Below are 57,355 nucleotides of genomic sequence, written 5' to 3' on the forward strand. Positions count from 1 at the left end.
ACTCTCTGGGGCTTTCCTCCGGGCTTTTCCCTTCGGTCTTGCGTTTCCGACTCTATCAGACTCTTTCGTGTCCGATTCCCGGTCGAAGCGGGGGTCGCTTTCCAGTTCTTCGCTTTCGCGTTTCCCTTTCCGGCGGCTCCAACCTTACCAGACTCTTTTTCGTTCCGTTTCCGGTTCGAATTTGAATTCTGATGGCCTTTGGAATGGCCTTGCCTTTCGGCGGCTCCGACTTTATCAGAGGTTCTGAGTCGGAATTCCCGCCCCCATCGGGGTGACCACGGCACACGAGTACGCGCGGTGGTTCCCGGTCAGGCGGAGCCGTAAACGTACTGGAGCGGGGCGCCCTGATGCAAATCGGGGGCCCCGCTCCGGAGTTCGCGCCTGTCGGGGTCAGACCTCGACGACGACCGGAAGGATCATCGGGCGTCGGCGGTAGGTGTCGGAGACCCACTTGCCCACCGTGCGGCGGACCAGCTGCTGGAGCTGGTGGGGCTCCAGCACACCGTCCTGGGCGGACCTGTTGATCGCTTCCTCGATCTTCGGCGCGACGGCGCTGAATGCCGAGTCGTCGATGCCGGAGCCGCGGGCATGGATGTCCGGCCCGCCCGTGATCTTGCCGGAGGAGCTGTCGACCACGATGAAGACGGAGATGATGCCCTCCTCACCGAGGATCCGGCGGTCCTTGAGGGAGGTCTCGGTGACGTCCCCGACCGAAAGGCCGTCGACGTACACGTAACCGGCCTGGACCTTGCCGACGATCTTGGCCTTGCCGTCGATGAGGTCGACGACGACGCCGTCCTCGGCGATGACGATGTGGTCCTTGGGGACACCGGTGAGGGCGCCCAGTTCTGCGTTGGCCCTGAGGTGGCGCCATTCGCCATGGACCGGCATCAGGTTCTTCGGCTTGCAGATGTTGTAGAAGTACAGCAGCTCACCTGCCGAGGCATGGCCCGAGACGTGGACCTTGGCGTTGCCCTTGTGGACCACGTTGGCGCCCCAGCGGGTCAGGCCGTTGATCACGCGGTAGACCGCGTTCTCGTTGCCCGGGATCAGGGACGACGCCAGGATCACCGTGTCGCCCTGGACGATCCGGATCTGGTGGTCGCGGTTGGCCATACGGGACAGTGCGGCCATCGGCTCGCCCTGGGATCCCGTACAGACCAGCACCACCTCGTCGTCCGGCAGGTCGTCCAGGGTCTTGACGTCGACCACCAGGCCGGCGGGGACCTTCAGATAACCCAGATCACGGGCGATGCCCATGTTGCGGACCATCGAGCGGCCGACGAAGGCGACCCGGCGGCCGTACTCGTGCGCCGCGTCGAGGATCTGCTGGATGCGGTGCACGTGGCTGGCGAAGCTCGCCACGATGATCCGCTTCTGGGCGTTGGCGAAGACCGTGCGCAGGACGTTGGAGATGTCCCGCTCGGGCGGTACGAAGCCGGGGACCTCCGCGTTGGTGGAGTCGGAGAGAAGAAGGTCGATGCCTTCCTCGCTCAGCCGGGCGAACGCGTGCAGGTCGGTGAGCCGGCCGTCCAGCGGGAGCTGGTCCATCTTGAAGTCACCGGTCGCGACGGCCATGCCCGCGGGCGTGCGGATGGCGACCGCGAGTGCGTCCGGGATGGAGTGGTTGACCGCGACGAACTCGCAGTCGAAGACTCCGATGCGCTCGCGCTGGCCCTCCGCGACTTCGAGGGTGTACGGGCGGATGCGGTGCTCCTGGAGCTTCGCCTCGATCAGCGCGAGGGTCAGCTTGGAGCCGATGAGGGGGATGTCGGGCTTCAGGCGCAGCAGGTACGGGACACCACCGATGTGGTCCTCGTGACCGTGTGTGAGGACGATGCCCTCGATGTCGTCGAGACGGTCCCGGATCGTGGTGAAGTCCGGCAGGATCAGGTCGATTCCGGGCTGCTCCTCCTCCGGGAACAGGACTCCGCAGTCGACGACGAGCAGGCGGCCGCCGTACTCGAAGACCGTCATGTTGCGGCCGATTTCGCCGAGGCCGCCGAGCGGGGTGACCCGGAGGCCGCCCTTCGGGAGCTTCGGCGGGGTGCCGAGTTCGGGATGCGGATGACTCAAAAGACTCTCCTTACCACACGCGCCACGTACCGCTTGGGCACGTGGCGCGCATGTCATTCGTGCACTTGCTGTTGTCTGTTGTTGTCGCTCTTGCGACTGTTCTTCGTCTATTCAGTTGTGAAGTCTGTGGTTACAGCTGTACCCCACCGGCGGCGAGATCGATCTTGAGCTGCGCCGTTTCCTGTGCGGTGAGTTCCACCAGTGGGAGACGCAGCGGGCCCGCGGGGAGGCCCTGGAGGGCCAGTGCGGCCTTGGTGGTGATCACGCCCTGGGTGCGGAACATGCCGGTGAAGACCGGCAGGAGCTTCTGGTGGATCTCCGTGGCCTTCTGGACGTCGCCGCCGAGGTACGCCTCGATGAGGGCGCGCAGGTCGGGGGTGACGACGTGGCCGACGACGGAGACGAAGCCGATGGCGCCGACCGAGAGGAGCGGCAGGTTCAGCATGTCGTCGCCGGAGTACCAGGCCAGGCCGGACCGGGTGATGGCCCAGCTTGCGCGGCCGAGGTCACCCTTGGCGTCCTTGTTGGCGACGATACGCGGGTGCTCGGCAAGCCGTACCAGCGTCTCCGTGTCGATCGGCACACCGCTGCGGCCGGGGATGTCGTAGAGCATCACCGGCAGCCCGGTGGCGTCGGCGATGGCCGTGAAGTGGCGGAAGATGCCTTCCTGCGGCGGCTTGTTGTAGTAGGGCGTCACCGCGAGGAGGCCGTGAGCGCCGGAGCGCTCGGCCGTGCGGGCGAGCTCGATGCTGTGCCGGGTGTCATTGGTGCCGATGCCGGCGACGACGTGGGCCCTGTCCCCCACTGCTTCCAGTACAGCCCTGACGAGCTGGTCTTTCTCCGCGTCGCTGGTGGTCGGGGACTCGCCGGTGGTGCCGTTGATGATCAGGCCGTCATTGCCTGCGTCCACCAGATGGGTGGCGAGCCGCTGGGCGCCGTCGAGGTCGAGTGCACCGTCCGCCGTGAAGGGCGTGACCATAGCGGTGAGGACCCGCCCGAAGGGGGTCTGCGGAGTGGAGATCGGAGCCATGGGTAACACGCTACTCGTTGCTCAGCGCCCAATGCCCCCTCGGGGGGACACGCAGTAGGAGCCCGGCACTGCCTGCTCGGGGGTTCAAGCAGTGCCGGGTCCGTTTGATCAGCCTAGATGAACTTCACGAAACGCCGCAATACGGACACCGCTTACGGGGCTACGCGTCCGTTTTTGTTGAAGGCTGCATGGGTGAGCGGCATGAGACGGGCCCAGTGCTCCTCCATCTGCTGGCCGACCATCTCGATCTCCCGCTGCGGGAAGGAGGGCACCTTGGCCAGCTCGTGCTGGGTGCGCAGGCCGAGGAAGTGCATCAGCGAGCGGGCGTTGCACGTGGCGTACATCGAGGAGAACAGGCCGACGGGGAGCACTGCGCGGGCGACTTCGCGGGCCACTCCTGCGGCGAGCATCTCCTGGTAGGCCTCGTACGCCTGGCGGTACGAGTCCTCCATGATGCGGCCGGTGAGCTCCTGCTGGGCCTGGGTGCCCTCGACGAACTCGTACTTCCCGGGGCGCCCCTGCTGGACGAGCTTGCGGGACTCCCCCGGGACGTAGAAGACCGGTTCCAGCTCCCTGTAGCGGCCCGATTCCTCGTTGTACGACCAGCCGACGCGGTGGCGCATGAACTCGCGGAACACGAAGATCGGGGCGCTGATGAAGAAGGTCATCGAGTTGTGCTCGAACGGGCTGCCGTGCCGGTCGCGCATCAGGAAGTTGATGAGCCCCTTGGAGCGCTCAGGGTCCTTGGTGACCTCCTCCAGGGACTGTTCGCCGGCCGTGGAGACACGGGCCGCGAACAGGACGTCGGAGTCGCCTGCGGCATGTTTCACCAGCTCAACGGTGACATCGCTGCGGAAGCTGGGCTTTGCGGGCTCTGGGGTCTCGGTCACCGGCGGGGTCCTTCCAATTGCGTCGCTCGGGCGGCGCCCACTCTACGGGCCGCCACTGACAACGAGGGCGGGAAGGGCCGTGCCGGGATTTCTTCGACGAATTCGGCGATTCGGGGCACCGAACGGGTCTGTCGTGCGTCTGACTCAATAGCAGCATCCGTACCAGGGTTCAAGGAGAGTTTCCTCATGTTCCGCCGGCGTGAATCCGTCCCGTTCTCGTTCGTAGCCGAGGCCGACCGATTCCGCAGTAACGTCACCCCGCCCCCGCGTGAGCGCACCAGCGTCTCGCAGCTGGCCGGCCGTTCCCTCATCGGGCTGACGGTCGTCGCAGGTCTCGTAGGGTCGCTGGTCCTCGGCCTGCCCGCTCTGAGCCCCGCCCAGGACCCGTCGCACTCCCAGCAGACGGAGGCCGCCCACGGGCACTGACTCGTACGGGCCCCCTGGGGTGGTCGGGCGGTGACCTCCTCGGTAGCCTCACCGGGCACAGCAATCGAGCGTGCTTGTGAGTGAGGATCAGTCGTGCCCCTGCCCTTTCTGACGGCCGACCGCGCGTTTGACGCGAGCGCTGAGGACATCGCGCTGCCGTTCGACGACCACGACAAGTGGCGGCGTCCGTACCGCCCCGGGCCCTGGCGGGTCGCGGCTGCGGCCTCCATGTTGCTGCTCGCGTCGTTCATCCTGCTCGCGGGGATGGTCATCGCGTTCGCCGGGGAGGTGCCGGGTGCCGGCGTGTGTCTGGGACTCGCGCTGGTGGTCATCGCCTGTGCCCTACGACTGCTGCGGCTCGGTGCCTGGGTGGGCAGGCACGGCGTGCGGCGGGTGGGCTTCTTCACGACGACGACCGTGCCGTGGAATCAGGTCACGGCCGTCCGTACCGTGCAGCAGCCGGTGAAGTGGCTCGGGTTTCCGCGCACGGTGCAGGGTCAGGCGCTGATCGTCGTGCAGCAGGGTGGCCAGGCGATTCCGCCCCTGCTCACCGACAGCAACGCCGATTTTCTGGCGCGGGGCGAGGCGTTCGACCGTGCCGCGGACACGGTCGAGGCGTGGGGGGACGAGTATCGGCGGCGCTGAGGGCGGCACGGTTACCGGGTCCGCCCGGTAACCGTGCCGTCCTCAGTCGCCGGACGGACTTGATCCGGCCGGTGCGACCTGTCCGGGGACGGGCCTCGTGTGCAGAGCGATGGCGCGTTGCATGGCCTTCCGGGCCCGAGGGGTGTCCCTGGCGTCCTGGTAGGCGACGGCCAGCCGGAACCAGCAGCGCCAGTCCTCGGGGGCGTCTTCGGTCTCCTCGCGGCGCCGTGCGAACACGGCGTCGGCCGAGGCGCGGTCGATGCGGCCGGACGGGGTACGGACCAGCTCGTCGACCGGAAGGCCGCCCTCCGCGTCGAGTTCCGCGGCCAGCGCGTTGGCCCGTGCCACGAACTGGGTGTTCTTCCAGAGGAACCAGACCCCGATCACCGGCAGGATCAGCACCGCGACCCCGAAGGTGACCGTCAGCAGGGTGCCGTGCTTGATGAGCAGGACGCCACGGCTGCCGACCAGGACGAAGTAGAAGACCAGGACGGCAGCGGTGACGAAGTAAGTGATCTTTGCGCGCATGGCGGGGACTCAGTCAGTTCAGGTCGAGGAAGTGTTCCAGGCCGAACGTCAGGCCGGGAGTGGTCACCACACGGCGTGCGCCGAGCAGGATGCCCGGCATGAAGCTGCTGTGGTGCAGGGAGTCGTGGCGGATGGTGAGGGTCTCCCCCTCGCCGCCGAGCAGCACTTCCTGGTGGGCGAGAAGACCGCGGAGCCGGACCGCGTGGACGGGGACCCCGTCGACGTCCGCGCCGCGGGCCCCGTCCAGGGCCGTCGTGGTGGCGTCCGGCTGCGGGGCGCAGCCGGCCTTCCGCCGGGCGTCGGCGATCAGCTGGGCGGTGCGGGTGGCGGTGCCCGAGGGGGCGTCGGCCTTGTTGGGGTGATGGAGTTCGATGACCTCGACGGACTCGAAGTAGCGGGCGGCCTGCTCCGCGAACTTCATCGTGAGGACGGCGCCGATGGAGAAGTTCGGCGCGATGAGCACACCGGTCTCCGGGGAGCCGGAGAGCCAGGTGTTCAGCTGCGCGAGCCGTTCGTCGGTCCAGCCCGTCGTACCGACGACGGCGTGGATGCCGTGCCGGACACAGAAGTCGAGGTTGCCCATCACCGACGCGGGGGTGGTGAGCTCGACGACGACCTGGGCGCCGGTTTCCGCCAGGGTCTCCAGCTTGTCGCCGCGGCCCAGGGTGGCCACCAGCTCCATGTCGTCGGCGGCCTCGACGGCTCGTGCCGCCTCGGATCCGATACGGCCCTTGGCGCCGAGAACGGCCACACGCAGCTTGCTCATTGCTCTGCTTCCTTACGGGTGGGTTAGGAGACCGCTTCGTCGAGGCGGTCGGCCTGCTTGTCCTTGAGCGGGCCGATGACGGAGAGCGAGGGGCGGTGTCCGAGGACCTCGCCCGCGACCGCGCGGACGTCGTCAGGGGTGACCTGCGCTATCCGGGCCAGCATGTCGTCGACCGACATCTGGTCGCCCCAGCACAGTTCGCTCTTGCCGATGCGGTTCATCAGCGCGCCGGTGTCCTCCAGGCCCAGGACCGTGGAGCCGGAGAGCTGCCCGATGGCGCGGCCGATCTCCTCGTCGCTCAGTCCTTCGGACGCTACCCGGTCGAGCTCGTCCCGGCAGATCTTGAGGACGTCGTGGACCTGGCTGGGCCGGCAGCCCGCGTACACGCCGAAGAGTCCGCAGTCGGCGAAGCCCGAGGTGTACGAGTAGACGCTGTAGGCGAGACCGCGCTTCTCCCGTACCTCCTGGAAGAGGCGTGAGCTCATGCCGCCGCCGAGGGCGGTGTTGAGGACGCCGAGCGCCCAGCGCCGGTCGTCGGTGCGGGCCAGGCCCGGCACGCCGAGGACGACATGGGCCTGCTCGGTCCGGCGGTTCAGCAGCTCGACGCGGCCCGCGGTGCGCACGGAGCGGGAGCCCGCGCGCGGGCCGACCGGGACGGCGTCGGTGCGGGACAGGGCGCCCGCACGCTCGAAGGCCCTGCGGACCTGGCGTACGACCGTGGCGTGGTCGATGTTGCCCGCGGCGGCGACGACCAGGTGTGTGGGGTCGTAGTGCTTCTTGTAGAAGCGGGTGATCCGGCCGCGGTCGAGCGCGTTGATGGTGTCGACGGTGCCGAGGACGGGGCGGCCGAGGGGGGTGTCGCCGAGCAGTGTGTGCGCGAACAGGTCATGCACGCAGTCGCCCGGGTCGTCCTCGGTCATGGCGATCTCTTCGAGGATGACGCCCCGCTCGGCGTCGACGTCCTCGGCGTTGATCAGCGAGCCGGTCAGCATGTCGCAGACGACGTCGATGGCCAGCGGCAGGTCGGTGTCGAGGACCCGCGCGTAGTAGCAGGTGTACTCCTTCGCCGTGAAGGCGTTCATCTCGCCGCCGACCGCGTCGATGGCGGCGGAGATGTCGAGGGCGCTGCGCTTGGCGGTGCCCTTGAAGAGGAGGTGTTCGAGGTAGTGCGTCGCGCCGTTCAGGGTGGGGGTCTCGTCGCGTGATCCGACGTTGGCCCAGATCCCGAAGGTGGCGGAGCGGACGGAGGGCAGGGTCTCGGTGACGACGCGGAGGCCGCCCGGAAGGACGGTGCGGCGGACCGTACCGATGCCGTTGGTGCCCTTGAGAAGCGTTTGGGTACGGGCGACGGCCCGCGCCTCGGAGGAGGCGCGGGCCGTCGTCACGGAACTACGGGACGTCACTTGGCGGCGTCGTCCTTCTTCTCGTCCTCTTCGCCCTCGATCACGGGGATGAGGGAGAGCTTGCCGCGGGAGTCGATCTCGGCGATCTCCACCTGGACCTTGGATCCGACCGCGAGCACGTCCTCGACGTTCTCCACGCGCTTGCCACCGGCGAGCTTGCGGATCTGCGAGATGTGCAGCAGGCCGTCCTTGCCCGGCATCAGGGAGACGAACGCACCGAAGGTGGTGGTCTTGACGACCGTACCCAGGTAGCGCTCGCCGACCTCCGGCATGGTCGGGTTGGCGATCGAGTTGATCGTGGCGCGGGCGGCCTCGGCCTGCGAACCCTGCTGGGCACCGATGTAGATGGTGCCGTCGTCCTCGATCGTGATGTCGGCGCCGGTGTCCTCCTGGATCTGGTTGATCATCTTGCCCTTGGGGCCGATGACCTCACCGATCTTGTCCACCGGAATCTTGACGGTGATGATCCGCGGGGCGTTCGGGGACATCTCGTCCGGGACGTCGATGGCCTCGTTCATCACATCGAGGATGTGGAGGCGGGCGTCGCGGGCCTGCTTCAGCGCGGCGGCCAGGACCGAGGCGGGGATGCCGTCGAGCTTGGTGTCGAGCTGGAGCGCGGTGACGAACTGCTTCGTACCGGCGACCTTGAAGTCCATGTCGCCGAAGGCGTCCTCCGCACCGAGGATGTCGGTGAGGGCGACGTAGTGGGTCTTGCCGTCGATCTCCTGGGAGATCAGGCCCATGGCGATACCGGCGACGGCGGCCTTGAGCGGCACACCGGCGTTCAGCAGCGACATGGTGGAGGCGCAGACCGAGCCCATGGACGTGGAGCCGTTGGAGCCCAGCGCCTCGGAGACCTGGCGGATCGCGTAGGGGAACTCCTCGCGCGTCGGCAGCACCGGCACGATGGCGCGCTCGGCGAGCGCACCATGGCCGATCTCGCGGCGCTTGGGCGAGCCCACGCGGCCGGTCTCACCGACGGAGTACGGCGGGAAGTTGTAGTTGTGCATGTAGCGCTTGCGGGTCACCGGGGAGAGGGTGTCCAGCTGCTGCTCCATGCGGAGCATGTTGAGGGTGGTGACGCCCAGGATCTGGGTCTCGCCGCGCTCGAACAGCGCCGAGCCGTGCACGCGCGGGATGGCCTCGACCTCGGCGGCGAGCGTACGGATGTCCGTGACGCCACGGCCGTCAATGCGGACCTTGTCCTTGATGACGCGCTCGCGGACCAGCTTCTTGGTCAGCGAACGGTACGCGGCGGAGATCTCCTTCTCGCGGCCTTCGAAGGCCGGGAGCAGCTTCTCGGCAGCGATCTCCTTGACGCGGTCCAGCTCGGCCTCGCGGTCCTGCTTGCCGGCGATCGTGAGCGCCTGGGCCAGCTCGGACGTCACGGCGGCGGCGAGCGCCTCGAAGACGTCGTCCTGGTAGTCCAGGAAGACCGGGAAGTCGCCGGTGGGCTTGGCGGCCTTGGCGGCGAGGTCCGACTGGGCCTTGCAGAGCGCCTTGATGAAGGGCTTCGCGGCTTCGAGACCGGCGGCGACGACCTCTTCGGTCGGGGCCTCGGCGCCGTCCTTGACGAGCTGGATGGTCTTCTCGGTGGCCTCGGCCTCGACCATCATGATCGCGACGTCGCCGTCCTCCAGGACGCGACCGGCGACGACCATGTCGAAGACGGCGTCCTCGAGCTCGGTGTGCGTCGGGAAGGCGACCCACTGGCCCTTGATCAGGGCGACACGGGTGCCGCCGACCGGGCCGGAGAAGGGCAGGCCGGCCAGCTGCGTGGAGCAGGAGGCGGCATTGATCGCGACCACGTCGTACAGGTGGTCGGGGTTGAGCGCCATGATCGTCTCGACGATCTGGATCTCGTTGCGCAGGCCCTTCTTGAAGGAGGGGCGCAGCGGGCGGTCGATCAGGCGGCAGGTGAGGATCGCGTCCTCGGAGGGCCGGCCCTCACGACGGAAGAAGGAGCCGGGGATCTTGCCGGCGGCGTACTGCCGCTCCTCGACGTCCACCGTGAGGGGGAAGAAGTCGAGCTGGTCCTTGGGCTTCTTGGACGCGGTGGTGGCCGACAGCACCATGGTGTCGTCGTCCAGGTACGCGACGGCGGAGCCGGCGGCCTGCTTGGCCAGGCGGCCCGTCTCGAAGCGGATGGTGCGGGTGCCGAAGGTTCCGTTGTCGATAACGGCCTCGGCGTAGTGGGTCTCGTTCTCCACTAGCGTTTTCTCCGATACATATCGTCTTCTCGCCCCCACGCCCGTGTGGCGGGGGACGGTAGCGGAGAAGCCCTCCATCGGCGGGCCGGTCTTCGATCGAAGCACCCGGGTCGATGAGTCCGGGGGCCACTACCGAGGACCGGCGGCGGGGAGGTCTGCTTCTCGCTCGTCCGTGGTTCGTTCTGCAGGTCGTTCTGCGACCAGGTTACTGAGATTCGGCTCAGCTTGGCATTCCGGTCATGCGGGCGGGCCCGTCACGTCCGTACATGCGTACATACGCACAATCGTACGTACAACAAAGGGAGCGGCCCCCTCAGTAGTGGGAACCGCTCCCTTCACGGCGTATTACTTGGCGCCGCCGGCCGCACCGCGGCGGATGCCGAGGCGGTCGACCAGGGCACGGAAGCGCTGGATGTCCTTCTTGGCCAGGTACTGCAGAAGGCGGCGACGCTGGCCGACCAGGATCAGCAGACCACGGCGGGAGTGGTGGTCGTGCTTGTGGGTCTTGAGGTGTTCCGTCAGGTCCGAGATGCGGCGGGAGAGCATCGCGACCTGGACCTCGGGGGAGCCGGTGTCGCCCTCCTTCTGGGCGAACTCGGACATGATCTGCTTCTTCGTAGCGGCGTCGAGCGGCACGCGTACTCCTCTTTGATGTTCGATGCGTCCACGAGTGCCCCTGGTCTTGATCGCAGGGGTTCTTCCGTTACTCGGGGGCGAAGGTCCGATGAGCGCAGCTCCCAGGATGATCCGGGAGCGCGTACACAAACGGCCGTCACCCAGCGTACCAGTCCGGCGGAGCCGGTTTGGTCGAGGGTGATGTGACCCCGGCGAGTCCGATTGCCGCTTTGTCCTCAAGCGCCGGACGGGCTTGATATGGCCTGGCTGAGCTCGGGTTCTGCCGGCAGTGCTTGGGTTTGGTCCGGCTGGGCGCGGCTTGGACGGGTGGGCCCGCGGGGTCAGCTGGTGAGAGCGCGGATCGAGTGATAGAGGTCGAAAACGGCCAGGCACAGGGGGATCAGCGTCAGGAGCACACACGCTTCGGCGATCTCCAGGAAGCGCCCCCAGAACGGGGTGACTCCCTTGCGCGGCACGATCAGCCCTATGGCGGTGATCAGGGCGGCGGCGCCCGCAACGGCTGCGGCGAGCCAGATCGTACGGATGTCGAGCGCGGTGCTGTCCCCCGCGACGGCCTCGCGCAGTATGTCGACCGGCGGATTGAGCGACAGGCCGAGGCCCAGGAGCACGAGAGCGCCGAGACCCGCCGCCAGCGCGCAGCCGACCTGCGCCGTGTAACGGAACAGGTGGGAACGCATCAGCATGGCGACTCCGGTGGTGAGCGCCAGCAGCTGGCCCCAGATGCTGTCCGAGAATCCCAGGACGGCTGCGGCGCCCACGGCCACCAGTGCGCATCCGCCGACCAGGCCGACGAGCAGTTCGTGGCCGCGCCGCGCCTGGGCGGCGATGCGGTCGGCGTCGACGGGGCCCTGCGGCGCCGGCTCGGACGTCCCGTAGTCACCGGCGGTGGTACGGGGCGGCTCGAAGCCGATGGGAAGGCGGGCGAAGCGGGTGGAGAGACCGGGCAGGAAGGCCAGGACACCCACGGAGAGCGGGGCGCACACCGCAGCGGTCTCCGCAGGCGCCATGCCGGTCATGATCGCGACGAAGGTCACCAGCAGGCCGATGGCGGCTGCGAACACGAACGCGACGAAGACACCGTCCCCGCCCGGAGCGGCGATCATGAGGATCACCGCCGCGACCAGCACGGCGGCGCAGGCGAGCAGGAACTGGAGCTTGCCGATGCCCTCTCCCTCGCCGAGCGGCAACAGCCCGGCACCGGAGACCGCGGCGTTCGCGAGCGCACCGATCCCCAGAGCCGTGGACGATCCCCGGTCGTCGTACACGCGCGCACGTACGCAGGCGAGCGCGAGAGCGAGTACGGCGATGATCGCGGCAAGGACGCCCGGCAGGCCGTGCATGTCGTGCCGGGGGCCGGAGGTCCACAGCACGAAACCGAGCAGGACCAGCAGGAGCGACCCTCCGAAGAGCCCGGCTCCGCGCATGAGGCTGTCGCCCCAGAGGGTGCGGTCCCGGGCGACGGCGGAGGCGACTGCGTCGGAGACGTCGTCGAAGACCGCGGGGGGCAGCGACTCGGAGAAGGGGCGCAGGGACAGCAGTTCGCCGTCGAGGATGCGCTGACCGGCCAGGGTGCGCCCGCTGTCGAGGACGGTGCCGTCGCGGCGTACCAGGTGATAGCCGACCGGAGCGCCCTGGGCGGGACTCTGCCCCGACAGCCGGAGGATCTCCGGGTACAGGTCGGCGACCGGGATGTCCTCGGGCAGCGCCACGTCGACGCGGCTGTCGGGCGCGACGACCGTGACCCGGCAGAAACCGGTTCCGTTGCCGGCCGGAACTCCGGGACCCGGCCGACCTTGTCCGGTGGCCGCCGCTTGGGCCGTCATAGTCACCTGCTGCTCCCCCACATCGTTCTCCTGAAACAACCCCGGGATCGCGGGCCTCGCTCGCGCCCCGAATGACCGTTTCCTTGCGGTAGTTAGCGAATGCTTACACGCGTCGCGACACCCTATCGCTCCGGGGTCATCTCGTACGCCAGTAGGATCCTCCCGCGGATGGAGCCCGTCGCCACGGGGGCGCCGATACGAACAGTTCTGTCCGGCAAGGGAATTGGTGAGCTGTGAGCCAGATTGTCGTCAAGCGCCCACCGCGGGCCCTGCCCTCCGAAGTGCCGGATGAGCAGGTGCAGTTGCAACCTCCGCCGGAACTGCCTCGTGGTCAGCAGGAGGGGGTGATGATGCAGCTTCTGCCGATGCTCGGCATGGGTGGTTCCGTCGTCTTCTTCTTCATGACCCCGAACCCGATCATGCGGATCATGGGCGTGATCATGATCGCGTCAACAGTCGCCATGGCCGTGGCGATGATGGTCCGTTTCCGGCGGGGCACCCAGGGGCAGCTCGCCGACATGCGGCGTGACTATCTGAAGTATCTGACGCAAACCAGACGCGCCGTGCTGAAGACAGCCCGCAAACAACGCGACGCACAGTTCTATCTCCACCCGTCCCCGGACCAGTTGTGGGCGCTTGTCGCCGAGGGCAGCCGAGTGTGGGAGCGCCGCGTCGGTGACGCCGACTTCGCACAGGTACGCATCGGTCTGGGCAGTCAGGAACTCGCCACGCCGCTCATCGCGCCCGAGACCGCGCCGGTCGATGAGCTGGAGCCGCTGACCGCGGGAGCGATGCAGCAGTTCCTGACGACCCACAGCACGCTGGACGGCCTGCCGATGGCGGTCTCGCTGCGCGCCTTCTACCACCTGACGATCAGCGGCGAAGCGGAGTCCGTCCGTTCCACGGCCCGTGCGATGGTCGGTGCGCTCGCCTCGCTGCACTCCCCCGAGGACCTGATCATCGCCGTCGCGACGGACCGGGACGCCGCCCCGCGCTGGGAATGGGCGAAGTGGCTTCCGCACGTCCAGGCCCCGGACCTCATCGACGGTGCCGGTGGCCGCCGTCTGATCACCACGAGCATCGCGGAGTTGGAGGAAATGCTCGCGGGCCGGCTCGACGGCCGACCGCGTTTCCAGCCCGATGGCCAGCCGCTCATGGACCAGTCTCATGTCGTCGTCGTGCTCGACGGCCAGTCCGTATCGCCGGTGTCGGCGCTCGCTGCCGCCGAGGGCCTCCAGGGCGTGACGGTCGTCGAGGTCGTACCGGGTGAGGTCAACGGGGCGCGCGGCGGCCTGTCCGTCGTGGTGCACCCCCATTCGCTGCGGCTGGAGTCCGGGCACGGGCTGGTCTACGACGGCCTTCCCGACCTGCTCAGTTATGAGGCCGCCGAAGCACTGGCCCGGCAACTTGCGCCGCTCCATGTGGCCTCGGGCGGGGACGACGACGAGCCCCTGCTCGCCAATCTCGAATTCACCGATCTGCTGAACCTCGGTGACGCGGCCTCGATCGACGTCAGCAGGACCTGGCGGGCCCGCTCCCAGGCGGAACGGCTGCGCGTCCCGATCGGCGTCGGCGAGGACGGCGCCCCGGTGATGCTGGACCTCAAGGAAGCGGCGCAGGAGGGCATGGGGCCGCATGGCCTGTGCGTCGGCGCCACCGGCTCCGGCAAGTCCGAACTGCTGCGTACGCTCGTACTCGGCCTGGCCGTCACCCACACCTCGGAGACGCTCAACTTCGTCCTCGCGGACTTCAAGGGCGGTGCCACCTTCGCCGGTATGGCACAGATGCCCCACGTCGCAGCGGTGATCACCAACCTCGCGGACGATCTGACGCTGGTGGACCGCATGGGTGACTCCATCAGCGGTGAGCTCAACCGGCGCCAGGAGATGCTGCGCGACGCGGGCAACTACGCCAACATCCATGACTACGAGAAGGCGCGTGCCGCGGGCGCCCCGCTGCAGCCCATTCCCTCACTCGTTCTGGTCATCGACGAGTTCAGTGAACTGCTGACCGCCAAACCCGACTTCATCGAGATGTTCGTGCAGATCGGGCGTATCGGCCGTTCGCTGGGCGTCCATCTGCTGCTGGCCTCGCAGCGCTTGGAGGAGGGCCGGCTGCGCGGTCTGGAGACCTATCTGTCCTACCGGGTCGGCCTGCGCACGTTCTCGGCGGGCGAGTCCCGGGCGGCACTGGGTGTGCCCGATGCCTACCACCTGCCCAACGTCCCCGGTTCCGGCTACCTGAAGTACGGCACGGACGAGATGGTGCGCTTCAAGGCCGCGTACGTCTCCGGGGTGTACCGCTCGGGCGCCCAGCCGGCCGTATCCTCCGGCCCCCTGCCGGTGGACCGCAGGCCGGTGGTGTTCACGGCGGCTCCGGTGCCGGTGCAGTACGTCCAGCCGAGCCCGCGGACCGGGGCCTTGGTGCCCGACGCGCGTACACCGGAGGACGACGCCCTGGCGGACACGGTGCTCGATGTGATCGTGCGCAGGCTGGAGGGCCGGGGGGCCTCCGCGCACCAGGTGTGGCTCCCTCCGCTGGACAACCCGCCGTCGCTGGACGAGCTGCTTCCGGGGCTCTCCGCGGTCGAGGGCCGTGGGCTGACCCAGCCCGGATTCGAGGGTTCGGGCCGGCTCGTCGTACCGCTCGGCGTGGTCGACAAGCCGTACGAGCAGCGGCGCGACACCCTCTACCGGGACTTCTCCGGCGCCGCGGGCCACATGCAGATCACCGGTGGTCCGCAGTCCGGCAAGTCCACGCTGCTGCGCACACTCATCGCGGGCTTCGCGCTCACCCACACGCCCCAGGAGGTCCAGTTCTACGGACTCGACTTCGGTGGCGGCGGCATGGCCTCCGTCTCCGGTCTGCCGCACGTCGGCGGGATCGCCTCCCGGCTCGACCCGGAGCGGGTACGGCGCACGGTCTCCGAGGTGTACGGAATCATGGCGCGGCGCGAGGAGTACTTCCGCAGCGCGGGCATCGACTCCATCGCCACCTTCCGCAGGCTGCGGGCGCGCGGCGACATCTCGGTCACGGACCAGCCGTGGGGCGACGTCTTCCTGATCATCGACGGCTGGGGCAACTTCCGTACGGACTACGAGGGTCTGGAACCGGCGGCCGTGGACATCGCGGCGCGCGGCCTCGGATACGGCATCCACCTGATCGTCACGGCGTCGCGCTCCATGGAGGTCCGGGCCAACCTCAAGGACCACCTGATGAACCGGCTCGAACTGCGGCTCGGCGACGTCATGGATTCCGAACTGGACCGCAAGGCCGCGGTCAACGTGCCGCCCGGCGTGCCCGGTCGTGGTCTCACGCCGGAGAAGCTGCACTTCATGGCCGCGGTACCGCGGATCGACGGCATCAACTCCGACAGCGACCTCTCCGAGGCAACGGCGGCCATGAACCAGGAGGTCGCCCGGCACTGGACCGCGGCTCCCGCCCCGGCGGTCCGGCTGCTGCCCCGGGAACTCCCGGTGCACGAACTGCCCGCCGGCTACGCGCATCCGGAGCGGGGCATCGCGTTCGGCATCGACGAGAGCAACCTGGAGCCGGTCTTCCTCGACTTCGAGCGCGACCCGTTCTTCCTGGTGTTCGGCGAGAGCGAGTCCGGCAAGTCCAATCTGCTGCGGCTGCTCATCAAGCAGTTGACCGAGAGGTACGACGGGAACGTCTGCAAGTTCTTCGTCATCGACAACCGGCGAGCGCTCCTGGACGTCACCCCTGCGACGCACCTGGCGGAGTACGTGCCCATGTCCAACAACATGGAGCACCACATGGACGCGCTGTACGACCTGATGAAGCGCCGTACGCCGTCGCCCGACGTCACGGCGCAGGAACTGCGCGAACGCAGCTGGTGGAGCGGCCCGACGGTGTACGTGGTCGTCGACGACTACGACCTGGTCTCCACATCCAGCGGGAACCCGCTGGCCAAGCTCACGGAGATGCTGCCGTTCTCACGTGACGTCGGCGTCCGGTTCATCATCGCCCGTAGCACGGCGGGGGCCGGACGGGCCCTGTACGAGCCGTTCATGCAGCGCATCATGGAGCTGGGCGCGCAGGGTCTGATGCTCTCGGGCGACCCCGTCGAGGGGGACGTCCTCGGCAACGTACGACCGCGCCCGATGCCCCCGGGGCGCGGGGTCTTCGTCACCCGGCGGCGCGGGAATCCGCTGGTGCAGTCGGGGCTCATGGACGGGGAGCGGTAGGGCTGCCTGCGGGGCGGTGGGTGGGTCGGTACGACCGGTCGCGCCCGCCCCGCGCTCCCCTCCTCTGGCGCCGGCAGGCGGCCGCTGATGCGGCTGCCGCTCACAGGACAGAAGAGATTCCGAAAGTCCGGTACTCCGGGCGCACACCGAAGGGTTCCGCGCATGGCATGGGCCGAGTGGGAGCAGCTGAAGGCCGATGCGGCCGACGGGAACAGCACGCAGATGCAGCTCAACACAGCCGGACCTGCGGGGAGCGACAGCAAGCAGGGCGACCTGAAGGTCGATCAGCAGGACCTGGCCGCTGTCGGCGACAGCGCCTTCAGACTGTTCGAGGACCTTGCGCAGCACGGCCGGGACGCGTGGTCCAGCAGTCAGACTGCCGCAAGGGATCTCACCTCCCAGGAGTTCGAGCTCGGTGGTGGCCTCGACCAGGTGCAGAAGAAGTGGGAGAAGCAACTGCAGTCGCTAGTGGATGCCTGCGCCCACATCTCGAATCACATGGACTACACCAAGAAGGCGCACCGGGGCGACGAATATTTCATCGCGTCCACCGTCAGTAGCATCTCGACGCTGGACAAGGGCTTCGACGAGGGGACCAAGGCCTGATGGACATCGAGGCACTGCGCCACGGCAACTTCGCATCGCTCGGGACCGCGGTCGAGGACTGGACCGGAATGATCACGCACCTCACGGCGATGGAGAAGACCGCGCGGGACGATCTGATGGCCAGAGCGAACAGGGCGAACTGGGCGGGCGTCAATGCCACCGTCTCGCGGGAGTTCATCAACAGGACGGCAGGAGAGTTCGCCGATGCCGTCACCCAGGCCACCAGCATCCGGAACATTCTCCGCGATACCCGTAGCGAGCTCATCAGTTACCGCGACGAGCTCAATCGGGTGATTGACCGGGGTTGGGACAAGCATCTCTCGGTCGTCGGCACGAAGGGCGGCGGCTTCACCGTCTTCGTGAACGTCCACCCCGAGCCCGCCGGCAGCAAGGAGGCGATGAAGCTACTGCGGGACGATCTTCAGGAGATCCTCAACAAGGCCACCGAGAGTGACAGCACCGCCGCCCAGGTGTTGAAGGCCATCGCCAACCATGCCGAGTACGGCTTCTCCGACACTTCCTACAAGGACCGCGATACCGCTGCCGACGCCCTGCAGGCCGCGAAGGACATGGCGAAGATCGTGAAGAAGGATCCCGAGAACCGCACCGCCGAGGACCTCGCCAGGCTCAACACGTACCTGAAGAAATACCACGACGACCCGCTCTTCTCTGAGCAGTTCGCTCTTTCGGCCGAGCCGAAGGACACGCTGCAGTTCTGGGCGGAGGTCACCGACCGGTATGCAGGGGTCAAGGGAGCCGAACTGGAGGGGCTCAAGGATCTCCAGAAGAACCTGAGTCTGACGCTGGCCTCGGCCACGTACTCCGATTCCGCTCAGATGAAGGAGTGGAAGCATGGCCTGATCAATGAAGGCAACACCGACTTCAGGGCCGACCCGACAAATCCGCTGAAGGGTCCGATCGGGGCCATCGGGTTCCAGGTCATCAGCAGTTTGATGGGCCACGGCAAGTACGACAGCGAATTCCTCGACGACTACGGCAAGAAGCTACTCAAGTCGGACATGGCTCCGGCGGGCAGTGTCGGAATGAACACCAAGGACGTCTGGACGGTTCCGGACCAGTCGGCGGACCTAATATTCGGGGACGGCAACGGGCACGACCCGGTGACCGGCTTCATGGACGCTCTTTCTCACAACGCCGAAGCGGCCACGAACACCTTCGACGACAAGGCAGTCCTTGACCATGTACTCCAGAGCACCAGGTACACGGACAGGGGGGAGTCGGTAGGGCACGCGCTCGAAGCGGCCGTTACGAGTGTGTCATTCGGCGAGGTGCCGACCGAACCGGCGCCGCACACCAAGACGCAGGTCGAGATCATGAAAAACGTTATGAACGCTGTTGCGCAGCCCGGTAATGGGACCGATCTCGTGGACTCTGCCATTGGCGCGAGTTTTGGGCATATGGCTTCTGCCTATATGCCTGAGATCAGCCAAGCTCTGACAGGGAAAGGGTCCGACTCGGTCTTCCTTTCCGGTAGTGCCGATCCGTCCGGGTTGAAAAAGGTGGATAGTGAGAGATTTTTGTACGAGGTTGCCCGTGATAAAGATGGGAGGGCTGCGATCCGATTGGGCGAGACGATTTACACCAGTAGCCTCCTAGAGGCTCATGTCTCGGATCCTTCTCTTTTTGATGGAGATCCGAACGTTGCGATCAAGGCGGTCGCCACCAATGCCGGACTCATTGAGGGAATCGTGGGTCACTCGGTTGCCGACGCCGCGATTGCGGGAACGCTGGAATCCGAAAAAAGTGAGAAAGAGGCTCTCAAGGGTCAGGGTGACTTCTACAAAGCCATCGCTTCTGCCGGCGTTGGAGTGGGGGCTGTGGCGCTGGCACCTCAGAACCTGTCGGGCGCAATGGTGGGAGCGGCAGGCGGCGGTTTCTTCGGTGGAATCATCGGCATGGCGGTCGATCGGCTGATGGACGGACGTGAAGAGGAGACCGCACTCGACGCTTCCCTGTACGCATCAGGGAAGGGGCTTGCTCACGCGCAGGATTCAGCCGTAGTGCAAACACAGAATTCAGCACGTGATGCAATTTCTGCGCATGAATCAAAGCTGCCTGGTGATTCTACAGATATGTTGATTCTGGAAGGAATCAATGCCGGCTGGACGCGGAGTGACCAAGTTTTGGAGGACAGTCATGTCCGCCCCAGTTCGTGAGAGTGAAGATGGGGTTGCCGCAATGGGGATCGAGAAAAGGATGGCCATTCAGGCCGTTCTGGGTCTGACTGTTCTGGCCGTGGCCATTTTCGGCTATGTGGAGGTTTTCACCAAGGGGGTTGACCGCTTGCCCGCCAAGGTGTGTTCGGGCGCGGTTGATCGAGAGATAGTGGCCAAAATTCTTCCGAGCACGATGACAGCTCATGAACGCGCAAGGACGGTTGATCCATTCGGGGAGAGCTTCGTCTTCTCCTGCAATGTCAAGACTCGCAGTCAGGACTCAATTGTTTCCGGCGATGGATTGGTGCATGACGCCTCCTTCGATGATTGGCGAGAAGGTTACGGCCATGGTCGGGATAAAGGGACGTTCGAGGTGCGAGCGGGAGGCGTCAGTGTGATTGCATCCCCGGATGATGTTTCCATGTACGTCCCTTGTACGCCGCCCGGAAAGAAGCCCGAAGAAGCGCGAAATGCCTATGCGTTGATCGTGGAGTCCAGGGCAATCGGCGAAACCCGGGCAACCGGAATGGAGTTGCGGCAGGCGGTCACCGACTTTTCCTATCAGCTACTGAAGTACAACTATAAAATTCAGCAGTGCCAGGAAGCCCAAGAGCTTCCCGACAAGCTGCCCCGCTTCAAGTGATCCACGGCCGGGCAGGGCGCAGGGCGTGTTCCGTTCGAGGACGGGCCGGTGGGGTTCGCCTTAGGTTGGTGACGTTCGGCAAAACGGGCGGCGTGAAGATCCGAGTAGCCGGGGGAATCTCACCCCCCGGCTACTCGGATCCGTACAGGGGCTGGGTGCGGTGGGCGACTTCAACGCCATGGTCAGTGCAGGCTGCGTGGCCCCGACGGCGGACCACCTCGTCGTGCAGATCACCATCAGCCGTCAGTCGGGCCACGTCGCCGAACGCCGCAAGCACATCAAGGCCTTCACTCTTCACTTCGTACCAACAGTGAAGAAGGCTCTCCGCTGCACGGCCTGACACCCACGCCCATAACCGTCTCTCCCGGCAGACAGCTATGGGCAGGGGCCATTACGGAGAAGCCCTGTCCCCTGTGCTATGCGCTGGTGACCCGGTCAGCTTTGATCGACGCGAGCAGTGCGGACAAGCCGACGCTGCTGGCGATGAGTATGACGTTTGGCTCGTCGCTCTCGCGCAGTCAGAACGTGCCATCAGACGCGCCGGCGATATTGACACAATTCGCACCCTCGGTGCTGTACGAGGACTTCTGCCAGTTGTACTCGGACATGAAATGGCCTCTCAGGGACTTCTAGCGATCTTATGGACGAAGTCCCGGCTTTTGCGCGGGGTTGAGCGCGCAGCTCTCCATGCGGTCCAGGACGGATCTATAGCGTGCAAGGTGTGCCTCAGCATCGAGGAAATCACAACCGTGATCGGAATCCAGCACAACGGTGTCCAACTGCGGCACCGGCCCTGCGACGTACGTGATCGGCTGCCCAGCAGCGGGGAAGTCCTGGCGCTGGAAGGGAATCACTCGGATCGTGACGTTGTCCTGCTCCATCATTGCGGCCATGTGAAGCAACTGCGCTCGAGTGACCTCAGGTCCACCGAACCGCATACGCAGCGCTGCTTCATGAACGATGGCAGTGTAGGAAGTGTGACCTCCCGGAAGAGCACCTCTGAGGAAGTCCGTCCCCAACTGCCACGTGGCGCAGAACGTCACAAATGCCGCGGCCTCAGGACACCCGGTAGCCTCCTGTGCGTCCCGCGTCAGTGCGCTGGAGCAGAAGCCGAACGAAACCATGAACAACGAAGACCCGTCCCGCCCGCCCAAGCGGCGCCGCGTGGTCATCGTCAACGATGAAGACGACGTACTACTCCGTCTTTTCGGTCACCACCCCGGCCACCGTCGCCCGTACCGTGATCCGCGAAGCGGACGACCTCGACGGGGACTTCGCCGACGACAAGCTCGAGAGGTAACTGCGCACCGACCTCGGGCCCGCCAGCACCCCGATCCGCTACGGCAAGGGCGAGCTCATCACCCGGTTCGAGGCCGCCTCCGCCCGAAGGACGCACTACCGAGGCTCAACTACCTCGGCGACGTCCTGGAGCACACGCCGACGTCCGTGTGGGAGTAGCGGGCGAACTCCGCGCTCGCCGGCCACCGCGCACTCGTCGAGTGCGCGCAAGGCATCAGTTGTCAGTTCGCAGCCGGAGAAGCCGTGTCGTCGGCCTTGATGTCGAAGTTGATCTTGCTTCCGTCAACAGATGAAACCTTGACCGTCACGCCCAAAGTGCTGCCGTCGTTCGCTGTGAGCGTGCAACGGGTGGTGTTGCCGACCTTCCCGACGAGGCCGTCGGGACAGGTGACGTCCGGCTTCGGCTGGCCCGTTGTGGCGGCGAGCTTCTCGGAGACCGTGGTGGCCAACTTGTCCGCGGACAGTTTCGGATCGGAATTTCCCACACTGACCGAGCCCGAACAGCCGGTGAGCAGCGCGCTGACAGCTGCGGCCGAGAGGCTCCAAGTTATCGCGGACAACCGGGCTTTGGTCATGGTGGGACCCCCTCCGGGTGATCAAGACAGGAAGACGCCGAAAGCATACTTGGCGGGACCGCTCCGGCATGCCGCGGGAGCGGCGCCCTGACCCGGACCGGAGCAGTAAACATTTCAGTCCGAACGAGCAACCGCCGGTGCTCCATGAACTCTTCGCTCTACGTGCAAACGCCCCCCACCCGCGAGGGGTCAGATCGGGAAAACTGACTCTTGAAGTTGTCGAACTGCCCCTTGATCTCGATTTCATCGACTTTTGACGCGAGGGTGAAGGCTCAGCACTCTCCCGCCCGGGTCGCCGTTCCTACGCGACCCCCTGCATCCACGAGCGCTCCTGTATGCGCTGCCCACTCCTTCGTCAGGAACCCGGTCGGCGTCCCCGCCTCCTCGAAGTTCGCGACAACCTGATCGCGCGGATCGACGAAGCCCGACGCAGGGGCTGGCTCGGCGAAGTGGAGGGACTGCAGATCAACCTCGCCGGAGCCCGACAGAAACTTGCCCAACTCGACCAGATCGCCACCCGCAGCACCACCATCGAGCTCGGCATGCCCAGCAGGCCACAACCGTGATCCACATAGTTCAGAGAACAGAGGGTGGTGGACGGCGAACTGGTAGTCCGACTTCGGGGCGCGACAAGGTGGACAAGATCTACGATTCGATGGCCCCGTCGGAAGGGTTCCGTGTCACCAACCGGGAGAAATGGAGAACCTGCCGTTCGGCGGATTGGGGGCACTGGGCGACGCCATATCCATGGTCAGTACCGGATGCGCCAGCCCCAAGGCCGACCGCCTCACTGCATACGTCACCGTCGACGGACAGGCCGGCGGTAACGTCGCCGAACGCCGCAAGGACATCCAGGACTTCACCTTCGGCTTTGTGCCAAAGTTGAAAAGCTCTCCGCTGCACCGCCTGACACCCCCGCTCACGACCCGCTCTCCCGCGAGACGGCCGTGGGCAGGGGTCTCCCTCCCGCCTACATCCACGCACTCAGGTCGCCCAGTGCCCACAACCGCGACCTCGCCCAGTCCCACGGGTAGCAGCCCACCTGGCTCGTCCCACCGTCCGCACTCTCGGCCGCCTGTCATCCCTGGGGGCGATGCTTCGGAAGCCATCCGCAGCGCGGCGACGACGAGCTCGGCCGTGATGTCCCTGACCAACTTCTGACCGGGTCGCTCGGCGGTGAAGTCACGGTCGGCAGGTCCGGGATCCGTACTTCCCAGTATCAACCGTCCGGATCAGAGGGGAACTTCGCCCTGCCCTCTGCACTACGCGCCGACTACCTGGTCACCTTTGATCGATGCGAGCAGTGCGGACAGGCCGACCCTGCCGGCGATGAGTATCACGTTTGACTCGTCGCTCTCTCGCAGCCGGAACGTGCCATCAGGCGCGCCTGCGACATTGATGCAGTTCGCGCCCTCGGTGCTGTACGAGGACTTCTGCCAGTTGTACGCGGACATGAAATGGCCTCTCAGAGACTTCTGGCAATCTTATGGACAAAGTCCCGGCTTTGCGCGGGGCTGAGCGCGCAGCTCTCCATGCGGTCCAGGACAGATCTATAGCGCGCAAGCTGTGCCTCAGCATCAAGGAAGTCACAACCGTGATCGGAATCCAGCACAACGGTGTCCAACTGCGGCACCTGCCCGGCGACGTAGGTGATCGGCTGCCCAGCAGCGGGGAAATCCTGGCGCTCGAAGGGAATCACTCGGATCGTGACGTTGTCCTGCTCCATCATCGCGGCCATGTGAAGCAACTGCGCTCGAGTGACCTCAGGTCCACCGAACCGCATACGTAGTGCCGCTTCATGAACAATGGCGGTGTAGGGAAGTGTGACCTCCCGGAAGAGCACCGCTTGGCGCTTGACTCGGAAAGAAGCGCGATGTTCGATTTCATGGGGCCGCAACTGCGGAACGCTCTGCCTGAACATTGCTCGAGCGTGCTCCAGCGTCTGCACCAGTCCCGGCACGGAGACGACTACCCCCACACGCACCGAGGTCGCCCAGTGCTCACACTCCGCGACCTCGATCAGCCCCGCAGGCAGCAGCTCACGGTACTCGTCCCACCAGCCGCGCTCTCGGCCGCCCGTCATCTCTGTCATGGCATCCACTAGAGCGGCGTCATCGCATGAATAACTGTTCGCCATGGCACGCACTCGGTCAGCGCTCACTGCATAACGCCCAGCTTCGATCATGCTCATTCTCGCCTGCTGAACACCGACGCACGTCGCAGCCATCGTCGACGTGAGTCCGGCCCGCTCCCGCAGCTTGCGTAGTTCGGCTGCCAGGCGCCGCTGCCGCAGTGTCGGAGGCATCGCTCGCGCCACCCGAACCCACCTCCATTCGCGCAGGTATTCCATCCGTCACTCACACGACGGAATACCTAAACTCTCCCCATGAAAGGGATACATCTATCCCTACACAAGCTACGTTATCAATGCGGTTCAACTCCTCCCACTGACAGGAGACTTCGCATGGCTAACGTATCTCCACCTTCCTCCCCCACTGGTCTTCCTGACCGCTTCGCCGACGAGATCCGTGCCCTCGTCGAAGCCACCGCACCCCGCCTCTTCGCCGTGGTCGAGCAGTTCGAAACCGACAGCGGCGAGCCTGACGCCCGTGTCGCCGCGTGGGGCCTCGCACACGACGACGGGAGCGCGCAGGTCACCGCTGTGGACGGCGGGTTCCGGATGTCGCTGCGCACTCCCGATCGTGCGACCCAGCTGATTTCCCTGCGCCCGGGAAGTATCGGATACCTGGTATGGTCGGAACCAACTACCCTAAATACGCCCGCGAGTTGACAGAGATCAACTCTCTCGCCCCGTACCTGCTGGGCCTCCGAGACGGGGATGGTGCTGCTCCGGGGTCTGGTGACAGCGCCCCTGCCTCGTGGCAGGGGCGCTGCTCTGTGCTCGGCTTGGTGTTCGGGACACAGCTCAGGGTGGGCACCTCCCGTGCGTGCCCACCCTGACCTGTGTTCCGCCGAGTTCTACTCGAAGTTGGCCCTCGCCCGCTTGTCGCCGGCATGGTAAGCAGCAGCAGCTTCGCGCACCTTGCTGGAGATCTGGCTCAGAGCGGTGTGAATCCCCCTGGCGTCATCGTCCCAGCCGGCCTGAGCGGCGTCATAGGCACTCTTGGCTTCGCCCACCCAGAGCTCGGACACATTGGCGATCATCCGCTTGATGGACGCGAGGTCCTCTTCGAGCTGCTTGCTCTGCCGGTCAATGGCGCCGGCTGCGAGATCCAGGCTCGAGTAAGTGACAACCATCGTGCCGTCGTTGTTGTTCGGCATGCGGTCCTCCCGTGTTATCTAGGTTTGGTATGAAGGCCTCGTACGTGGTACAGGCGCGGCAGGTCAGAAGTAGTTGAGGTTCGAGGTCCTGGCCTCCGCGGTCGCGTCACCCGAGTAACCGTCGACGACGTCGATGCCCTGGAGGGCCTGCTTGATTTCGTCTTCGGTGTTGCCCGAAATGGTTCGGGCCGCCTTGATGGCCTCCTGGTACCTGACGAGCCGATGGGCGATGCTGATCATCCTCTGGTTGATGGCGTCCTGCTTCTTGTTGAAGGCGCCGGCACCGATGCCCTGCCAGGCGCCTTCCAGGCTGTCGATCGTCGCCTGTAGCGTCTTCAACTGGCCCTTCACGGAGTCGAACCGCGTGGAGAGCTCACCCTCCAGCTTGAGGAGAGCGGCATCTGAGAGCTTCTGATCGGCCATGGTTTCGGCTTCCTTCCTAGTGCTCTTATTCGGTCCGGCTTTACTCGCCGGTGGGTACGGGTGAAGAACGTACGGCCAGTCAGGCGGTGCGGCGCTTACGGACAAGCGCGAAGGCTCCGCCGCCGAGCACGATTACCGCTGCCGCTCCGCCGATGATCAGTCCGAGCGAACTGCCGTCGTCCTTCTCCTTGCTGGAGCCTGCCACGACGGCGTCGCCAGCCTTTTCTTTCTTCTCGGGCTGTGACGAAGCTGGTGCAGATGGGGCGGGGGAGGCCGAGGAGCCGGACGTCTTTTCCTTGGTGAGAGGGCTGATGTCCGGGGCGCCGGGGTTGCCCTTGCCCTTGAGGATGTTCATGGAGGGGCGGATCAGGCCGTGGCCGAGGTACTTACTGAGCGTGCCCTTTTCCCAGTCACGGCCAGCGGTGTCGAAGAGAACGTTGAGGACCTGGTTCGCAGTCCAGTCCGGGTGGGCGGACCACACCAAGGCTGCGGAGGCGGATGCGATGGCTGTGGCTGCGCTGGTGCCGCCATCGCCGTCGCAGTAGCTTCGAAATGTGGTGTCGCACCAGCGCGGAACGTCATTCCCAGGAGCAGCGATATCTACGATGTTCCCGTTCTGAGAGTACTCGGCCACCTTGCCCTCACGGTCAGCCGAGGAGACACCTACGACCTGCGGGTATGCGGCAGGATACTGCTCCCTGTTGCCCTCTTTTGCATCATTTCCGACAGCTGCGAAGAACAACTTCCCCTTACTCTGGGCGTACTTCACCGCTTCTCGCTCCTCCCGCCCCGGGAAGTCGCCACCAAATGACATGCTGATAATCCGTGCATCACTGTCCGCTGCGGCCCGGATGGCGTCTTCAGAGGCATGAGCGTTCACCGAATGCTCATTCTGGAACTCCGCATCAGTGATCCGCATCGGGATGATCTTTGCACCTGGGGCGAGGCCTTTCAGGCCCCCGCCCTCGCCCGTTCCGGCAATCAGCTCAGCCATGGTTGTGCCATGTCCGCGGTAGTCATCGTACTCATCGCCGTCGGCTCCTGTAGCGTCAAATCCCTTCAGAACCTGTCCCTTCAGGGACGGCGTCGATGGGTTGACGCCGGAGTCGATGACAGCAACCTTGATGCCTTCGCCCGTGGTGACCCTCCACATCTCCTCCGCCTGCATCGCGCTGAGGTACCACTGCTTCGATTGCACATCTGCAGCGAGCGCGGAAGGAGCAGCCCCTGCGAATCCCACACTCAAGGCAGCGGCCGCAGCCACCGTGCCGAGCAGGCGTCCTCGAAATCCGAGAGGCATGCGGCTCTTCCGGGTCTGGCGCATTCCTGCTGTCATCCTGACTTCCGAACCTTCCCTGTTACCTATTCGATCACCGGCGGTGCGACTCCACGCCGTCCGGCCTCCCACGTCTCTCTGTCTTCCGTCAGGTAGTCCGGACGCGGTGTGCCACCGTCCTGCTCCTCGTCGTCAGAGTCCCGTCGACCTGCGGGCCCACGTACGAGACCTGCGCCCCCAGCAGTGAAGCCCCTTATGCTGCCGGATCCGGCAGCACCTCCACGAGGCGCACCCACGACTCCATTCGAACTGGGAGTGCCTCGCCCACCAGGGCGGGGCGCGCTGCTCGTTCCTCCGGCCCCGATGACTCCCCGCTGCCCGGCACGTCCAGCAGAGCCGCCCGATTGTGCCGCTCCTCCGGCTCCGATGGCTGTGCCGCGCGGCATACCACGAGCCCCTCCGGACGTACCCGCGCCCGGAACGGCGCGCTGCGGGGTCCCACCTACGATGCCGCTTCCTCGACCGGCAAGCGGGCCGGAGGTTCCAGACCTACCCGCATGGCCTCCTGCCACGGGCCTGCCGCCAGTCACACCGGATCGACCGGCAACAGGGGACTGACCGCCCCCACGTCCGGATGTGCCTGAGGCCGAACCCCCGCCCATCGGAGCCGGACGCCCCACCGGGGCTCCGGTGCGACCATTCGCCGCAGGACCACTCCCAGTGGAACCGCCAGCTCTGGGCCCGCTGCCCCCGGGCTGCCCGACTGCCCTGGGTGCGCCTGTTGGTCCCTGAGGCCACCGCGAGCGAGTTGTCACGGGGTTCACAAAGCCATTCGCCATGGGCGGAGTCCCCCCTCCCCCCGGAGCGGTGGGACCCGTGGCCGAAGGGCTGGGAGATGTACCAGGTGCGGTCACGGGAGCCGGCGGCGTGGCCACACTGTTGATCTCCGTCGAGGTGCTCTTGTCCAGCGCAGGTGCAGTTCCGAGCGCCTCGATTGCAGCTTGACCACCAGTGCCCGTGGCGCCCGTGGTGGCTGCACTGCCCGTGGCAGCGCGCTGCGAGCTCTCTCGTGGCGCGCTGTTCCCCACCGCCTCAGAGCCTGCTGATGAGCTCCCGTAGTCGTGAGGCGATTCAAAGTGACCCTGCGGCCGCGGCATCGCAACATCAAGCTGCTTGTCAAACCGCGGCGGCTCCTGCGCCGCCAGTGTCTCCTCCGAAACCGCGTAGTACGACGCCAGTCGGTTCGCCTGGTTGATGGCCTCCTGGCGGTTCTTCTCGACCTTCACCGCCGCGACGTACTCCGGGTTGCCCTCGATCCGCTTCGGGGCCTCGATGTCCTCGACGGACTTGCGGTCCAGGCGGTTGTCGCGCGGCGGCAGGGAGTTGCGCACCGACGCGAGGCCCGTGCCCGCGACCGTGATCTGCGTCCCGGCCGCCTCTGCGAAATCGCCCAGCTTCAGGGCGTGGGCGACCAGGCCATTGCCCCAGTCACGGAAGGCAATTCCGGACTCGCCCTCCCAGTCGACAGCCTTGATGAAGTCGCCCAGCTCATCCGCGGCGACCTTGATGGCCGTCCTTGCCTTCCAGAGCGCATCACCCGCGTCTTCGAGGTGCTCCGGATTGGAGTTGTGGATCAGGTCGATCATCGTGTTGAGCTCGTGGCCCTCGAACGAAGTCCGTCCCGACGAGCCCGAACGTCCGAAGCCGAATGACTCTATGACGTTCTGGACCTGCCGGTTGACGTCAGTGACGATCAGCTGGGCCTGGACGCGTTGCTGGTCCTGCGCCTGCTGTTCCTTGGGGGTCAGTTCCGGCTTCTTCGGATCACTCATTCGGCTGCCCACCCCGAGTCGCTCTGGTTGTCGGCGTTCCGGTGCTCAGGCTTACCGGCCTTCTCCGCCTGCGCCTTCTCGTGCTCCTTGTCCAGGCGGACCTGGATCTCGTAGAACCGCCGCCGCACGTCGTCGTCCACGTTGTCGAAGCCGACGGCCGCCGCGTGCACGCCGAGGCTCAAGTACTCGATCTGGTCACCGAGAGACTTGGAGAGCGAGACGAGCGACTCGTGGACGCGGTTGTACTGCGTGTACAGCCCGTCTGCCTCCGCGAAGCACGCGTTCTGGCCACTCAGGGCAGCGCGTGACACCGTCTGCGCCGCAATCTTCGACTTACCGGCTGCCGAACCCTCGAGCTCCGCAAGCAGCGTGTTGACACGCCCCCTGAACGTCTCCAGCGCGCCTACACCACGCCGGAGGTCGCCCGAGCCTCCCCCGCCACCGCCTGGATCGGCCACGATCCTGCCCTCCCCGTTTCCCCGTTTGCTCAGACTGCCACTCGTTGCTATCGCACCCGCGTGAACAAGTCTGACCTCATTCCACAAACTCTATCCACTGGCTACGAGAGGACCAACCCTCTTATCCATCACGTAACTTCCGCAGGCCGTTCCCCGGTTGACGGTCTCGTCAGGCATGGCCGGCTCCTCCCAGGCGCCTGGACCGCCGTCGGGTGTCGCGCACGGCCACGGCGACACCCGCAATCGCGGCGACCAGCACTGCTCCGCCCACCACCACGTAGGTCGCCAGGCGTGCGTTGCGTTCGTCCGCCGTTTCGCCCAGGTGGAGTTCAGCCGGTGTCGGCGCTTCGCCCTTGCTCACACCTTCGTTCGCCACCGGGCGTTCGACGGGCTTGTCGTCCTCCGTCAGGGCACGCACCGGGTCGACGACGCCCCAGCCCACCAGACGGTCGTGGCCCGCGATCGAGCGTTCCGCCGTCTGCTGGATCTGAGCGACGATCTGTTTCTGCGTCCAGCCCTGGTGCTTGGCCTTGATGAGGGCGGCGACTCCTGCGACGTACGGGGCCGAGAAGCTGGTGCCGTTGTCGGCGCAGTGTCCGCCGCCGGGGACCGTCGAGATCATGTCCACGCCGGGTGCGGCCACGCCCACGAACTTGCCGGACTGGGAGAAGGCCGCCCGCTCGTTGTTGCGGTCCGACGCGGCCACGGCCAGGACACCGTCGTACGAGGCGGGGTAGGTCTCCTTGACGTTGCCGCCCAGCCCGTCGTTGCCGGCGGAGGCGACGATCACGATCTCCTTGGCCAGGGCGGCGTCCACCGCCTGTTGCAGAGAGTCCGTGGGCTTCACCGCGTTGGCCGTGTCCTGCGAGATGTTGATGACGTCCGCGTGGGCGACGTCGGCTGCGTAGCGGATGGAGGCGGCCAGCGATTTGGCCGTTCCGTGGCCCTCGGCGTCGTTCTGCTGGATCGGAATGATCGTCGCGTCCGGAGCCAGGCCGGTGAAGCCGGTGCCCTTCACCTCTCGCGCGGCGATGATTCCGGCGACCTTGGTGCCGTGACCGACCGTGTCGGTGGTGCCGTTCTCCTTGCCGCGCTCGATCTTGTTGCCGTTCTCGTCCTTGAGGTTCTTCTCCAGGAAATTGCGGCCGCTCCTGGTATCCACGGCCGCCTTGAGCTGAGGGTTCTTGACGTCCACGCCCGTGTCGATGACGGCCACCCGTACCCCCTTGCCGGTGGACTGCTTCCACAGCTCGTCCATCAGGACGCGCTGCAACGCCCAGGGGCGGCCCGCGTACTTCTTCGAGCCGAAGGTGCACTGGGTGGAGTCGTCCGCTGCGGCGGGCAGTACGGGCAGCGTGACGAAGAGGACGGCGGTGGCGGCTGCGGCTGTCAGCGGGCGCCGGTACGGAGAGGGGTGCGTCGTCATGTGGATGCGCTCCTCAGGAACCCTGCGGCTGGCGGGCCGCGCCAGTCGACAGGCGTGGTCCCGTGGGCAGGAACGAGGACCAGGCGGCCGGGACGGGCGCGGGCACGACGTCCTTGTATCCGAGCCGGTTCTGCGCTTGTTGCGCCTCCTGCTGCCGCTGCGCCCTCTCCTCCTTCGTGCCTGATTCGCCGATGCCGGAGTCGTCCCGCACGCTGTCGCCGTTGGACTGCATGGCATAGCGCAGACCGGTGTCGGTGACCAGGAAGAGGGGGCCGGAGTCGGCGCTGGACCCCTTGAACTGCCGGAAGAGCTGTCCGGATCCGGGGGTGACATAGGCGCTGCTGGAGCCGGTGGGGAGCGTCGCGGGGAAGCTCGTGCCCGCCCACGTGCTGAGCGTGCTGGCCCCGTTCTTCGTGGCGACACCGCGCAGGACGTTGCACACGGTGTTACGGCTGCCGGCCGCGTCGCTCGCGGAGTTGACGGGCTTCGGCTCGCTCGTGGGCCAGTCCATGTCCTGCCCGAAGGCCTCACCGGGCTCGAACGCACCGGCGCTGACATGCCTCTCCTTGCCGTCCTGGCCAAGGTTGACCAGGGCCCGGCTGCTGAGCAGGAGCTTCGCGACGAAGTCCGATACGGGGGCGACCCGGCCGGGCAGGACCACGTACTGCTGGGTCCTGGTACCGGATGTCGCCGCGAGGACCATGCCCACCTTGTTCGCCTCGGGCGGCAGCTTCCCCGGGATGCCCGCGTCGGCGCCGGGGGTTTGGGGGACGGTCGGGAAGTCGACCGCGTCTCCGGTGTGCAGGGTGTCCAGCCACGCGGCGGAGACCCGCTGGGGGGCACGGCCGTCGCCGAGCAGAGCACGCAGCAGCAGTTCGTCCTTCTTCACCTTGTACGCCTTGCCCGCGGCGTCCACGATGTAGCGGGTTCTGTCCGGTCCCGGTCCCTCGACGTACATCAGCTCACCGCCGTGCAGCCGGCCCGCGCCCTCGGTCTTCTTCTGCTCGCGCTCCGCGAAGACGAACGCCGCCTTCAGGATGGCCCTGCCACCCTCGCCGGGCCGCTCGCAGACGGCCCACCGCTTCTTCGAGCCGGCTTCGTCCTTGTCCGGCAGCCGGTCGGGGGCGTACGGGATGCCGAGCGTGGCGCCGTGCGGGATCTTGCCGTTGTCGAGGACCGATTCGTCGACGTTGATGACCTTGCCCTTGTCCGGGTCAAGGAGGAGCTTGGCGGAGGACATGTTCAGCACCGGGTGGAGCTGCGTCTTGCCATCGGTCTTCAACACCACATAGCGCGTGGTGGATTTGCTGGCGATGATGACGTTCTCGTAGGGGGTGTCCCATTTCTGCGGTGCTACGGGTTTGAACATCCCCCAGGCTCCGAACCCCGCGAGGATGACGACGCCGACGATCGCGCTGGGCACCACCGCGCGCAGGGGGCGCGGTGCGCCCTCCTCCGAGCCGGTCGGGTTGGGTTGCAGGAACTGTGCGATCAACCTCCGCTTCGCGAAGGTGTAGGCGTTGAGTTCGTCCCGCCGTGATGCCATCTGTCCGCTGCCCCTTTTCCCCAGTGGGCAACCAGGTTCCCACACACGCCATGGGCCACTGTCGTCGACTGGGCCCCCTACTATGCCTGTTGGCGCTTGACCGTCACTGCTCAGGTAGGGTGATCGCCCGGTCAACACCCGTGAAAAAACGGTACATACGGATACGAGGGGGCAACGCGGCGATGGGTGCAGCGACGCGCGAGCGCACGGGGCGGGCTACCCATCGAACGTCCGGCCCTTCCCGACGGCAACGTGGCAACGACCCGGCCGGCGCAGCTCCCGACCCGTCGGCGAACGCCCCTGCGGCGACGACTCTGCGGTCGATCTCGCGGACCGGTCGCCTCGGTCCCGTGCTGCGGCAGATGGTGCTCGTCGAGGCGGCCCTGGCGGTCGCCGCGGTGGGTGCCGCGCTCGGCGGTCCCTGGCTGGTGCCCGCAGCCGCGGTCGCCTGCCTGCTGGTGCTTCTCGCGGTGGTACGTCGCCGGGGCCGTGCCGTACAGGACTGGCTGTCGACGGCGCTCTCCCTCCGCGACCGCAGGCGAACGGCCGTGGCGTCCGCAGTGGATGCGGAGCCACAGCTGGCGCCGGTGGCGGAAAGTGTGCCGGGCTTCGCTCCGTACATCTATATCGACCGGGACCGCCGCACGGTGGGCATGGTCGGGGACGGCACGTTCCTGACCGCTGTCGTCCGGGTCGAGGCCAGCGGTGAATCGCTCCGCCAGGCGCGCGGTGCGCGGGCGCTCCCGCTGTCCCTCCTGGGCGATGCCCTCTCGGTGGACGACATCGTGCTGGAGTCCGCGCAGCTCGTGCAGCAGGTACGCCCCGCTCCGGCGCAGCATCTGCCGCAGCAGTCGGCGGCCCGACTCTCCTACGCCCCCCTTCAGGAGCAGACCGGGGCGCCCGCGCTGCGGATGACCTGGGTGGCTGTGAAGCTGGATCCGGAACTGTGCCGGGAGGCGGTCGAGGCGCGCGGAGGCGGAATCGGCGGAGCTCAGCGCTGTCTGGTTCGGGTCGCGGACCATGTGGCGAGCCGGATCACCGGCGCCGGATTCCGGGCCGTGGTACTGGACCAGGAGGAGCTGCACTCCGCCGTGGCAACATCCGCGTGCGCCAACCCCATCCTGTCGGCCCGCGCCGGACGCCCGGATGTCGCGCCGCAGCGGCGAACGATGGAGACGACGAGGGTCTGGCGGTGCGACGACCGTTGGCACACCGCCTATGCGGTGGACCGCTGGCCCGAGTTGGGCCGGGGGGCGACTCCTCTCCCGCGCCTCGTCTCGCTGTTGACCTCGGTCCCCGCGTATGCGACGACCTTCAGCCTGACGTTGCGACGCGGTTCGCGCCAGGGCGACGTCTCCGTGTCCGGTCACGTACGGATCACGGGCGGGTCCGATACCGAACTGGTCGGGGTACGAAGGACATTGGAGCAAGCCGCACGGCACGCCAAGGTCGGCCTGGTGCGGCTGGACCGCGAGCAGTTGCCGGGCGTACTGGCGACGCTCCCGCTGGGAGGCGCACAGTGACGAATCGCACCGATCCGAGGCGGGGGCTGCGCGGTCCTCGCCACGCGGGGCACACTCTGGCCGCGGAGCACCTGGGCGCACTGTCGTTGCCGGTCGGGGACGACGGAGTGATCATCGGTACCGATGCCGAGGGGCGCCCGCAGATGATCGGGTTCCACCGCCCGGCACCGTACGACGTCCTGTTGATCGGCGGCCTGTGGACCGCGCAGGTGCTGGCGCTGCGTGCGGCGGCTACGGGCGCACGGGTAGCGGTCGAGACCGGCCGCACCCAGGCGTGGACCACTCTGGCGCAAGCCGCGGGTGCCGGTCTTGAGTGCGTCTCCCTCCATGACGTGGGCCGGGTTCCGCCGACCGGAGCGACCGTGGGCAGCCCGGTGGTGGTGGTGCGGGACTGCGGTATGCGCCCGCCCCGTGGCCGGGTGGTGTCCTCGCCCTGGCAGTCGGTGTTGACGCTGCTGCCCTATCTGAGCCCCGTGGCGCCCCGGTTGATGCGGGCGTCGACGCTCGTGGGTATCCAGCGGGTCTCGCCCGCCGAGGCGGACCAGATCGGCCGGATCCTGGGGCTCGCTCGGACCGAGATCGAAGCCCTGCCCACCCTGGCGGACGGTGTCACGCTCTGGGTGGCGGGCCGCGAGCGCCACTGGGTGATGACCAGTGCGACGGAGGTCGAGACCGGCCTGCTGGGCACTGCTCGCCGGATGGACTGAATACTGTTCCGTTCGCAACCCCGGACCTGCCGCTTCCAGGGAGGATGGCCGGGGAACGACACGGTTCGATCGAAGGGACGCCGACATGGGCACCCAGCAGGAAAAGGAAGAGCTCTACGCTCTCGACATCTCGGATGTGGAGTGGCTGAGCGCACCGGGGACCGAGAACGTCGAGGAACGCGTCGAGATCGCGCATCTGCCGGACGGTGCAGTCGCCATGCGCTCGTCGCTGGACCCGGAGACCGTGTTGCGGTACACGGAGGCCGAGTGGCGCGCCTTCGTACTGGGCGCACGGGACGGTGAGTTCGACCTCACGTAGGCAATGGCCAGGTGAAAGGGTGGCTGTCCGAACATGGCGGCCACCCTTTCACCATGCCTGGATAAGTATCGAATTGACCGCTTCGGTCTGTGTGCTCCGCCGCACTCGGGGCACTTGAGGGCTGTGCGTGACCTACTGGACAGTTCCTGCCGTGCGGTACGGCCTGCCGCAGTGAGCCCGATGGCGATTAGGGTGGGTCGGGGGCAGCAGAAGAACCTGCGGGCAGGCGATGCGCGTCCCAAGGGGGAGAGCCGGGCGGATCGGACAACGGGAACGGTCGCCCCCGCCCACCACGGCACAAGGGTGCTCGACCACACCAGGAGGCAAAGTGAACGGCGATCGGGACGAGATCCGCGGGGGCTGGAACAAGCCCGTCGACGAGTCGTCCGACGCGGAGCCCGCCGAGATGACGGGTGAGTTCACCATCGACTACACCCCGCCCGCCTGGTACACGCAGAACGCGCCGGGGGATTCGTCGGGCGGTGCCGGATCGCACCTGGCGCCGCCTCCGCCGCCCAGCGGGCCGCCGGTGTCCGTGCCCGCGCCGCCGGCCGGGGGCGGTTTCGACCCCAACTGGGCTCCGGCGCCGCCTGCTCCCGCGCCGGTTCACTCCGCGGCGGGTGACTCCGCTCCTTCGCCTGCCCCTACTCCTGCGGAGGGAGCGGGATCGGTGACTTCCGACGGGATGACGGACCCGTTCGGGGGCGGTGACGTGGAGAGCGGCGCGACCATGCGGTTCTCGCCCGCCGCGCTGAAGCGGGAGATCGCGGAGCGCGAGGAGGCGGCGAAGAGCGCGGACGGGGACGGCTCGGCTGCGGACCCGGGTTCCGCGGAAAACGGTGCCGGGGTAGGTGCTGGTGCCGATCGTACGGACGAGGGCGAGGCTCCCGGTTCCGGCTCCGGTTCCGGCTCCGTTTCCGCGCAGGCAGCGGATGCGCCCGCCGATGAGCCCGACGGCGCTGCCGCCGCGGAGTCCGGTGCCGACGCCGCGACGCCCGCCGATCGCCCGGACAGCGACATGACGAGCGGTGCTTCGGACGAGCCTGAGGGTGCCGCCGCGCCCTCGGCCGCCGTCGCGGACGCGGTGCCCCAGGACGCACCGTCCCCCGACGCACCGCAGGACGCCCCGGCGCCCGCCGCGCCGACCGCCTGGACCCCGGCGCCGCCGCAGGGCGCTCTGCCACCGCTGCCGCCCACCTTCCAGCCCGCCGCACCGCAGCCCACCGCGCCCCAGGCGGCGCCGCAGTGGCCCGCTCGGGCTCCGGCCGGCCACGGGCCCGGTGGCTACGGATTCCCGCAGGCCGGAGCGGTCCAGCCGCCGCAGGTACCCCACCAGCCTCAGGGCGGTTACGGCTTCCCGCAGCCGCCTCAGGTGCCCCAGCAGCTCCACGCGCCCCAGCAGCTCCACGCCCCACAGTCGCCGCAGCAGCCGCAAGCGCCTCAGCCGCCGCAGTGGCCCGCTCAGCAGGGCGCGCCCCTCCCGCCGCAGGTCCCCCAGGTGCCTCAGCAGCCTGTCCAGGGCACGCCCCATCTGCCCGCGCAGGTCGCCCCGCAGCAGCCCGTGCCCCAGCAGCCCGCCCACCCCCAGCAGCCGCAGCAACAGCAACCACAACCCCACGGACAGCCCGTCGACCCGCGCACCGGGGCCGCCTGGCCGACCCCGGTCACCCACGACCAGCGCGAGCGTTCGGTGCCCGGCGCCCCGCTCGGGTACACGGCAGCGGTGGAGCTCTCCTCCGACCGGCTCGTCCGGGGCAAGCAGAAGGCGAAGAGCAGCCGTACACCGTCCGGCGCGGCCCGCTTCAAGCTCGGCGGCAAGAAGGAGGAGGCCGAGCGGCAGCGCAAGCTCGAACTGATCCGTACGCCCGTGCTGTCCTGCTACCGGATCGCGGTCATCAGCCTCAAGGGCGGTGTCGGCAAGACCACGACGACCACCGCCCTCGGCTCGACCCTGGCCACCGAGCGGCAGGACAAGATCCTCGCCATCGACGCCAACCCGGACGCGGGCACGCTCGGCCGCCGGGTGCGCCGGGAGACCGGGGCCACCATCCGTGACCTGGTCCAGGCGATCCCGTACCTCAACTCGTACATGGACATCCGCCGCTTCACCTCGCAGGCGCCCTCCGGTCTGGAGATCATCGCCAACGACGTGGACCCGGCGGTCTCCACGACGTTCAACGACGAGGACTACCGACGCGCCATCGATGTGCTGGGCAGGCAGTACCCGATCATCCTCACCGACTCGGGCACCGGTCTGCTCTACAGCGCGATGCGCGGAGTGCTGGACCTCGCCGACCAGTTGATCATCATCTCCACGCCGTCGGTCGACGGTGCGTCCAGTGCGTCCACCACGCTGGACTGGCTCTCGGCGCACGGGTACGCGGAACTCGTGCAGCGTTCCCTCACCGTCATCTCGGGCGTCCGCGAGACCGGCAAGATGATCAAGGTCGATGACATCGTGCAGCACTTCGAGACGCGCTGCCGCGGCGTGGTCGTCGTACCGTTCGACGAGCATCTGGCGGCCGGCGCGGAGGTCGACCTCGACATGATGCGCCCCAAGACCCGCGAGGCGTACTTCCACCTCTCCGCGTTGGTGGCCGAGGACTTCGCGCGCGCTCAGCAGCAGCAGGGGCTCTGGACGTCGCACGGCTCCAATCCGCCCCCGCAGTACGCCCCGCCGCTGCCCGGCCAGCAGTACGCCCCGCAGCAGCCGTACCCGCCGCAACAACAGCCTTACGGCGGTCAGCAGCCCCCGCAGCCGTACCCCCCGCAGCCCGGCCCCGGAGTGCAACAGCACGGCTGGCAGCAGTCGTTGCCCTCCCAGGCCCAGTCCTCGGCGAGCCCGTCCGGTCCGCCGCCGCCTCACCAGCAGCAGCCCGGCCTGCCTGGTCAGCCGGTCCCGCCCGAACTGCAGGGCCCCGTACCGCCCGTAGGCTGGCAGCAGCAGCCGCCGCCAGCGCCTCAGCAGTAAGGCAACAGAGGTCTGAACCAATGAGGGCCCGCATCGTCTCCACGGTGCGGGCCCTCCGCGCATTCCCGCAGACCACACGCCGTTTCGATGACCGTTGACGCGGCTCGACCACCGCTGATAAACCTTCGCTTCACCAGCTGGCGAACCACAGATCAACCCGCCTTCTCCGTGCGAGTCATGACGCGAGGTCCCTGACCATGGTCGAAAGAGTTCCACCACTGACTGCCCAGCCACGCTCACGTCTGCGTGTCCTGCTGGCCTCCGGCGCCGCCGCTCTGGCACTGACCGCCGGTTCCGTCGTCGGCGTGCCCCTCGGTGCAGCGCCGCAGCAGGCGCAGGCCGCCGACAGCGGCACGTCGACGCTGACCGTCGCCGTCGCACAGAGCGTCGACTCCCTGAGCCCGTTCCTGGCCCAGAAGCTGATGAGCACGAGCATCAGCCGGCTCATGTACGACTTCCTGACGAACTACGACCCCAAGGACAACCACGCGGTCCCCGCCCTCGCCACCAAGTGGGAGCCGTCCGCGGACAAGTTGACCTGGACGTACACCATCCGGTCCAACTCCAAGTGGTCGGACGGCCGGCAGGCCACCGCCGAGGACGCGGCGTGGACGTTCAACAAGATGATGACCGACGAGGGCGCCGCGCAGGCCAACGGCAACTTCGTCGCGAACTTCAAGAAGGTGACGGCTCCGAGCCCGACGCAGCTGGTCATCGAGCTCAAGGAGCCGCAGGCCACCATGGCCGCGCTCGACGTGCCGATAGTCCCGAAGCACGTCTGGGAGAAGGTCGGTGACTTCTCCAAGTTCAACAACGACACGAAGTTCCCGATCGTCGGCAACGGGCCGTTCATCCTGACGGACTACAAGGTCGACCAGTACGTGAAACTCAAGGCCAACAAGAGCTTCTGGCGCGGTGCGCCGAAGTTCGACGAGCTGGTCTTCAAGACGTACAAGGACCAGGACGCCGCGGTCGCCGCGCTGCGCAAGGGCGAGGTCTCCTTCGTCGCCGGCTCCCCCGCGCTGACGCCCGCCCAGGCCGCGTCCCTCAAGGGCGAGAAGAACGTCAAGGTCAACGAGGGCCCCGGCCGCCGCTTCTTCGCGCTGGCCACCAACCCGGGCGCTCAGACCAAGGACGGCAAGAAGTTCGGCGACGGCAACCAGGCCCTTCTCGACCAGAAGGTGCGCCAGGCCCTCTTCCTGTCCATCGACCGCAAGACCATCATCGACAAGGTCTTCCAGGGCCACGCCGTCGAGGGGCAGGGATACATCCCGCCGCGCTTCTCCACGTACTTCTGGCAGCCCTCCGCCGACCAGAGCCTCGCCTACGACCCGGCCAAGGCGGCCAAGCTCCTCGACGAGGCGGGCTACGCGCTCAAGGGCGACCAGCGCGTCGGCAAGGACGGCAAGCCGCTCGACCTGCGCATCCTGTGCCACGCCACGGACCCGAACGACAAGGCCATAGGGAAGTACCTCAAGGAGTGGTGGGGCAAGCTCGGCATCGGGCTCAAGGTCGACTGTCTCGACGACGTCTCGGTGCCGTGGTACGCCGGTGAGTACGACCTCGCCTTCGACGGCTGGTCGGTCAACCCGGACCCGGACTTCATCCTCGGCATCCACACCTGTGACGCCCTGCCGGCGAAGGCCAAGGAGAGCGCCACCACCGACAACTTCATCTGCGACAAGACGTACGACGAGCTCTACAAGAAGCAACTCGCCGAGTACGACCCGGCCAAGCGCGCGGACATCGTCAAGCAGATGCAGTCGTGGATGTACGACTCGGGGTACATGAACATCATCGCGTATCCGAACGCGGTCGAGGCCTACCGCACCGACCAGATCAAGTCGATCAAGACCATGCCCGAGGCGGCGGGCAACATCTACGGCCAGGACGGGTACTGGAGCTGGTGGTCGGCCGTTCCGGCGGGCAGCAGCAGTTCGGACAGCTCCGGCGGGTCCGGCTCCACCGGAGTCGTCGTAGGCATCATCGTGGTGGTCGTGGTACTCGCCGGTGGCGGGCTGTTCATCGCGAAGCGCCGTCGTACCACCGCGGATGACCGCGAGTAATCACACGGAAGGGTTGAGAGGGGCCGGCCGGGGCGGCGCGCAGCCGCCCCGCCGGTTCCCTCTAAGTGCAGCACGAGTAACGAGAGTTCCCCATGACAGCTGAAAGTACTCCGGCGCTCGTGCAGATCGCGGACGCGGACACCGAAGGTCCGGCTCAGGCCGGCCCGTCGGCCGCCCGCGGCCCACGGGCGCGTAACACCAAGGCCTACCTCCAGTACGTGGCAGCCAAGATCGTGGGAGCGGCCGTCTCCCTGTTCGCGGTCCTCGTCACCAGCTTCTTCCTCTTCCGGCTCATTCCCAGCGACCCGGTGAAGCAGATGACGGGCGGCCGTCCCGTCTCCGCCGAACAGCTCGAGTCGCTGCGTCATCAGTTCGGCCTCGACCAGCCGATGTGGCGGCAGTTCACCAGCTACGTCGGCGACGCCCTCACGGGCGACTTCGGCACTTCGTTCCAGTTCCACGCGCCCGTCATCGACAAGATCACCGAGGCGCTCCCCGCGACCCTGCTCCTCACCGGCACGTCGTACGTCCTGTACACCGCGCTCGGCATCTGGCTCGGCACCCGTACCGCGTGGCGCAACGGCTCCACGAGCGACCGCTTCAACACCGCCTTCGCGCTGACGCTCTACTCGGTGCCGTCGTTCTGGCTGGGCCTGCTCCTGATCATCGTCTTCTCGGTGGGCATCGGACCGATCCCCGGGATGTTCCCGACCGGCGGAATGCAATCGGGCGGCGAGAGCGGATTCGCGTACATCCTCGATGTGGCGCATCACCTGGTCCTCCCGGTGATCACGCTGGTCGCGGTCGGGTACGCGCAGACGCTTCTGGTGATGCGCTCCTCGCTGCTGGACGAGATGGGCAGCGACTATCTGACGACGGCCCGCGCGAAGGGGCTGCGGGACGATGTCGTACGCCGCAAGCACGCCGTGCCGAACGCGATGCTGCCCACGTTCACGCTGATGTTCGTGAACCTGGGGCATGTGGTCGCCGGGCAGATCCTGGTCGAGACGGTGTTCTCCTGGCCCGGCCTCGGCGGTCTCTTCTACCAGGCGCTGAGCGTGCCCGATCTCCCCCTCGTACAAGGGCTGTTCTTCGCCTTCGCCACCGCGGTGATCCTGGCGAACACCCTTGCCGACGTGCTGTATCCGCTGCTCGATCCCCGGGTGGGCCGATGACGACCGAATCCATGCCCACGCCCACGAAGGCCGAACCGGCCGGGAATCCGCGCGCGCTCGCCCGCGCCCGCCAGCGGCAGTCCGCCGCCCGGTTCTGGCGGGAGTACCGCACGCACAGGGGCGGATTGTGGGGGCTGGGCGCCCTCGTCCTGATCGCGCTGATCGCTCTGTTCGCGCCGCAGCTCGTCGGCGCCGACTCGCAGAGCGTCACCGACGCGCCCGGTGGCGCACTGGAGTCTCCGAGCGGTGAATTCCCGCTCGGTACGGACCAGTTCGGACGCAGCGTGCTGGCCCTGCTGGTGTGGGGCACCCGGGTCTCGTTGACGGTGGGCCTGCTCGCTGCGTTCCTGTGCGTCGCCATCGGCACGGTCGTCGGCATCGTCGCGGGGCACTTCCACGGCTGGTACTCGACGGTCCTGATGCGGATCACCGACTGGTTCCTGGTGATGCCGACCCTGGTCCTCGCGATCGCGCTCGCCACCGTGATGGACCGCTCGATGTGGACGGTCATCATCGCGATCGGCGTCACGACCTGGCCGACCACGGCCCGGCTGGTCCGCGCCCAGACCCTGGCCGTGGAGTCCCGCCCGTACATCGAGCGGGCCCGTGCCCTGGGCGGCGGCCACGGACACGTCATGGTCCGGCACGTCCTGCCGAACGTGATGCCGCTGGTCCTCGCGCAGACCACGCTGGTGATCTCCAGCGCGATCCTCACCGAGGCCACCCTGGCGTTCCTCGGCCTGAGCGATCCGACCACCACCTCCTGGGGCGGCATGCTCCAGGACGCCCGCGAGGCGGGCGCGGTGAGCGCGGGCGACTGGTGGTACCTGGCACCGCCCGGCATCGCCATCGCCGTGGTGGCCCTGGCGTTCACACTGTGCGGCCGCGCCATCGAGTCCGTCCTCAATCCCAAGCTGGGGGTGGCCCGTTGAGTACGACGAGCATCCGTAAGACACCGCTTCTCGACGTACGGGACCTCACGGTGACGTACGCGGGTGGAGCGCAGGCAGTCCGGGGAGTGAACCTCACCGTCGACGCGGGGCAGAAGCTCGGCATCGCCGGTGAGTCGGGCTGCGGGAAGTCGACGCTGGCGCTCGCGCTGCTGCGGCTGCTGCCCGCCGGGGCGAAGGTCTCCGGCGAGATCCTGCTGAACGGCGAGGACGTCCTCGCCATGAAGTGGGGCCAAGTCAGGGCGGTGCGCTGGGCGGGGGCGTCGATCGTGTTCCAGGGCGCGATGCACTCGCTCAACGCGGTGCACCGCATCGGCGACCAGATCGCCGAGCCGATCCTGCTGCACCGCAAGGCGACGCAGGCGGCGGCTGCGAAGAAGGCCGGCGAACTCCTGGAGCAGGTGGGTCTCCCGGCCGCCCGCGCGAACGCCTATCCGCACGAGCTCTCCGGCGGACAACGGCAGCGCGTGATGATCGCGATGGCGCTCGCCTGTGATCCGGGGCTGATCATCGCGGACGAGCCGACCACGGCGCTCGACGTGATGATCCAGGCCCAGATCCTGCGGCTGATCGAGCGGCTGGTGTCCGAGCAGGACCTCGGCCTGATCATGATCAGCCACGACCTCGCGGTGCTCTCGGACACCTGTGACCGGCTCGCGGTGATGTACGCGGGCCGGGTCGTGGAGGAGGGCCCGGCGTCCGAGGTCTACGAGAACGCGCACCACCCGTACGGCAAGGCCCTGTCCGGCGCCTTTCCGCGCATCGGCGACCCGGCCTCCCGGTTCGCGCCCCGCGGGCTGCCCGGCGACCCGCCGGACCCGTCGGCGCTGCCCGGCGGCTGTACGTTCCACCCGCGCTGTCCGGTGGCCCTGGACTCCTGCACGACGCAGGACCAGGTGCTGCGGGAGGCGGGGCCGGAGCGGCGGGCGGCCTGTGTGCTGGTGGAGCCGGGGGCCGCCGCGGCCTTGGCCCTGCCGGGTGCCGAGGAAGCAAGGAGCACATCATGACCACCACCACTCCCCTGCTCAGCGCCGAGGGACTGAAGGTCACCTTCCCCGGCCGGCGCGGAGCAGCCCCGGCGCGTGCCGTGGACAGCGTCGACCTGGACATCCGGCCCGGCGAGATCGTCGCGCTGGTCGGCGAGTCGGGCTGCGGCAAGACGACGCTGGCGCGTTCGCTGCTGGGCCTGGTCCCGCCGACGTCCGGGCGGGTGACCTTCGACGGGCAGCCGCTCGACTACGCGAGCCGGGCGCTGAAGGCGTACCGCAAGCGGGTCCAGCTGGTGCTCCAGGACCCCAGCGGTTCGCTCAATCCGAGGCACACGGTGTACGACGCCGTCGCCGAGGGCCTGCGGATCCACGGGTACGCGGGGGACGAGCGGACGGCGGTGGCGGAGGCGCTGGCGCGGGCGGGGCTGCGGCCCCCGGAGCGGTTCTTCCTGCGCTATCCGCACGAGCTGTCGGGCGGTCAGCGCCAGCGGGTCGTGATCGCGGGCGCGCTCGTCCTGGAGCCGGAACTCATCGTGGCCGACGAGCCGGTGGCCTCGCTGGACGCTTCGGTGCGCGGCGAGATCCTGGCCCTGCTGCTGCGGCTGCGGGACGAACTGGGCCTGTCCGCGCTGGTGGTCACACACGACCTCGGGCTGGCGTGGAACATCGCGGACCGGGTCGCGGTGATGTACCTCGGCCGGATCGTGGAGACGGGCGAGGTGGAACAGATCCTGACCGCCCCGCAACACCCGTACACCCAGGCGCTGTTGTCGGTGCTCCCGGAGGCCGGGGGCGATCCGGTGATTCTGACCGGTGAGCCGCCGGACCCGTCCAGGGTGCCGTCCGGGTGCCGGTTCCACGCCCGCTGCCAGGTGCTGGCCTCGGGCGAGGCGGAGCGGGCGGGCGTCGCGGACGCGTGCCGTACGCAGGATCTGCCGGTGCTCGCGGGCGGCGGGCAGACCCAGGTGGCGTGCCACTGGGCGAACGCGGCCGCGACGGCACGGGCGTAACGCGGTGGCCGGGGGCCCGTCCGGCGGGCGCCCTGTCACGGCCGCGGCCGGGACCGTGCTCGACGGTCCCGGCCCCGGCCGTGTACGAGGAGGGAATCAGCCGCGCTCGTACGCGGCGACCAGTTCGCTGCACCGCTTCACATCGGCGGCCATCGCCACGAGCAGGTCGTCGATCGAGTCGAACTTCAGCATCCCGCGTACGTACGCGAGGAAGTCCACCGAGACATGCAGCCCGTACAGGTCGAGGTCGACGCGGTCGATCGCGTACGCCTCCACGGTCCGCTCGGTGCCGTCGAACTGCGGGTTCGTGCCGACTGAGATCGCGGCGGGCATCGCCTCGTCGTTCACATTGAGCCAGCCCGCGTAGACGCCGTCGGCGGGGATGGCGGTGTGCGGCAGGGTCTCCACGTTGGCCGTGGGGAAGCCCATCTCGCGGCCGCGCTGTGCGCCGCGGACCACGACGCCCTCGACCCGGTGCGGCCGGCCCAGGATCTCGGCGGCGCCCGCGACATCGCCGTCGGCGACCAGCCGTCGGGTGAGGGTGGAGGAGAACGGCTCGCCGCCGCCCGCCTCGCCGCTCACATACAGGTCGATGACCTCGACGCCGTAGTCGTAGGTCTCGCCGAACTCGGTGAGCAGCTGCACGTTCCCGGCCGCCCTGTGACCGAAGCGGAAGTTCGGACCCTCGATGACCAGCTGCGCGTGCAGCTGGTCGACGAGCACCTTCACGATGAAGTCGGCGGGAGCCAGCTTGGAGAACTCGGTGGTGAACGGCAGGATCAGCACCGCGTCCACGTCCAGCTCCGCCATCAGCTCGGCGCGCCGGTGGTGCGGGGCGAGCAGCGGCGGATGGCTGCCGGGCCGTACGACCTCGCTGGGGTGCGGGTCGAAGGTCACCACGACCGACGGCACGCCCAGCTCGCGGGCCCGCTCCACGGCCCGCCCGATGATCAGCTGGTGCCCGCGGTGCACCCCGTCGTATGAACCGATGGTGACGACGCTGCGTCCCCAGTCCTCGGGGATGTCCTCCAAGCCACGCCAGCGCTGCACTGTGACCGCTCCTCGCCCGAACCCGTGTACGTGAAATTGCCTGTTACGCAGGTCTAAGACTGCCATGCTCACGCCCCGCGGCCTGCATCGGCATCGCTTTCGGACTCGCCAGCGCCTCCACCGTCCGCTGCGCGCTCGGGCCGACGAGCGCCGCCCACTCCTGCGGGGCGTCGGCCAGCCACCCGGTGACCAGGGCGGCGAATCCGGGCACCTCACGGGCCAGTTCGACCAGTCCGCGGTCGAAGCGGACCGCGCCTTCGGGGGTACGGACGAGCAGCATCCCGGTGCGGTGGACCAGGGCGCGGGTACGGGCCGGTGCGCGGGCGCCGGAGCCGGTGGCGGCGGCCCGCAGCAACGCGTCGAGCACGGCCGGATCGCGGTGGGCGTCCTGCTCGAAATCCAGCAGGACCTCCAGCAGCTCGCCCCGCAGCTGCCCGGAGGCGGGGCTGCCCGGCGCGGCAAGCACCCCGGCGAGCGCGCCGCGCACCGGAGGCGGCACGGGGTGGTCCCGCAGCAGCCCGGTCACCAGGGGCAGCAGCAGGGCGCGGGCGGCGGGGCCGTGCTCCAGCCTGCGGTCGAGGTACGCGGCGGCATGCACGGCGTCGTCCGGGTGGCTGTCGATGTACGCCCGCACGAGCCCGGTGGCGTGCAGGGCCAGCTCCGGGGCGTCGATCCCGGCGAGCGAGCACAGCGCCTCGCCCGCGCCGTCGTCGGGCCGGGTGAGCCGCTCCCGGAACGCGGTGAGCACCTGCTGCGGATGGGAGGGCAGCATGCGGGCGAGCGCCTCGGCGGACGGCTGCGGCCCGCCCGCGACGAACGCCCGCAGCGCCTGCGGGAGGTAGCGGTCCCGGGTCTGCGGATCCTGTACGAGGAGGGTGAGCGCGACCCCGTGCAGCGCGGCATCGGCCGGGCGGGCCAGCAGGGCGAGGGCGGCCCGGCGCAGCAGCTCGCGGTCGGCGTCGAGGGTGGCGTGCGCCGCGGTGACCAGCGCATACGAGGCCGCGGCGGCCCGGCGGGCGGGCCGGTCCTCGTCGCGGGCCCAGCGGTCGACGGCGCGGCACAGCGCGGCGGGCTCGTCCTCGGCCAGCGTGGCGAGCAGTTCCTCGGCCCGGGGGTGGGCGGTCGCGACGAGGGCGTCGGTCAGCTCGTCGACGGCCAGGTCCCGACGGGCGTAGAGCAGCGCCTGTGCCGCGTCGGCCACGGTCGGGCTCAGCGCGAGCCCCTCTTCGGCGGGCAGCGGGCGCTCGTCGGTGAACCAGCCGCAGAGCAGTGGCTGCACGGTCCGGGGCCAGTCGACGAGCCGCCGCGCGACGGCGTCCAGAAACCGCTCGCCGCTGTCGCCGTCCCGGTCACTGCGGGGGTCGCCCCGGCGCGGGCCGTCGGCGGGGACGAGACGCCGGAGCAGATCGATCCGGTCCGCCTCCGGCAGCCGCAGCCGCTGCCAGAACCACGGCCCGAACTCGGCGTACGCCCCTGGCCCGCCCGTGGCTGCTCGCCGGACGATGCGGTCGGCGAGCAGCCGCGCCACCCCGAGCTGGGGCCGGGCATCGGGCACCCGGAGCAGGGTCTCCGAGAGCAGGTGGACCGCCCACCAGCGGGCGTCGTGCCCCACCTGGGCACGCGCCCCCGGCCGCGGCCCCGGCGACAGCCGGTCCAGGGCCTCGACGAGATCGGCCAGCCGCTGCGCCAGCGCGGCAGGCCCCCGGCGGCGCCCCAGGAGCAGCAGGGCCTGGATCACCGGACCGGACCGATGACGCGGCACGGGCAGAATGCGCGGCCGGACCGCCACCCCGGCCTCCGGCTCGGGCGCACGGCTGAGCTCCGCTCGCGGCTCGGGCGCACGGCGAAGTCCCCTCCCCGGCGCGTCCGCCGCAGACCCCGGACCGCGCCCCGCACGCGGCCTCCTCGGCTCCGGAACGCGGGGTTCCGCCGCCTCGGCCCCCGCCGCCGCATTCGCCGCCCCCTCCGCCGCGTGCCACCGGTGGACCAGCGCGTGCAGGGCCGCGTCCAGGTCCAGGTGGGCACCCTGCACCCAGTCGCCCAGCTCCTCGTGCGCGAAGCGGTAGCCCGCGCCCGCCGGGACGAGCAGGCCCTCCGTGAGGACCGCCGACGCCCAGCCCGTGCGCCAGGGGAACACCTCCTCGAAGGCTGCCCCGTCCAGCTTCCCCTGGCCGGGGCCCAGACAGCGGCGCGCCGCCTCGTGGACCTGCCCGGCCACCCGCGCGGCCAGGCGGCGGACCGCGGTGCCCCCGGGCGACGGGCCCGATACGGCTGCGACGCGGATCGCGATGCGCAGGCACATCAGGTCCAGGTGGGCGCCGAAGACGTCATCCGTGTCGGGCTGTCCGGCGACGTCGCCGGGCAGCGCCGCACGCACCTCCGCGAGGAGGCGCAGGGTGAGCGGGTGCCGGCCGTGGCCGGGGGCGAGCGCGTCCGGCGGGATGGCGTACCGCTCCCGGGCCCGTACGGCCTGGCTCGCGGTGAGGTCACCGAGGCGGACCGCGGGCGGCAGTCGCCCGGCCGGCCGGGCGGGTCGGTGCAGGGTGTCGGGCGGACAGAGCGCACCGGCCGTCTCCCAGTGCTCGGGGGTGCAGGCGACCACGAGCCGCGCCCCGTTCGCGCGCAGCCAGTCGACGGTGCCCGCGGTCCACCGGGCCGGTCCGGGGGCCGGCATGGGAGGCATCTCCTCGGGGCCGTCCAGCAGCACGAGGAGCGGGTTCCCGGACTCCTCGGCCAGCCGGGCCACCCGCTCGGGGGTGGCGGTCGCCATGTCGCCCCGCGCACCGGCGGCGGTGACGATCCGGCAGGACCGCCGGAGCGTACGGGCGATCGCGTCGGCGACCGAGGTGTCGTCGGCCAGCAGGTCGGCGCCGCGCAGCCACAGCGTGGGTGCGGGTACCAAGCCGCGGGCCCGGCGGGCGGCGAGCGCGGCCAGTTCGGTGGTGCGGCCGGTGCCCGGCGCTCCGACGAGGCCCAGGACCACGGCGGGACCGCGCGGCGCGGACGAGGGGCCGCCGGGGGCCGAGAAGGCGCTGAACTCCGCGAGGACGTCGGGGCGTTCGACCGGTTCGGGGCAGGCGTCGGGCCCGCCCGCCGAGCCGAGCGAGGTCGCGGTGAGGTGCAGGGCACCCGCGAGATTCAGGTCGCGTCCGTATCCGGGAACGCCCGTCGCGTTGCGCCTCAGCAGCGCGCCCAGCGGACCGTCGGCCGCGGCGCCGTGCAGCGGCACCGCCAACCCGGCGGCGGGATGTCCGGCGCGCAGCGCGGTGCCGAGTACGGCGATGACCGCGCCGCTCTCCGGATCGACGACGGGCCCGCCCACGGCCGCGCCACCGAGCAGCAGCGCGTCCCGGCCGTCCGTACCGAGCGCGACCTCCATCACCGCGGCGATCCGATGGGTGCGGCCGTTCGCGGTGTACGTCACCGGGGCCGTGCCGAGCACGCGCGCCTCGCGCCGGCCGTGGGCGGCGATCGTCACATACGTACCGGCGTCGATCCGGTCCCGCGATGCGATCGGCATCGGCTCCACGCCGAGCGCGGAGAGCCCTCCGGTGCGCAGCAGTGCGAGGTCGAGGCCGGGCAGCGCGGTGACATCGGCGGCCTCGACACAGCAGCTGCGATCGTCCGTTCCGTACAGGACGAGCCGGGTGTGACCGTCGACCGCTTCATGGCTGGTCACCACCGTGCCCCGGTCGTCGGCGACGAATCCGGTCCCCCGCTGCCGGCCGGCCGGATCGCAGATGCGTACCAGCGCTGCCCGGTCCCCGCTTCCCATGGTCCGACGTTAGGCCGGTGATGATCAGCGCGTACCCACTCGGAGTAAAAGCGCCCCCGAATGCACCCCTGTTTCACTCCGAGCGCCTGCCCGTTGGGGTGAATTCATGGCGTCCGGTGGACAGAATCCGGTGGGGGATCGTGGAGCGGGCACCGGGGCTCCGCCCGCTCCACGATGGGGCCCCGGGAGCCGGGGTGCCGCTCAGGCGAAGACGGCGAGGCTCTTGGCCTTGCCCTTCTGCTCCTCGACGAGCACCAGGAACCGTCCGTCGGGCCCGAAGACCCCGACCGGTCCCGGCGGGAAGGCGGGCATGTCCAGCCGCACCCCGTTCAGCAGCAGCTTGGCGCGCTTCTCGTCCACGTCCCAGCGGGGGAACGCCGAGGCCGCGGCCTCGGCCAGCGGCATCACGGTCAGCTCCTGCTGATGCTGGTCGAGCGTCCGCGCCACGTCGAGTCCGTACGGCCCGACCCGGGTCCGCCGCAGCGCGGTCAGATGCCCGCCGACGCCGAGCCCGGCGCCGAGGTCGCGGGCGATCGCGCGGATGTACGTACCGGAGGAGCAGACGACGGAGACGACCAGGTCGACGACCGGCGTCCCGTCCTCGGCGACCGCCTCGCGGACGTCGTAGACGTTGAAGGACGAGATCGTCACCGGCCGGGCCGGGATCTCGAACTCCTCGCCGCCGCGCACCCGGGCGTAGGACCGCTTGCCGTCGATCTTGATGGCGCTGACCTTGGACGGCACCTGCATGATCGGTCCGGTCAGAGCCGCGACCCCGGCATCGATACCCTCGCGGGTCACCCCGGACGCGTCGGTGGACGAGGTGATCTCGCCCTCCGCGTCGTCCGTGACGGTGTCCTGGCCGAGCCGGATCGTGCCGAGGTACTCCTTCTCGGTCAGTGCGAGATGGCCCAGCAGCTTGGTGGCCTTCTCGACACCGAGCACGAGAACGCCTGTCGCCATCGGGTCCAGCGTGCCGGCATGGCCGACGCGGCGGGTCCGGGCGATGCCGCGCATCTTGGCGACGACGTCGTGCGAAGTGAAGCCGGACGGCTTGTCGACAATGACAAGGCCGTCCTCCCGTCGCCCGCCGCCACCCTTGCCCGAGGTCGCTGCGCTTGTGCTCCCTTGATCGGGCGTCTTGTTCTGCGGTGTCATTCGGAGGCGGTGTCCTCGTCGTTCTCGTCGTCCGCCTTGCGGTACGGGTCCGCGCCACCGGCGTACGTGGCGCCCGAGGACGCCTCGCGCACCCGCGCGTCCGAGGCACGCGCCCGGTCGAGGAGGTCCTCGATCGCCTTGGCGTTCTCCGGAAGGGCGTCGGCCACGAAGGCCAGCGTGGGGGTGAACTTCGTCCCCGCCGCCGCTCCGACCGCGGAACGCAGGATGCCCTTGGCGCTCTCCAGTCCGGCCGCCGCGCTCGCCCGCTCCTCGTCGTCGCCGTAGACCGTGTAGAAGACCGTGGCCTCCCGCAGGTCACCGGTGACCCGGGTGTCCGTGATGGTCACGTGCGTACCCAGACGCGGGTCCTTGATACCGCGCTGCAGTTTCTCGGCCACCACCTCCTGGATGAGGTCCGCCAGCTTTTTCGCCCGCGCGTTGTCGGCCACTGGTCCGTCTCCTTCTCAGCCTTGCTCAATCGTCTTCGTCGCTGTGCAGCCGTCGTCGTACGGACAACAGCTCCACCTCGGGCCGGGCAGCGATCAGCCGCTCGCACCGGTCGAGTACGTCTGTGAGGTGTCCGGTGTCCCCGGAGACCACGGCGAGGCCGATCTCGGCCCTGCGGTGGAGATCCTGACCGCCCACCTCCGCCACGCTCACCGCGTACTTGCGCTGGAGCTCGGCGACGATGGGACGGACGACGGAGCGCTTCTCCTTCAACGACCGTACGTCGCCGAGAAGAAGATCGAAGGACAGTGTCCCCACATACATGTATGTCCGGATGTCCCGCCGGTTCGGGTTCGTGCCCTGCGCTTTTGGCAGGGACACAAGAACCGTACACGGAACGGCCGGGGCCGATCGACGGAAATATGACCCGTCGACCGGCCCCGACTGTTGAGGTACGGGTCAGCCTCGCGGCTTCTCGCGCATCTCGTACGTCGCGATGACGTCGTCGATCTTGATGTCGTTGAAGTTTCCGAGGTTGATACCGCCCTCGAAGCCTTCGCGGATCTCGGTGACGTCGTCCTTGAAGCGGCGCAGACCGGAGATGTTGAGGTTCTCCGCGATGACCTTGCCATCGCGCAGCAGGCGCGCCTTGGTGTTGCGCTTGACCTCGCCGGACCGGACCAGCACACCGGCGATGTTGCCCAGCTTGGACGAGCGGAAGATCTCGCGGATCTCCGCCGTACCGAGCTCGACCTCTTCGTACTCCGGCTTGAGCATGCCCTTGAGGGCCGCCTCGATCTCCTCGATGGCCTGGTAGATCACCGAGTAGTAGCGGACGTCGACACCCTCGCGCTCCGCCATCTGCTGGGCACGCCCGGCAGCGCGGACGTTGAAGCCGATGACGATGGCGTCGGAACCGGTCGCCAGGTCGATGTCCGACTCGGTGACCGCACCCACACCGCGGTGCAGGACCCGGATGTCGACCTCGTCGCCGACGTCGAGCTGGAGCAGCGAGGACTCGAGAGCCTCCACCGAACCGGACGCGTCGCCCTTGATGATGAGGTTGAGCTCCTGGACCAGACCGGCCTTGAGCGCCTCGTCCAGGTTCTCCAGGGAGAACCGGACGCCCTTGCGGGCGAAGTTGGCGTTGCGCTCACGGGCGGCACGCTTCTCGGCGATCTGACGGGCCGTACGGTCCTCGTCGACCACCAGGAAGTTGTCGCCGGCACCCGGGACGTTGGTGAGACCCAGCACGAGGACGGGGGTCGACGGACCCGCTTCCTCGACGTTCTCGCCCTTGTCGTCGAGCATCGCGCGGACTCGTCCGTACGCGTCGCCGACCACCATCGTGTCGCCGACCCGCAGGGTGCCTCGCTGGACCAGGACGGTCGCGACGGCACCGCGTCCGCGGTCGAGGTGCGACTCGATCGCGATGCCCTGCGCGTCCTGCTCCGGGTTGGCCCGCAGGTCGAGCGAGGCGTCGGCGGTGAGGACGACGGCCTCCAGAAGAGCCTCGATGTTGAGGCCCTGCTTGGCGGAGATGTCGACGAACATCGTGTCGCCGCCGTACTCCTCGGCCACCAGACCGAACTCGGTGAGCTGACCGCGCACCTTGGTCGGGTCCGCGCCCTCGACGTCGATCTTGTTGACCGCGACCACGATCGGCACGTCGGCCGCCTTGGCGTGGTTCAGCGCCTCGATCGTCTGGGGCATCACACCGTCGTTCGCCGCCACCACGAGGATCGCGATGTCGGTCGACTTCGCACCACGGGCACGCATGGCGGTGAACGCCTCGTGACCCGGGGTGTCGATGAAGGTGATCCTGCGGTCCTCGCCGTTGACCTCGGAGGAGACCTGGTACGCGCCGATGTGCTGCGTGATACCGCCGGCCTCGCCCGCAACGACGTTCGTCTTGCGGATCGCGTCCAGAAGTCGGGTCTTACCGTGGTCGACGTGACCCATGACGGTCACGACCGGCGGACGGGAGACCAGAGCCTCTTCGCCGCCCTCGTCCTCGCCGAACTCGATGTCGAAGGACTCGAGCAGCTCGCGGTCCTCCTCCTCCGGGCTGACGATCTCCAGGACGTAGTTCATCTCGTCGGCGAGCAGCTTCAGCGTCTCGTCGGAGACCGACTGCGTCGCCGTGACCATCTCGCCGAGGTTCATCATCACGGCGACGAGCGACGCCGGGTTGGCGTTGATCTTCTCCGCGAAGTCGGTGAGGGAGGCACCGCGCGACAGCCGGACGGACTGTCCGTTGCCGCGAGGCAGCATGACGCCGCCCACCGACGGGGCCTGCATGGCCTCGTACTCCTGGCGCCTCTGCCGCTTCGACTTGCGACCACGACGCGCGGGACCGCCGGGACGGCCGAACGCACCCTGTGTGCCACCACGGCCACCGGGGCCGCCGGGACGTCCACCGAAGCCGGGACGACCGCCGAAGCCGCCGCCACCGCCGGGACGACCCGCACCGCCACCGCCACCGCCGCCACCGGGACGGCCGGCGAAACCGCCGCCACCGCCACCGGGACCGGCCGGACGGCCTGCGAAGCCGCCGCCACCACCGGGACGGCCTGCGCCGCCACCGCCACCGGGACGACCGCCGCCGCCGCCGGGACCACGGCCACCGCCGGGGCCACCACCGGGACGCGGGCCCGCAGCGGGACGCTGCGGCATCATGCCCGGGTTCGGACGGTTACCACCGGGGGCACCGCCCGGACGGGGAGCCTGCGGACGGGGCATGCCGCCCGGAGTGGGACGGGCACCGCCCTGACCCTGCGGACGCGGGGCGCCGCCGGGGCCGCCCTGCGGACGCGGGGCGCCCGGACGGTCCTGACCGCCACCGGGACGCGGGGCGCCGCCGGGACGGGGCGTCTGCGGACGGGCCATGCCCGTCGAGCCACCGGAGGTGAAGGGATTGTTGCCCGGACGGGGACCGGCCGGGCGGGAGCCGCCGGGTCGCGGAGCGCCCTGGCCCGCGGGACGTGCGGGGCGCTCGCCACGCTCGCCACCACGGCCACCGTCACGCTGGCCGCCGTCACGCTGACCGCCGGCCGGGGCCGGACGGGCGGGACGAGGCCCGGGGGTGGCACCCGCGGGACGCGGGGCCTGCTGCTGCGGGGCAGCGGGCTGGGCCGGAGCCGGAGCCGAGAACTCCGCGACGGGGACCGGAGTCACCGGAGCGGGCTTGGGCGCGGGCTTCGGACCCGGACGCGGGCCTGCGGACGGCGCGGAAGGCGCCGCGGGGGTGCTGCTCGCCGGGGCTGCGGCGGCCGGCTTGGGGGCCGGGACGCCGGGCTTCGGGGCAGCGGGACGTGCCGCAGCGGCCGGGGAGGGCGCTGCGGGCTTTGTGGGCGTCGCCTTGCGGGGCGCGCCAGGCTTCGCAGCGGACTTGCCGGCGTTGCCGCCGGGCCCCTGCAGTGCGTCAGTCAACTTGCGTACAACCGGCGCCTCGATCGTCGAGGACGCCGAACGGACGAATTCACCGAGTTCTTGGAGCTTGGCCATGACGACCTTGCTCTCGACGCCGAACTCCTTGGCGAGTTCGTATACCCGGACCTTAGCCACTTCGCTCCTTTTAGGTCCGGGTTACCGCCGGACCGTCGCTACTTCATGGGCGTACTCATCGCGTACTCATCGAGTGCTCATCGCAATCTCGACCTACTTCCAACTCGCGAGGTACCTGACCGCACGGGGTCCCGTGCCGTTCACTTCTTACGATGTCACCCGCTCGACGAACCGCTGTACCGCGGCGGTGTCGAACGGCCCCTTGGCCTTGAAGGCCCGGGGGAATGCCCGGCGGCGAACCGCCAGGTCCAGACAGACAGAGACGGGGTGTACATAGGCACCCCGGCCGGGCAGCGTACCGCGAGGATCAGGGACGCAGGCGTCCTCGTCCGCGACGATGCGCAGCAGCTCGCTCTTGACCGCCCGCTCCCGGCATCCCACACAGGTTCGCTCAGGGCAGGCGCGGGCTTGCGTCCGGCCAGACACGTTTAAGTCTACCTCCCCGCACCGACCTCACCCCTTTGGGGCAAAAATCGAACGGATGTTGTCGTGATCTCAGCGCCCTGTCGCCCCGATGTATTCCCCGGGCCCGGCGCGACCGGCCCCGGGGAACCCCTTTTCGGGGCGGCGCCCGGTGGTCCGGCGCGGGCCGCCCGCCCGGGACTGCCGGGTCGGGTCAGCCGCGCTCGGAACGCTCGCGGGCCCGCTCGGCCCGCTCACGGTCGGCGATGTCGCGCTCGGCGTCGGTCTCGGTGTCCGGACGGATGTCGATGCGCCAGCCGGTGAGGCGGGCGGCGAGGCGGGCATTCTGCCCCTCCTTGCCGATCGCGAGCGACAGCTGGTAGTCCGGGACGGTGACCCGGGCGGACCGCGCACCGAGGTCCACGACCTCGACCTTGCTCACCCGTGCGGGGGACAGGGCGTTGGCGACCATCTCGGCCGGGTCGTCCGACCAGTCCACGATGTCGATCTTCTCGCCGTGCAGCTCGGCCATGACATTGCGCACCCGGCCGCCCATCGGGCCGATGCAGGCACCCTTGGCATTCAGCCCGGAGCGGGTCGAACGGACCGCGATCTTGGTGCGGTGACCGGCCTCGCGGGCGATCGCGCAGATCTCGACGGAACCGTCCGCGATCTCCGGGACCTCCAGCGCGAAGAGCTTCTTCACCAGGTTGGGGTGGGTCCGCGACAGCGTCACGGACGGACCGCGCACGCCCTTGGCGACCCGTACGACGTACGTACGCAGGCGCAGGCCGTGGGTGTACTCCTCGCCCGGTACCTGCTCCTGCACCGGAAGGATGGCTTCCAGCTTGCCGATGTCGACCAGGACGTTCTTCGGGTCCTTGCCCTGCTGGACGACGCCGGTGACGACATCGCCCTCGTGGCCCGCGTACTCCCCGAACGTCCTGTCGTCCTCGGCGTCGCGCAGCCGCTGCAGGATGACCTGCTTGGCGGTGGTCGCGGCGATCCGGCCGAACCCGGACGGGGTGTCGTCGAACTCCTTGGGCTCCTGGCCCGGTTCGAGGTCGGCCGGGTCCTCCTTCGCCCACACCGTCACGTGGCCGCGCGCATTGAGCTCCACGCGCGCGCGGCGGTGGCTTCCGTCCGTACGGTGGTAGGCGATGAGGAGGGCCGACTCGATCGCCTCGACGAGCACGTCGAAGGGGATCTCCTTGTCCTGTGCCAAGCCCTTCAAGAGCTTCACATCGATGTCCACGGCTACGCCTCCTCTTCCTTCTTGTCCTTGCGGCTGAATTCGATCTCCACGCGCGCCTTGGCGATGTCGTCGAAGGCGACCCGGCGGGACGTGGGCCTGCGGCCCTTGAGGCCCGGCACTTCGAGGTCGAGCCCTTCTTCGTCCACGGCGAGGATGCGGGCCACCAGGTCGCCACCCTCGCGCAACTGCAGCTTGGCCAGTCGGCCCGTGGCACGTACGTAGTGGCGGTGCTCCGTCAGCGGACGGTCGGCACCGGGGGAACTGACTTCGAGGACGTACTCGCCCTCGCCCATCGCGTCGGTCTCATCGAGCTTCTCGGAGATCGCGCGGCTCAGCTCGGCACAGGCGTCCAGCTCCACGCCCTCTTCGGAGTCCACGATGATCCGCAGCACCCGGCGGCGGCCCGCCCGGGAGACCTCGATCTCTTCGAGATCCAGCTGTTCGGCGCTGACGAGCGGTTCGAGCAGTCCGCGCAGCCTCTCGCTCTGGGTCGTGCTCATCCGGGTGACTCCTCGGCCGCGTGTGCTGTTGTGGGGATCTCGCGTGTCAGGTCAAAGGGTATCCGGTCCCGAGGGGTGTTGGCGTCCGCCTGCTCCGCAGCCGCGGGTACGCTCGCCTGCGGTGATCACTTCAGGACAGATCCAGTCACAACAGGTCCAAGCCCGGAGGAGAACAAGTGCGGCGCACGGGGACGACGCGCAGAGGTGCGTTCACCGCGACGGGAGCGATCGCCATGGGGGCGGTGCTGGCCGGCTGCGGTGACGGGGCCGGGCCCCGGGAGGGCTCCGCCGGTACCGACGCGGCGACAGCGGACGCGCAGGCACTGACCGCGCGGACGGAGAGGACGCTCCGGGCGAGCGCCGCCCGTACCAGCAGGGAACTGCTCGCCTGCTACGAACACGTGGTCAGGACCTATCCGGCGACCGCCGCCGGGCTCTCGCCGCTGCGGGACGCCGTACGCGCCCATGCCAAGGCACTGGCGCCCGATGGCGGCGGGACGCTCGTGTTCTCGCGGACACGCGCGACCGACGCCGCGGCCGCCGTCAAGGAGCTGGCCGCGGCGGAGCGCAGCACCGCGGACGCCCATACGGCGACGCTGCTGAAGGCCCCGCCGGAGCTGGCCCGGCTGCTGGCGTCCATCGCGGCGGCGGGCGCGGCCCACGCCTATCTGCTGACCGAACTGGCCAAGGAGACCTCGTCATGAGCGCCGGGACACAGAAGGCGGCGCAGGCGGCCCTGGCCGCCGAGCACGCGGCGGTGTACGGGTACGGGGTGGTCGGCGGCCGGGTCGCCGACGGCCGCCGGGCCGAGGCCACCGCGGCGTACCACGCGCACCGGGCCCGGCGCGACGCGCTGGTGCGGACCATCCGCGACCTGGGCGGTGAGCCGGTGGCGGCACAGGCCGCGTACGCTCTGCCGTTCGCGGTGCCGGACCCGGCCGCGGCGGTGCGGCTGGCCGCCCTGCTGGAGGACCGGGTCGCGGGCGTCTACTCGGATCTCGTACGGGCCGCCGACGGGCCGCTCAGGCGGGAGGCGGCGAACGCACTGCGGGAGGCCGCGGTGCGTGCGGTCCGCTGGCGGGGCAGCGGCGTACCCTTTCCCGGGCTCGCCGAGCTGACCGCCGACGGGACCGGCGCGAGGGACGGGACCGCTGCGAAGCACGGGTCCGGCGCTACGCACTGAAGAAGCTCTGAACGCTACGCACTGAAGAAGCTCTGAAAGGGAACAAAGCACGCATGGGTTTCGAACCGCCGCAGCGTCTGGTGCGAGCGCTCGGCGAGTCGTACGGGGACGACGCCGCCGACTG

The 57,355-nt window shown here is 68.7% G+C and carries 51 protein-coding genes (1 of these 51 cut by a window edge); 22 read left to right on the plus strand and 29 right to left on the minus strand.

Annotated elements, in window-relative coordinates; all coding sequences use genetic code 11:
- Positions 1 to 390: 390 nt before the first annotated feature.
- From ACFVV1_RS37325 to thyX, 3 genes are all read right to left on the minus strand, one after another.
- Positions 391 to 2,076 (minus strand): ribonuclease J, encoded by a 1,686-nt coding sequence (locus tag ACFVV1_RS37325; protein ID WP_389999052.1) that lies wholly within the window; start codon positions 2,074 to 2,076, stop codon positions 391 to 393.
- A 130-nt stretch (positions 2,077 to 2,206) separates the two neighbouring features.
- A complete protein-coding gene (gene dapA / locus ACFVV1_RS37330; protein ID WP_389999055.1) occupies positions 2,207 to 3,106 on the minus strand; it encodes a 4-hydroxy-tetrahydrodipicolinate synthase in 900 nt (299 codons plus the stop codon).
- A gap of 152 nt (positions 3,107 to 3,258) precedes the next feature.
- Positions 3,259 to 3,996 carry an FAD-dependent thymidylate synthase gene (gene thyX, locus ACFVV1_RS37335; RefSeq protein ID WP_266749048.1) on the minus strand — a complete coding sequence of 246 codons (738 nt, stop codon included), beginning with the start codon at positions 3,994 to 3,996 and terminating at the stop codon, positions 3,259 to 3,261.
- A gap of 186 nt (positions 3,997 to 4,182) precedes the next feature.
- Between thyX and ACFVV1_RS37340 the strand changes: the two genes are divergently transcribed.
- Both ACFVV1_RS37340 and ACFVV1_RS37345 read left to right on the plus strand, forming a co-directional pair.
- On the plus strand, positions 4,183 to 4,422 hold the full coding sequence (locus ACFVV1_RS37340; protein ID WP_389999059.1) for a hypothetical protein: 240 nt from the start codon (positions 4,183 to 4,185) through the stop codon (positions 4,420 to 4,422).
- A 93-nt stretch (positions 4,423 to 4,515) separates the two neighbouring features.
- Positions 4,516 to 5,067, plus strand: coding sequence for a hypothetical protein (locus ACFVV1_RS37345; RefSeq protein ID WP_389999062.1), 552 nt, complete (start codon positions 4,516 to 4,518; stop codon positions 5,065 to 5,067).
- A gap of 42 nt (positions 5,068 to 5,109) precedes the next feature.
- On the opposite strand, the gene ACFVV1_RS37350 is transcribed toward ACFVV1_RS37345, so the two are convergent.
- The 6 genes from ACFVV1_RS37350 to eccD form a co-directional block, all read right to left on the minus strand.
- Positions 5,110 to 5,595: a hypothetical protein gene (locus ACFVV1_RS37350; RefSeq protein WP_389999065.1), complete on the minus strand. Its 486-nt coding sequence runs from the start codon at positions 5,593 to 5,595 to the stop codon at positions 5,110 to 5,112.
- 13 nt (positions 5,596 to 5,608) lie between these two features.
- Positions 5,609 to 6,361 carry a 4-hydroxy-tetrahydrodipicolinate reductase gene (gene dapB, locus ACFVV1_RS37355; RefSeq protein ID WP_389999068.1) on the minus strand — a complete coding sequence of 251 codons (753 nt, stop codon included), beginning with the start codon at positions 6,359 to 6,361 and terminating at the stop codon, positions 5,609 to 5,611.
- A gap of 23 nt (positions 6,362 to 6,384) precedes the next feature.
- Positions 6,385 to 7,764 (minus strand): M16 family metallopeptidase, encoded by a 1,380-nt coding sequence (locus ACFVV1_RS37360; RefSeq protein WP_389999071.1) that lies wholly within the window; start codon positions 7,762 to 7,764, stop codon positions 6,385 to 6,387.
- On the minus strand, positions 7,761 to 9,974 hold the full coding sequence (locus ACFVV1_RS37365) for a polyribonucleotide nucleotidyltransferase (protein WP_389999073.1): 2,214 nt from the start codon (positions 9,972 to 9,974) through the stop codon (positions 7,761 to 7,763). The genes ACFVV1_RS37360 and ACFVV1_RS37365 overlap by 4 nt, the downstream gene beginning before the upstream one ends.
- Positions 9,975 to 10,319: 345 nt before the next feature.
- Positions 10,320 to 10,610 carry a 30S ribosomal protein S15 gene (gene rpsO, locus ACFVV1_RS37370; RefSeq protein WP_003965855.1) on the minus strand — a complete coding sequence of 97 codons (291 nt, stop codon included), beginning with the start codon at positions 10,608 to 10,610 and terminating at the stop codon, positions 10,320 to 10,322.
- A 320-nt stretch (positions 10,611 to 10,930) separates the two neighbouring features.
- Positions 10,931 to 12,433, minus strand: coding sequence for a type VII secretion integral membrane protein EccD (gene eccD / locus ACFVV1_RS37375; RefSeq protein ID WP_389999188.1), 1,503 nt, complete (start codon positions 12,431 to 12,433; stop codon positions 10,931 to 10,933).
- Between the two features lie 233 nt (positions 12,434 to 12,666).
- On the opposite strand from eccD, the gene eccCa reads away from it, so the two are divergent.
- From eccCa to ACFVV1_RS37400, 5 genes are all read left to right on the plus strand, one after another.
- A complete protein-coding gene (eccCa, locus tag ACFVV1_RS37380) occupies positions 12,667 to 16,641 on the plus strand; it encodes a type VII secretion protein EccCa (protein ID WP_389999075.1) in 3,975 nt (1,324 codons plus the stop codon).
- A gap of 162 nt (positions 16,642 to 16,803) precedes the next feature.
- Positions 16,804 to 17,247 (plus strand): hypothetical protein, encoded by a 444-nt coding sequence (locus tag ACFVV1_RS37385; protein WP_389999078.1) that lies wholly within the window; start codon positions 16,804 to 16,806, stop codon positions 17,245 to 17,247.
- Positions 17,247 to 19,424, plus strand: coding sequence for a hypothetical protein (locus ACFVV1_RS37390; RefSeq protein ID WP_389999081.1), 2,178 nt, complete (start codon positions 17,247 to 17,249; stop codon positions 19,422 to 19,424). The genes ACFVV1_RS37385 and ACFVV1_RS37390 overlap by 1 nt, the downstream gene beginning before the upstream one ends.
- Entirely contained in the window at positions 19,405 to 20,067 is a 663-nt protein-coding gene (locus ACFVV1_RS37395; RefSeq protein WP_389999084.1) for a hypothetical protein, read from the plus strand. Before ACFVV1_RS37390 ends, ACFVV1_RS37395 begins: the two co-directional genes overlap by 20 nt.
- Positions 20,068 to 20,227: 160 nt before the next feature.
- Positions 20,228 to 20,407, plus strand: coding sequence for a hypothetical protein (locus ACFVV1_RS37400; protein WP_389999087.1), 180 nt, complete (start codon positions 20,228 to 20,230; stop codon positions 20,405 to 20,407).
- A gap of 178 nt (positions 20,408 to 20,585) precedes the next feature.
- Here ACFVV1_RS37400 and ACFVV1_RS37405 read toward each other — a convergent pair whose 3' ends face one another.
- The 3 genes from ACFVV1_RS37405 to ACFVV1_RS37415 all read right to left on the minus strand — a co-directional run bounded on the left by ACFVV1_RS37405 (position 20,586) and on the right by ACFVV1_RS37415 (position 21,941).
- Entirely contained in the window at positions 20,586 to 20,675 is a 90-nt protein-coding gene (locus ACFVV1_RS37405; protein ID WP_389999090.1) for a DUF397 domain-containing protein, read from the minus strand.
- A gap of 30 nt (positions 20,676 to 20,705) precedes the next feature.
- Complete coding sequence (locus ACFVV1_RS37410) at positions 20,706 to 21,239, minus strand: DUF5753 domain-containing protein (RefSeq protein ID WP_389999191.1); 534 nt, start codon at positions 21,237 to 21,239, stop codon at positions 20,706 to 20,708.
- A gap of 348 nt (positions 21,240 to 21,587) precedes the next feature.
- Entirely contained in the window at positions 21,588 to 21,941 is a 354-nt protein-coding gene (locus ACFVV1_RS37415; RefSeq protein ID WP_389999093.1) for a DUF4333 domain-containing protein, read from the minus strand.
- Between the two features lie 335 nt (positions 21,942 to 22,276).
- Here ACFVV1_RS37415 and ACFVV1_RS37420 point away from each other — a divergent pair, with 335 nt between their 5' ends.
- The gene (locus ACFVV1_RS37420) at positions 22,277 to 22,507 is read left to right on the plus strand and encodes a hypothetical protein (RefSeq protein ID WP_389999095.1); all 231 of its coding nucleotides are present in this window, start codon (positions 22,277 to 22,279) and stop codon (positions 22,505 to 22,507) included.
- 696 nt (positions 22,508 to 23,203) lie between these two features.
- On the opposite strand, the gene ACFVV1_RS37425 is transcribed toward ACFVV1_RS37420, so the two are convergent.
- Both ACFVV1_RS37425 and ACFVV1_RS37430 read right to left on the minus strand, forming a co-directional pair.
- Positions 23,204 to 23,395 carry a DUF397 domain-containing protein gene (locus ACFVV1_RS37425; protein WP_389999098.1) on the minus strand — a complete coding sequence of 64 codons (192 nt, stop codon included), beginning with the start codon at positions 23,393 to 23,395 and terminating at the stop codon, positions 23,204 to 23,206.
- Between the two features lie 11 nt (positions 23,396 to 23,406).
- Entirely contained in the window at positions 23,407 to 24,291 is an 885-nt protein-coding gene (locus tag ACFVV1_RS37430) for a helix-turn-helix domain-containing protein (RefSeq protein ID WP_389999101.1), read from the minus strand.
- Positions 24,292 to 24,405: 114 nt separating this feature from the next.
- Between ACFVV1_RS37430 and ACFVV1_RS37435 the strand changes: the two genes are divergently transcribed.
- Entirely contained in the window at positions 24,406 to 24,732 is a 327-nt protein-coding gene (locus tag ACFVV1_RS37435; protein ID WP_389999104.1) for a hypothetical protein, read from the plus strand.
- A gap of 188 nt (positions 24,733 to 24,920) precedes the next feature.
- Here ACFVV1_RS37435 and ACFVV1_RS37440 read toward each other — a convergent pair whose 3' ends face one another.
- The 3 genes from ACFVV1_RS37440 to ACFVV1_RS37450 form a co-directional block, all read right to left on the minus strand.
- The gene (locus ACFVV1_RS37440) at positions 24,921 to 25,223 is read right to left on the minus strand and encodes a WXG100 family type VII secretion target (protein ID WP_389999107.1); all 303 of its coding nucleotides are present in this window, start codon (positions 25,221 to 25,223) and stop codon (positions 24,921 to 24,923) included.
- Between the two features lie 63 nt (positions 25,224 to 25,286).
- Positions 25,287 to 25,646 (minus strand): WXG100 family type VII secretion target, encoded by a 360-nt coding sequence (locus tag ACFVV1_RS37445; RefSeq protein ID WP_389999110.1) that lies wholly within the window; start codon positions 25,644 to 25,646, stop codon positions 25,287 to 25,289.
- Between the two features lie 79 nt (positions 25,647 to 25,725).
- Complete coding sequence (locus tag ACFVV1_RS37450; protein ID WP_389999113.1) at positions 25,726 to 26,982, minus strand: S8 family serine peptidase; 1,257 nt, start codon at positions 26,980 to 26,982, stop codon at positions 25,726 to 25,728.
- A gap of 1,076 nt (positions 26,983 to 28,058) precedes the next feature.
- On the opposite strand from ACFVV1_RS37450, the gene ACFVV1_RS37455 reads away from it, so the two are divergent.
- Positions 28,059 to 28,634, plus strand: a complete 576-nt coding sequence (locus ACFVV1_RS37455; protein ID WP_389999116.1) for a hypothetical protein — start codon at positions 28,059 to 28,061, stop codon at positions 28,632 to 28,634.
- A gap of 116 nt (positions 28,635 to 28,750) precedes the next feature.
- Here the strand turns inward: ACFVV1_RS37455 and ACFVV1_RS37460 are convergent, their stop codons facing one another.
- The 3 genes from ACFVV1_RS37460 to eccB form a co-directional block, all read right to left on the minus strand.
- A complete protein-coding gene (locus tag ACFVV1_RS37460) occupies positions 28,751 to 29,212 on the minus strand; it encodes a hypothetical protein (RefSeq protein WP_389999118.1) in 462 nt (153 codons plus the stop codon).
- Between the two features lie 169 nt (positions 29,213 to 29,381).
- Entirely contained in the window at positions 29,382 to 30,638 is a 1,257-nt protein-coding gene (gene mycP / locus ACFVV1_RS37465; protein WP_389999121.1) for a type VII secretion-associated serine protease mycosin, read from the minus strand.
- Positions 30,639 to 30,651: 13 nt separating this feature from the next.
- Positions 30,652 to 32,184: a type VII secretion protein EccB gene (gene eccB / locus ACFVV1_RS37470; protein ID WP_389999124.1), complete on the minus strand. Its 1,533-nt coding sequence runs from the start codon at positions 32,182 to 32,184 to the stop codon at positions 30,652 to 30,654.
- A 182-nt stretch (positions 32,185 to 32,366) separates the two neighbouring features.
- Between eccB and eccE the strand changes: the two genes are divergently transcribed.
- The 9 genes from eccE (at position 32,367) to ACFVV1_RS37515 (ending at position 43,894) form a co-directional block, all read left to right on the plus strand.
- Complete coding sequence (eccE, locus tag ACFVV1_RS37475) at positions 32,367 to 33,707, plus strand: type VII secretion protein EccE (RefSeq protein ID WP_389999127.1); 1,341 nt, start codon at positions 32,367 to 32,369, stop codon at positions 33,705 to 33,707.
- A complete protein-coding gene (locus tag ACFVV1_RS37480) occupies positions 33,704 to 34,414 on the plus strand; it encodes a hypothetical protein (protein ID WP_389999130.1) in 711 nt (236 codons plus the stop codon). Before eccE ends, ACFVV1_RS37480 begins: the two co-directional genes overlap by 4 nt.
- A gap of 85 nt (positions 34,415 to 34,499) precedes the next feature.
- The gene (locus ACFVV1_RS37485) at positions 34,500 to 34,733 is read left to right on the plus strand and encodes a DUF397 domain-containing protein (RefSeq protein ID WP_389999132.1); all 234 of its coding nucleotides are present in this window, start codon (positions 34,500 to 34,502) and stop codon (positions 34,731 to 34,733) included.
- A 328-nt stretch (positions 34,734 to 35,061) separates the two neighbouring features.
- Complete coding sequence (locus ACFVV1_RS37490; RefSeq protein WP_389999135.1) at positions 35,062 to 37,704, plus strand: SCO5717 family growth-regulating ATPase; 2,643 nt, start codon at positions 35,062 to 35,064, stop codon at positions 37,702 to 37,704.
- 197 nt (positions 37,705 to 37,901) lie between these two features.
- Complete coding sequence (locus ACFVV1_RS37495; protein ID WP_389999138.1) at positions 37,902 to 39,770, plus strand: ABC transporter substrate-binding protein; 1,869 nt, start codon at positions 37,902 to 37,904, stop codon at positions 39,768 to 39,770.
- A gap of 92 nt (positions 39,771 to 39,862) precedes the next feature.
- Positions 39,863 to 40,945 carry an ABC transporter permease gene (locus tag ACFVV1_RS37500; protein WP_389999140.1) on the plus strand — a complete coding sequence of 361 codons (1,083 nt, stop codon included), beginning with the start codon at positions 39,863 to 39,865 and terminating at the stop codon, positions 40,943 to 40,945.
- Complete coding sequence (locus tag ACFVV1_RS37505; RefSeq protein ID WP_389999143.1) at positions 40,942 to 41,877, plus strand: ABC transporter permease; 936 nt, start codon at positions 40,942 to 40,944, stop codon at positions 41,875 to 41,877. The genes ACFVV1_RS37500 and ACFVV1_RS37505 overlap by 4 nt, the downstream gene beginning before the upstream one ends.
- Positions 41,874 to 42,902: an ABC transporter ATP-binding protein gene (locus ACFVV1_RS37510; protein WP_389999145.1), complete on the plus strand. Its 1,029-nt coding sequence runs from the start codon at positions 41,874 to 41,876 to the stop codon at positions 42,900 to 42,902. The genes ACFVV1_RS37505 and ACFVV1_RS37510 overlap by 4 nt, the downstream gene beginning before the upstream one ends.
- Positions 42,899 to 43,894 (plus strand): oligopeptide/dipeptide ABC transporter ATP-binding protein, encoded by a 996-nt coding sequence (locus ACFVV1_RS37515; protein WP_389999147.1) that lies wholly within the window; start codon positions 42,899 to 42,901, stop codon positions 43,892 to 43,894. The genes ACFVV1_RS37510 and ACFVV1_RS37515 overlap by 4 nt, the downstream gene beginning before the upstream one ends.
- Positions 43,895 to 43,990: 96 nt before the next feature.
- On the opposite strand, the gene ACFVV1_RS37520 is transcribed toward ACFVV1_RS37515, so the two are convergent.
- The 9 genes from ACFVV1_RS37520 to rimP form a co-directional block, all read right to left on the minus strand.
- Complete coding sequence (locus ACFVV1_RS37520; protein ID WP_389999149.1) at positions 43,991 to 44,944, minus strand: bifunctional riboflavin kinase/FAD synthetase; 954 nt, start codon at positions 44,942 to 44,944, stop codon at positions 43,991 to 43,993.
- Between the two features lie 43 nt (positions 44,945 to 44,987).
- A complete protein-coding gene (locus tag ACFVV1_RS37525) occupies positions 44,988 to 48,719 on the minus strand; it encodes a trypsin-like peptidase domain-containing protein (RefSeq protein ID WP_389999151.1) in 3,732 nt (1,243 codons plus the stop codon).
- 201 nt (positions 48,720 to 48,920) lie between these two features.
- Positions 48,921 to 49,877 carry a tRNA pseudouridine(55) synthase TruB gene (truB, locus tag ACFVV1_RS37530; protein WP_389999154.1) on the minus strand — a complete coding sequence of 319 codons (957 nt, stop codon included), beginning with the start codon at positions 49,875 to 49,877 and terminating at the stop codon, positions 48,921 to 48,923.
- Positions 49,874 to 50,326 (minus strand): 30S ribosome-binding factor RbfA, encoded by a 453-nt coding sequence (rbfA, locus tag ACFVV1_RS37535; protein WP_361456037.1) that lies wholly within the window; start codon positions 50,324 to 50,326, stop codon positions 49,874 to 49,876. The genes truB and rbfA overlap by 4 nt, the downstream gene beginning before the upstream one ends.
- Positions 50,327 to 50,351: 25 nt before the next feature.
- Entirely contained in the window at positions 50,352 to 50,648 is a 297-nt protein-coding gene (locus ACFVV1_RS37540; protein WP_389999194.1) for a DUF503 domain-containing protein, read from the minus strand.
- A gap of 135 nt (positions 50,649 to 50,783) precedes the next feature.
- The gene (gene infB, locus ACFVV1_RS37545) at positions 50,784 to 53,891 is read right to left on the minus strand and encodes a translation initiation factor IF-2 (protein ID WP_389999158.1); all 3,108 of its coding nucleotides are present in this window, start codon (positions 53,889 to 53,891) and stop codon (positions 50,784 to 50,786) included.
- Between the two features lie 147 nt (positions 53,892 to 54,038).
- Positions 54,039 to 54,317, minus strand: coding sequence for a YlxR family protein (locus ACFVV1_RS37550; protein ID WP_389999161.1), 279 nt, complete (start codon positions 54,315 to 54,317; stop codon positions 54,039 to 54,041).
- 190 nt (positions 54,318 to 54,507) lie between these two features.
- Positions 54,508 to 55,548, minus strand: coding sequence for a transcription termination factor NusA (nusA, locus tag ACFVV1_RS37555; RefSeq protein ID WP_389999164.1), 1,041 nt, complete (start codon positions 55,546 to 55,548; stop codon positions 54,508 to 54,510).
- Between the two features lie 2 nt (positions 55,549 to 55,550).
- On the minus strand, positions 55,551 to 56,048 hold the full coding sequence (gene rimP, locus ACFVV1_RS37560) for a ribosome maturation factor RimP (protein ID WP_389999167.1): 498 nt from the start codon (positions 56,046 to 56,048) through the stop codon (positions 55,551 to 55,553).
- Between the two features lie 176 nt (positions 56,049 to 56,224).
- Here rimP and ACFVV1_RS37565 point away from each other — a divergent pair, with 176 nt between their 5' ends.
- The 3 genes in view from ACFVV1_RS37565 to ACFVV1_RS37575 are tightly spaced (at most 53 nt apart) and all read left to right on the plus strand, a layout consistent with a single transcriptional unit that may run on beyond the window.
- A complete protein-coding gene (locus ACFVV1_RS37565; protein WP_389999170.1) occupies positions 56,225 to 56,752 on the plus strand; it encodes a hypothetical protein in 528 nt (175 codons plus the stop codon).
- Complete coding sequence (locus ACFVV1_RS37570; protein ID WP_389999174.1) at positions 56,749 to 57,231, plus strand: ferritin-like domain-containing protein; 483 nt, start codon at positions 56,749 to 56,751, stop codon at positions 57,229 to 57,231. Before ACFVV1_RS37565 ends, ACFVV1_RS37570 begins: the two co-directional genes overlap by 4 nt.
- A 53-nt stretch (positions 57,232 to 57,284) precedes the next feature.
- A protein-coding gene (locus ACFVV1_RS37575) for an aminoglycoside phosphotransferase family protein (protein ID WP_389999177.1) crosses the window boundary here: on the plus strand, positions 57,285 to 57,355 show its start. It continues 832 nt past the right edge of the window; the window shows 71 of its 903 coding nt (coding positions 1-71); it begins with the start codon at positions 57,285 to 57,287; the stop codon falls past the right edge of the window.

It is taken from the genome of Streptomyces sp. NPDC058092 (assembly GCF_042884935.1).
Lineage (GTDB): Bacteria > Actinomycetota > Actinomycetes > Streptomycetales > Streptomycetaceae > Streptomyces.

Coding starts and splice junctions, on each gene's coding strand:
- ACFVV1_RS37390 (WP_389999081.1), top strand. CDS start 17,247: ATGGACATCGAGGCACTGCGCCACGGCAACTTCGCATCGCTCGGGACC.
- ACFVV1_RS37450 (WP_389999113.1), bottom strand. CDS start 26,982: ATGACAGCAGGAATGCGCCAGACCCGGAAGAGCCGCATGCCTCTCGGA.
- ACFVV1_RS37350 (WP_389999065.1), bottom strand. CDS start 5,595: ATGCGCGCAAAGATCACTTACTTCGTCACCGCTGCCGTCCTGGTCTTC.
- ACFVV1_RS37540 (WP_389999194.1), bottom strand. CDS start 50,648: ATGTATGTGGGGACACTGTCCTTCGATCTTCTTCTCGGCGACGTACGG.
- eccD (WP_389999188.1), bottom strand. CDS start 12,433: ATGACGGCCCAAGCGGCGGCCACCGGACAAGGTCGGCCGGGTCCCGGA.
- ACFVV1_RS37440 (WP_389999107.1), bottom strand. CDS start 25,223: ATGCCGAACAACAACGACGGCACGATGGTTGTCACTTACTCGAGCCTG.
- ACFVV1_RS37425 (WP_389999098.1), bottom strand. CDS start 23,395: ATGTCCGCGTACAACTGGCAGAAGTCCTCGTACAGCACCGAGGGCGCG.
- mycP (WP_389999121.1), bottom strand. CDS start 30,638: ATGACGACGCACCCCTCTCCGTACCGGCGCCCGCTGACAGCCGCAGCC.
- ACFVV1_RS37515 (WP_389999147.1), top strand. CDS start 42,899: ATGACCACCACCACTCCCCTGCTCAGCGCCGAGGGACTGAAGGTCACC.
- ACFVV1_RS37485 (WP_389999132.1), top strand. CDS start 34,500: ATGGGCACCCAGCAGGAAAAGGAAGAGCTCTACGCTCTCGACATCTCG.
- ACFVV1_RS37395 (WP_389999084.1), top strand. CDS start 19,405: ATGTCCGCCCCAGTTCGTGAGAGTGAAGATGGGGTTGCCGCAATGGGG.
- ACFVV1_RS37340 (WP_389999059.1), top strand. CDS start 4,183: ATGTTCCGCCGGCGTGAATCCGTCCCGTTCTCGTTCGTAGCCGAGGCC.
- dapB (WP_389999068.1), bottom strand. CDS start 6,361: ATGAGCAAGCTGCGTGTGGCCGTTCTCGGCGCCAAGGGCCGTATCGGA.
- dapA (WP_389999055.1), bottom strand. CDS start 3,106: ATGGCTCCGATCTCCACTCCGCAGACCCCCTTCGGGCGGGTCCTCACC.
- ACFVV1_RS37430 (WP_389999101.1), bottom strand. CDS start 24,291: ATGGAATACCTGCGCGAATGGAGGTGGGTTCGGGTGGCGCGAGCGATG.
- truB (WP_389999154.1), bottom strand. CDS start 49,877: ATGACACCGCAGAACAAGACGCCCGATCAAGGGAGCACAAGCGCAGCG.
- ACFVV1_RS37495 (WP_389999138.1), top strand. CDS start 37,902: ATGGTCGAAAGAGTTCCACCACTGACTGCCCAGCCACGCTCACGTCTG.
- ACFVV1_RS37405 (WP_389999090.1), bottom strand. CDS start 20,675: ATGTCCGAGTACAACTGGCAGAAGTCCTCGTACAGCACCGAGGGTGCG.
- ACFVV1_RS37385 (WP_389999078.1), top strand. CDS start 16,804: ATGGCATGGGCCGAGTGGGAGCAGCTGAAGGCCGATGCGGCCGACGGG.
- ACFVV1_RS37420 (WP_389999095.1), top strand. CDS start 22,277: ATGCGCTGCCCACTCCTTCGTCAGGAACCCGGTCGGCGTCCCCGCCTC.
- ACFVV1_RS37525 (WP_389999151.1), bottom strand. CDS start 48,719: ATGGGAAGCGGGGACCGGGCAGCGCTGGTACGCATCTGCGATCCGGCC.
- ACFVV1_RS37500 (WP_389999140.1), top strand. CDS start 39,863: ATGACAGCTGAAAGTACTCCGGCGCTCGTGCAGATCGCGGACGCGGAC.
- eccB (WP_389999124.1), bottom strand. CDS start 32,184: ATGGCATCACGGCGGGACGAACTCAACGCCTACACCTTCGCGAAGCGG.
- eccE (WP_389999127.1), top strand. CDS start 32,367: ATGGGTGCAGCGACGCGCGAGCGCACGGGGCGGGCTACCCATCGAACG.
- ACFVV1_RS37445 (WP_389999110.1), bottom strand. CDS start 25,646: ATGGCCGATCAGAAGCTCTCAGATGCCGCTCTCCTCAAGCTGGAGGGT.
- ACFVV1_RS37410 (WP_389999191.1), bottom strand. CDS start 21,239: ATGACCACGCGGCGCCGCTTGGGCGGGCGGGACGGGTCTTCGTTGTTC.
- rimP (WP_389999167.1), bottom strand. CDS start 56,048: ATGAGCACGACCCAGAGCGAGAGGCTGCGCGGACTGCTCGAACCGCTC.
- ACFVV1_RS37505 (WP_389999143.1), top strand. CDS start 40,942: ATGACGACCGAATCCATGCCCACGCCCACGAAGGCCGAACCGGCCGGG.
- ACFVV1_RS37435 (WP_389999104.1), top strand. CDS start 24,406: ATGGCTAACGTATCTCCACCTTCCTCCCCCACTGGTCTTCCTGACCGC.
- ACFVV1_RS37570 (WP_389999174.1), top strand. CDS start 56,749: ATGAGCGCCGGGACACAGAAGGCGGCGCAGGCGGCCCTGGCCGCCGAG.
- ACFVV1_RS37415 (WP_389999093.1), bottom strand. CDS start 21,941: ATGACCAAAGCCCGGTTGTCCGCGATAACTTGGAGCCTCTCGGCCGCA.